The sequence below is a fragment of the Demequina sediminis genome (assembly GCF_039545075.1).
In the GTDB taxonomy this organism is placed as follows: domain Bacteria; phylum Actinomycetota; class Actinomycetes; order Actinomycetales; family Demequinaceae; genus Demequina; species Demequina sediminis.
Genome location: NZ_BAABRR010000006.1, coordinates 112,886 through 170,556, shown reverse-complemented (window position 1 = coordinate 170,556; position 57,671 = coordinate 112,886). Strand labels below are relative to the sequence as shown.

General features: G+C 70.4%; 49 protein-coding genes and 3 tRNA genes (2 of these 52 running past the window's edge). 35 read left to right on the top strand and 17 right to left on the bottom strand.

From position 1 onward, the window contains the following. The 14 genes from ABEA62_RS07390 to ABEA62_RS07325 all read left to right on the top strand — a co-directional run. On the top strand, positions 1-180 hold the 3' portion of the coding sequence (locus tag ABEA62_RS07390; protein WP_286214881.1) for an NADH-quinone oxidoreductase subunit B. The gene continues 372 nt to the left of window position 1, outside the view; 180 of the gene's 552 nt are visible here — the last part of the coding sequence; its start codon lies beyond the left edge, outside the window; the stop codon is at positions 178-180. Beyond that, positions 177-893 (top strand): NADH-quinone oxidoreductase subunit C, encoded by a 717-nt coding sequence (locus ABEA62_RS07385; protein WP_286214882.1) that lies wholly within the window; start codon positions 177-179, stop codon positions 891-893. The genes ABEA62_RS07390 and ABEA62_RS07385 overlap by 4 nt, the downstream gene beginning before the upstream one ends. Beyond that, on the top strand, positions 890-2,239 hold the full coding sequence (locus ABEA62_RS07380) for an NADH-quinone oxidoreductase subunit D (protein WP_286214883.1): 1,350 nt from the start codon (positions 890-892) through the stop codon (positions 2,237-2,239). Before ABEA62_RS07385 ends, ABEA62_RS07380 begins: the two co-directional genes overlap by 4 nt. Beyond that, positions 2,236-2,892, top strand: a complete 657-nt coding sequence (gene nuoE, locus ABEA62_RS07375; RefSeq protein WP_425557992.1) for an NADH-quinone oxidoreductase subunit NuoE — start codon at positions 2,236-2,238, stop codon at positions 2,890-2,892. Before ABEA62_RS07380 ends, nuoE begins: the two co-directional genes overlap by 4 nt. Next, positions 2,889-4,214 (top strand): NADH-quinone oxidoreductase subunit NuoF, encoded by a 1,326-nt coding sequence (nuoF, locus tag ABEA62_RS07370; protein WP_286214884.1) that lies wholly within the window; start codon positions 2,889-2,891, stop codon positions 4,212-4,214. The genes nuoE and nuoF overlap by 4 nt, the downstream gene beginning before the upstream one ends. Next, the gene (locus ABEA62_RS07365; RefSeq protein ID WP_345379381.1) at positions 4,211-6,709 is read left to right on the top strand and encodes an NADH-quinone oxidoreductase subunit G; all 2,499 of its coding nucleotides are present in this window, start codon (positions 4,211-4,213) and stop codon (positions 6,707-6,709) included. The genes nuoF and ABEA62_RS07365 overlap by 4 nt, the downstream gene beginning before the upstream one ends. Beyond that, positions 6,709-8,043: an NADH-quinone oxidoreductase subunit NuoH gene (gene nuoH / locus ABEA62_RS07360; protein WP_286216769.1), complete on the top strand. Its 1,335-nt coding sequence runs from the start codon at positions 6,709-6,711 to the stop codon at positions 8,041-8,043. The genes ABEA62_RS07365 and nuoH overlap by 1 nt, the downstream gene beginning before the upstream one ends. Before the next feature lie 68 nt (positions 8,044-8,111). Then, positions 8,112-8,741, top strand: a complete 630-nt coding sequence (gene nuoI, locus ABEA62_RS07355) for an NADH-quinone oxidoreductase subunit NuoI (RefSeq protein WP_286216770.1) — start codon at positions 8,112-8,114, stop codon at positions 8,739-8,741. Next, on the top strand, positions 8,734-9,501 hold the full coding sequence (locus tag ABEA62_RS07350) for an NADH-quinone oxidoreductase subunit J (RefSeq protein WP_286214885.1): 768 nt from the start codon (positions 8,734-8,736) through the stop codon (positions 9,499-9,501). Before nuoI ends, ABEA62_RS07350 begins: the two co-directional genes overlap by 8 nt. Continuing rightward, positions 9,501-9,800, top strand: a complete 300-nt coding sequence (gene nuoK, locus ABEA62_RS07345; RefSeq protein ID WP_286214886.1) for an NADH-quinone oxidoreductase subunit NuoK — start codon at positions 9,501-9,503, stop codon at positions 9,798-9,800. Before ABEA62_RS07350 ends, nuoK begins: the two co-directional genes overlap by 1 nt. Positions 9,801-9,802: 2 nt before the next feature. Then, positions 9,803-11,683, top strand: a complete 1,881-nt coding sequence (gene nuoL / locus ABEA62_RS07340) for an NADH-quinone oxidoreductase subunit L (RefSeq protein WP_345379378.1) — start codon at positions 9,803-9,805, stop codon at positions 11,681-11,683. 3 nt (positions 11,684-11,686) lie between these two features. Then, the gene (locus tag ABEA62_RS07335) at positions 11,687-13,180 is read left to right on the top strand and encodes an NADH-quinone oxidoreductase subunit M (RefSeq protein WP_286214888.1); all 1,494 of its coding nucleotides are present in this window, start codon (positions 11,687-11,689) and stop codon (positions 13,178-13,180) included. Next, positions 13,177-14,757 carry an NADH-quinone oxidoreductase subunit NuoN gene (gene nuoN / locus ABEA62_RS07330; protein WP_286214889.1) on the top strand — a complete coding sequence of 527 codons (1,581 nt, stop codon included), beginning with the start codon at positions 13,177-13,179 and terminating at the stop codon, positions 14,755-14,757. Before ABEA62_RS07335 ends, nuoN begins: the two co-directional genes overlap by 4 nt. Positions 14,758-14,759: 2 nt before the next feature. Next, complete coding sequence (locus ABEA62_RS07325) at positions 14,760-15,761, top strand: polyprenyl synthetase family protein (protein ID WP_345379375.1); 1,002 nt, start codon at positions 14,760-14,762, stop codon at positions 15,759-15,761. A gap of 14 nt (positions 15,762-15,775) precedes the next feature. On the opposite strand, the gene rarD is transcribed toward ABEA62_RS07325, so the two are convergent. The 4 genes from rarD to ABEA62_RS07305 all read right to left on the bottom strand — a co-directional run bounded on the left by rarD (position 15,776) and on the right by ABEA62_RS07305 (position 21,349). Next, positions 15,776-16,726, bottom strand: a complete 951-nt coding sequence (rarD, locus tag ABEA62_RS07320) for an EamA family transporter RarD (protein WP_286214891.1) — start codon at positions 16,724-16,726, stop codon at positions 15,776-15,778. A 62-nt stretch (positions 16,727-16,788) separates the two neighbouring features. After that, entirely contained in the window at positions 16,789-18,816 is a 2,028-nt protein-coding gene (locus ABEA62_RS07315; RefSeq protein ID WP_345379372.1) for a glycosyl hydrolase, read from the bottom strand. Next, on the bottom strand, positions 18,813-19,538 hold the full coding sequence (locus ABEA62_RS07310) for an efflux RND transporter periplasmic adaptor subunit (protein WP_345379370.1): 726 nt from the start codon (positions 19,536-19,538) through the stop codon (positions 18,813-18,815). The genes ABEA62_RS07315 and ABEA62_RS07310 overlap by 4 nt, the downstream gene beginning before the upstream one ends. After that, positions 19,535-21,349 (bottom strand): glycosyltransferase family 2 protein, encoded by a 1,815-nt coding sequence (locus tag ABEA62_RS07305; protein ID WP_345379368.1) that lies wholly within the window; start codon positions 21,347-21,349, stop codon positions 19,535-19,537. Before ABEA62_RS07305 ends, ABEA62_RS07310 begins: the two co-directional genes overlap by 4 nt. Before the next feature lie 42 nt (positions 21,350-21,391). Between ABEA62_RS07305 and ABEA62_RS07300 the strand changes: the two genes are divergently transcribed. Continuing rightward, on the top strand, positions 21,392-21,628 hold the full coding sequence (locus ABEA62_RS07300; RefSeq protein ID WP_286214895.1) for a hypothetical protein: 237 nt from the start codon (positions 21,392-21,394) through the stop codon (positions 21,626-21,628). A gap of 43 nt (positions 21,629-21,671) precedes the next feature. Next, positions 21,672-27,977 carry a pullulanase-type alpha-1,6-glucosidase gene (pulA, locus tag ABEA62_RS07295; RefSeq protein WP_345379365.1) on the top strand — a complete coding sequence of 2,102 codons (6,306 nt, stop codon included), beginning with the start codon at positions 21,672-21,674 and terminating at the stop codon, positions 27,975-27,977. 289 nt (positions 27,978-28,266) lie between these two features. On the opposite strand, the gene ABEA62_RS07290 is transcribed toward pulA, so the two are convergent. From ABEA62_RS07290 to ABEA62_RS07265, 6 genes are read right to left on the bottom strand one after another with little or no spacing between them, the layout of a single operon-like run. Next, complete coding sequence (locus tag ABEA62_RS07290; protein ID WP_286214896.1) at positions 28,267-29,076, bottom strand: ABC transporter permease; 810 nt, start codon at positions 29,074-29,076, stop codon at positions 28,267-28,269. Further along, positions 29,063-29,866, bottom strand: a complete 804-nt coding sequence (locus tag ABEA62_RS07285; protein WP_345379362.1) for an ABC transporter ATP-binding protein — start codon at positions 29,864-29,866, stop codon at positions 29,063-29,065. The genes ABEA62_RS07290 and ABEA62_RS07285 overlap by 14 nt, the downstream gene beginning before the upstream one ends. After that, the gene (locus ABEA62_RS07280; RefSeq protein WP_286214898.1) at positions 29,866-31,263 is read right to left on the bottom strand and encodes a sulfate adenylyltransferase subunit 1; all 1,398 of its coding nucleotides are present in this window, start codon (positions 31,261-31,263) and stop codon (positions 29,866-29,868) included. Before ABEA62_RS07280 ends, ABEA62_RS07285 begins: the two co-directional genes overlap by 1 nt. Beyond that, positions 31,263-32,192 carry a sulfate adenylyltransferase subunit CysD gene (cysD, locus tag ABEA62_RS07275; RefSeq protein WP_286214899.1) on the bottom strand — a complete coding sequence of 310 codons (930 nt, stop codon included), beginning with the start codon at positions 32,190-32,192 and terminating at the stop codon, positions 31,263-31,265. Before cysD ends, ABEA62_RS07280 begins: the two co-directional genes overlap by 1 nt. Before the next feature lie 31 nt (positions 32,193-32,223). Further along, a complete protein-coding gene (locus ABEA62_RS07270) occupies positions 32,224-32,964 on the bottom strand; it encodes a phosphoadenylyl-sulfate reductase (RefSeq protein ID WP_286214900.1) in 741 nt (246 codons plus the stop codon). After that, positions 32,961-34,751, bottom strand: coding sequence for a nitrite/sulfite reductase (locus ABEA62_RS07265; protein WP_345379357.1), 1,791 nt, complete (start codon positions 34,749-34,751; stop codon positions 32,961-32,963). Before ABEA62_RS07265 ends, ABEA62_RS07270 begins: the two co-directional genes overlap by 4 nt. A gap of 362 nt (positions 34,752-35,113) precedes the next feature. Between ABEA62_RS07265 and ABEA62_RS07260 the strand changes: the two genes are divergently transcribed. The 5 genes from ABEA62_RS07260 to htpX all read left to right on the top strand — a co-directional run bounded on the left by ABEA62_RS07260 (position 35,114) and on the right by htpX (position 40,337). Next, positions 35,114-37,000 (top strand): DUF4037 domain-containing protein, encoded by a 1,887-nt coding sequence (locus ABEA62_RS07260; RefSeq protein WP_286214901.1) that lies wholly within the window; start codon positions 35,114-35,116, stop codon positions 36,998-37,000. Further along, on the top strand, positions 36,997-37,647 hold the full coding sequence (locus tag ABEA62_RS07255; RefSeq protein ID WP_286214902.1) for a DUF4125 family protein: 651 nt from the start codon (positions 36,997-36,999) through the stop codon (positions 37,645-37,647). Before ABEA62_RS07260 ends, ABEA62_RS07255 begins: the two co-directional genes overlap by 4 nt. 128 nt (positions 37,648-37,775) lie before the next feature. Further along, entirely contained in the window at positions 37,776-39,161 is a 1,386-nt protein-coding gene (locus ABEA62_RS07250) for an FAD-dependent oxidoreductase (protein WP_286214904.1), read from the top strand. A 10-nt stretch (positions 39,162-39,171) separates the two neighbouring features. Further along, complete coding sequence (locus ABEA62_RS07245) at positions 39,172-39,390, top strand: hypothetical protein (RefSeq protein WP_286214906.1); 219 nt, start codon at positions 39,172-39,174, stop codon at positions 39,388-39,390. A 71-nt stretch (positions 39,391-39,461) separates the two neighbouring features. After that, positions 39,462-40,337, top strand: coding sequence for a zinc metalloprotease HtpX (gene htpX / locus ABEA62_RS07240; RefSeq protein WP_286214908.1), 876 nt, complete (start codon positions 39,462-39,464; stop codon positions 40,335-40,337). A gap of 23 nt (positions 40,338-40,360) precedes the next feature. Here the strand turns inward: htpX and ABEA62_RS07235 are convergent, their stop codons facing one another. Genes ABEA62_RS07235 through ABEA62_RS07225 form a run of 3 tightly spaced genes read right to left on the bottom strand, consistent with a single transcriptional unit; the run spans position 40,361 to position 42,085 of the window. Beyond that, a complete protein-coding gene (locus ABEA62_RS07235) occupies positions 40,361-40,765 on the bottom strand; it encodes a dihydrofolate reductase family protein (protein ID WP_286214910.1) in 405 nt (134 codons plus the stop codon). 29 nt (positions 40,766-40,794) lie between these two features. Then, positions 40,795-41,589: a YwiC-like family protein gene (locus ABEA62_RS07230; RefSeq protein ID WP_286214913.1), complete on the bottom strand. Its 795-nt coding sequence runs from the start codon at positions 41,587-41,589 to the stop codon at positions 40,795-40,797. A 4-nt stretch (positions 41,590-41,593) separates the two neighbouring features. Beyond that, complete coding sequence (locus ABEA62_RS07225; protein ID WP_286214915.1) at positions 41,594-42,085, bottom strand: YajQ family cyclic di-GMP-binding protein; 492 nt, start codon at positions 42,083-42,085, stop codon at positions 41,594-41,596. Between the two features lie 124 nt (positions 42,086-42,209). Here ABEA62_RS07225 and ABEA62_RS07220 point away from each other — a divergent pair. Beyond that, positions 42,210-42,291 (top strand) — tRNA-Tyr (locus tag ABEA62_RS07220). 114 nt (positions 42,292-42,405) lie between these two features. Here the strand turns inward: ABEA62_RS07220 and ABEA62_RS07215 are convergent. Both ABEA62_RS07215 and ABEA62_RS07210 read right to left on the bottom strand, forming a co-directional pair. Then, positions 42,406-43,851, bottom strand: coding sequence for a sugar porter family MFS transporter (locus tag ABEA62_RS07215; protein WP_345379350.1), 1,446 nt, complete (start codon positions 43,849-43,851; stop codon positions 42,406-42,408). 90 nt (positions 43,852-43,941) lie between these two features. After that, the gene (locus ABEA62_RS07210; RefSeq protein WP_286214917.1) at positions 43,942-45,321 is read right to left on the bottom strand and encodes an NAD(P)/FAD-dependent oxidoreductase; all 1,380 of its coding nucleotides are present in this window, start codon (positions 45,319-45,321) and stop codon (positions 43,942-43,944) included. Positions 45,322-45,517: 196 nt separating this feature from the next. Here ABEA62_RS07210 and ABEA62_RS07205 point away from each other — a divergent pair, with 196 nt between their 5' ends. From ABEA62_RS07205 to ABEA62_RS07190, 4 genes are read left to right on the top strand one after another with little or no spacing between them, the layout of a single operon-like run. Continuing rightward, complete coding sequence (locus ABEA62_RS07205) at positions 45,518-46,696, top strand: polyamine ABC transporter substrate-binding protein (protein ID WP_286214919.1); 1,179 nt, start codon at positions 45,518-45,520, stop codon at positions 46,694-46,696. After that, the gene (locus ABEA62_RS07200) at positions 46,683-47,831 is read left to right on the top strand and encodes an ABC transporter ATP-binding protein (protein WP_286214920.1); all 1,149 of its coding nucleotides are present in this window, start codon (positions 46,683-46,685) and stop codon (positions 47,829-47,831) included. Before ABEA62_RS07205 ends, ABEA62_RS07200 begins: the two co-directional genes overlap by 14 nt. A gap of 1 nt (position 47,832) precedes the next feature. Continuing rightward, positions 47,833-48,696, top strand: coding sequence for an ABC transporter permease (locus ABEA62_RS07195; RefSeq protein WP_286214921.1), 864 nt, complete (start codon positions 47,833-47,835; stop codon positions 48,694-48,696). After that, positions 48,696-49,517 (top strand): ABC transporter permease, encoded by an 822-nt coding sequence (locus tag ABEA62_RS07190; protein WP_286214922.1) that lies wholly within the window; start codon positions 48,696-48,698, stop codon positions 49,515-49,517. The genes ABEA62_RS07195 and ABEA62_RS07190 overlap by 1 nt, the downstream gene beginning before the upstream one ends. Positions 49,518-49,661: 144 nt before the next feature. Here ABEA62_RS07190 and ABEA62_RS07185 read toward each other — a convergent pair whose 3' ends face one another. Together ABEA62_RS07185 and ABEA62_RS07180 are read right to left on the bottom strand one after the other, a co-directional pair. Next, positions 49,662-51,044: an aspartate aminotransferase family protein gene (locus tag ABEA62_RS07185; RefSeq protein ID WP_286214924.1), complete on the bottom strand. Its 1,383-nt coding sequence runs from the start codon at positions 51,042-51,044 to the stop codon at positions 49,662-49,664. Between the two features lie 101 nt (positions 51,045-51,145). Further along, positions 51,146-52,381 (bottom strand): winged helix-turn-helix domain-containing protein, encoded by a 1,236-nt coding sequence (locus ABEA62_RS07180; RefSeq protein WP_286214926.1) that lies wholly within the window; start codon positions 52,379-52,381, stop codon positions 51,146-51,148. Between the two features lie 94 nt (positions 52,382-52,475). On the opposite strand from ABEA62_RS07180, the gene ABEA62_RS07175 reads away from it, so the two are divergent. From ABEA62_RS07175 to ABEA62_RS07140, 9 genes are all read left to right on the top strand, one after another. Then, positions 52,476-52,548 (top strand) — tRNA-Thr (locus ABEA62_RS07175). Between the two features lie 57 nt (positions 52,549-52,605). Continuing rightward, a tRNA-Met gene (locus tag ABEA62_RS07170) sits at positions 52,606-52,679 on the top strand. A gap of 67 nt (positions 52,680-52,746) precedes the next feature. Then, a complete protein-coding gene (gene rpmG / locus ABEA62_RS07165) occupies positions 52,747-52,911 on the top strand; it encodes a 50S ribosomal protein L33 (protein ID WP_042213233.1) in 165 nt (54 codons plus the stop codon). A gap of 88 nt (positions 52,912-52,999) precedes the next feature. Continuing rightward, positions 53,000-54,019, top strand: a complete 1,020-nt coding sequence (locus ABEA62_RS07160; RefSeq protein WP_286214930.1) for an endonuclease/exonuclease/phosphatase family protein — start codon at positions 53,000-53,002, stop codon at positions 54,017-54,019. 375 nt (positions 54,020-54,394) lie between these two features. Continuing rightward, complete coding sequence (locus ABEA62_RS07155; protein WP_286214931.1) at positions 54,395-54,760, top strand: hypothetical protein; 366 nt, start codon at positions 54,395-54,397, stop codon at positions 54,758-54,760. A gap of 200 nt (positions 54,761-54,960) precedes the next feature. After that, positions 54,961-55,965, top strand: a complete 1,005-nt coding sequence (locus ABEA62_RS12700; protein ID WP_425557994.1) for a winged helix-turn-helix domain-containing protein — start codon at positions 54,961-54,963, stop codon at positions 55,963-55,965. Further along, entirely contained in the window at positions 55,958-56,767 is an 810-nt protein-coding gene (locus ABEA62_RS07150) for a hypothetical protein (RefSeq protein ID WP_286214932.1), read from the top strand. Before ABEA62_RS12700 ends, ABEA62_RS07150 begins: the two co-directional genes overlap by 8 nt. Positions 56,768-56,829: 62 nt before the next feature. After that, the gene (locus tag ABEA62_RS07145) at positions 56,830-57,279 is read left to right on the top strand and encodes an FAS1-like dehydratase domain-containing protein (RefSeq protein ID WP_286214933.1); all 450 of its coding nucleotides are present in this window, start codon (positions 56,830-56,832) and stop codon (positions 57,277-57,279) included. Beyond that, positions 57,276-57,671: the 5' portion of a MaoC/PaaZ C-terminal domain-containing protein gene (locus ABEA62_RS07140; protein WP_286214934.1), read on the top strand. Its footprint extends 36 nt past the window's final position; only the first 396 of its 432 coding nucleotides appear in the window; it begins with the start codon at positions 57,276-57,278; its stop codon lies beyond the right edge, outside the window. Before ABEA62_RS07145 ends, ABEA62_RS07140 begins: the two co-directional genes overlap by 4 nt.

Below are 57,671 nucleotides of genomic sequence, written 5' to 3'. Positions count from 1 at the left end.
GACATCTACCTTCCCGGCTGCCCGCCGCGTCCCGAGATGCTGCTCAACGCGCTGATTGAGCTCCAGAAGCAGGTGCGCGAGACCCCGATGGGCCGCAACCGTCGCGAGATCGCCGCGGCGGCCGAGGCCGCCGCGCTGGTCGCGACCCCCACCTCCGAGATGAAGGGCCTGCTGCGTTGAGCGAGTCCCAGGACCTCACCGGCACCGGCGCCGCCCAGGGCGGGCCCCAGCCGGGAGAGCGCGAGACCATCACCCTCATCAACGTGCGCGAGGGCATGTTCGGCGCGCGCGGCGACACGTCTGGCTACGACCTGCTGGTCAAGCCCGTGCAGATGCCCGGGGCCTCCGAGCGCCCGTACGGCGAGTGGTTCGACGGTGTGGTCGACGTGCTCGAGGAGCTGCTGGGCGAGCGTGCCGAGGCCGCGATCGAGCACGTCGTGGTCGACCGCGGCGAACTCACGCTGCACATCGCGCGCGAGCACCTGCTCGAGGTCTGCTCGTACCTGCGCGACGACCAGGACCTGCGCTTCGAGATGTGCCTGGGCGTGAGCGGCGTGCACTATCCGGCGGACGCCGGACGCGAGCTGCACGCCGTCTACCCGATGCAGTCGATCACGCACAACCGTCGCCTCCGCCTCGAGGTAGCCGTGGGCGACGCGGATCCGCACATCCCGTCGATCGTCTCGGTCTACCCGATGAACAACTGGCACGAGCGCGAGACCTGGGACTTCTTCGGAATCGTCTTCGACGGCCACCCGTCGCTCGCGCGCATCGAGATGCCGGACGACTGGGTAGGCCACCCGCAGCGCAAGGACTATCCGCTGGGCGGCATCCCCGTCGAGTACAAGGGCGCCGAGATCCCCTCGCCCGACAACCGGAGGCAGTACCGATGACCCAGGAGAGGACCGCCCCGCACGCGACCGGCGCCTTTGTCGAGGACCCGGACGCCCCCGAGTACAGCGCCTACGGCGGCGACTGGAGCGAGATTGCCGACGAGGCCGCGCGCCTCGCGCAGCAGCGCATCGTCGTCAACATGGGTCCCCAGCACCCGTCGACCCACGGCGTGCTGCGCGTCATGCTCGAGATCGAGGGCGAGGTGGTGACCGAGACCCGCGCGGGAATCGGCTACCTCCACACCGGCATCGAGAAGAACATGGAGTACCGCACCTGGACGCAGGGCGTGACGTTCTGCACGCGCATGGACTACGTCGCGTCGATGTCCCAGGAGCTGGTCTACTGCCTCGGCATCGAGAAGCTGCTGGGCATCACCGATGACGTCCCCGAGCGTGCGAGCGTGCTGCGCGTGCTCATGGCCGAGCTCACGCGCATCGGATCGCACCTGGTCGCGATCGGCACCGGCGGCAACGAGATGGGCGCGACCACGGTCATGACCACCGCGTTCATCGGCCGCGAGGACACGTTCAGGGTCATCGAGATGATCACGGGACTGCGCACGAACAACGCGTACATCCGCCCTGGCGGCGTCGCGATCGACGCGCCCGAGGGTGCGGTCGAGGCGATTCGCGCGATGATCCCGCTGGTCCGCCAGCGCCTCGACGAGCTCGCGGACCTGCAGCTCGCGAACCCGATCTTCAAGGGTCGCCTCCAGGGCGTCGCGAACCTCGATCTCGCGGGCTGCATGGCGCTGGGCATCACCGGCCCGATCCTGCGCTCCGCCGGACTGCCGTACGACGTGCGCAAGTCCGACCCCTACTGCGGGTACGAGACGTACGACTTCCAGGTGCCCACCTCCACGGAGGCCGATGCCTACTCTCGCGTGGTCCTGCGCCTCGAGGAGTGCTACGAGTCGCTCAAGATCATCGAGCAGTGCGCGGACCGGCTCGAGGCCAGCGTGGGTCAGCCCGTGATGGTCGCGGACAAGAAGATCGCGTGGCCCGCTCAGCTCACCGTGGGCGCGGACGGCCAGGGCAACTCCCTCGATCACATTCGCCACATCATGGGCGAGTCGATGGAGTCGCTCATCCACCACTTCAAGCTCGTGACCGAGGGCTTCAAGGTGCCCGCCGGCCAGGTGTACCAGGCGATCGAGGGCCCCAAGGGCCTGCTCGGCGTCCACCTGGTCTCCGACGGCGGAACCAAGCCGTGGCGCGCCCACTTCAGGGACCCCGGCTTCAACAATCTGCAGGCGCTGTCCATCCTCACCGAGGGCGGCCAGGTCGCCGACGTGGTGGTGGCGATCGCCACGATCGACATGGTGCTGGGAGGGGTCGACCGATGACCTACGACGAGTCCACGCTCGCGGGCCTCACCGCGGATGCCGCCCAGATCATGGGCCGCTATCCCGTGAAGCGCTCCGCGCTGCTCCCCATGCTGCACCTCGTGCAGTCGGTCGACGGCTACGTCTCGCCCGACGGCATTCAGTTCTGTGCGGACCAGCTCGAGCTCACCGCCGCCGAGGTCTCCGCCGTCGCGACGTTCTACACGCAGTACAAGCGCCGCCCCAACGGCGAGTACCAGGTGGGAGTGTGCACCAACACGCTGTGCGCCGTCATGGGCGGCGACCGCATCTGGGACGAGCTGTCGGAGCACGTGGGGGTCGGTCACGACGAGACCACCGAGGACGGCACCATCACGCTCGAGCGGCTCGAGTGCAACGCGGCGTGCGACTACGCGCCCGTCATGATGGTCAACTGGGAGTTCTTCGACAACCAGACCCCCGAGAGCGCCAAGCAGGTGGTCGATGACCTCCGCGCGGGCAAGGACGTCGCGCCCACGCGCGGCCCCGCCAAGGTGTGCTCGTTCAAGGAGGTGTCGCGCGTGCTCGCCGGCTTCGAGGACGGCCGCGCCGACGAGGACCAGGGGGTCGGCGCGCCGACCCTCGCCGGTCTCGAGGCCGCGAAGGCCCAGGGCTGGACGGAGGGAGCCAAGTGACCGCGCTCGTTCCCGTCCTCAGCGCCACGTGGGGTGCCGAGAAGTCCTGGAGCATCGACACGTACACCGCCGCCGGCGGCTACGGGGCGCTGAAGACCGCGCTCGGCATGGCTCCGACCGACATCGTGCAGGCCGTGAAGGACTCGGGCCTGCGCGGTCGTGGCGGCGCCGGCTTCCCGACCGGAATGAAGTGGGGCTTCCTGCCGCCGGATGACGGCGGACCGCGCTACCTCGTGGTCAACGCCGACGAGTCCGAGCCGGGCACGTGCAAGGACATCCCGACCCTGCTGTCCGCCCCTCACACCCTCATCGAGGGCGTCGCGATCACGTCGTTCGCGATCGGCTGCAACCACGCCTTCATCTACCTGCGCGGCGAGGTGGTGCATGTGTACCGCCGCCTGCTGCAGGCCGTGCGCGAGGCCTACGAGGCCGGCCACCTGGGCACCAACATCCACGGCAGCGGATTCGACCTCGACGTCACCGTTCACGCCGGCGCCGGCGCGTACATCTGTGGCGAGGAGACCGCGCTGCTCGACTCGCTCGAGGGACGCCGCGGCCAGCCGCGCCTCAAGCCGCCGTTCCCCGCCGTCGCGGGCCTCTACGCCCGCCCGACCGTGGTCAACAACGTCGAGTCGGTCGCCTCCGTCCCGTCGATCATCGCGAACGGCGTCGACTGGTTCACCGCGATGGGCACCGAGCGCTCGAAGGGCATGGGCCTGTTCTCGCTGTCCGGTCACGTCACGCGGCCGGGCCAGTACGAGGCCCCGCTCGGCATCACGCTGCGCGAACTGCTCGAACTCGCCGGCGGAATCCGCGAGGGCCACGAGCTCAAGTTCTGGACCCCGGGCGGCTCGTCGACCCCGATCTTCACGCAGGACCACCTCGACACCCCGCTCGACTACGAGTCGGTGGGTGCCGCGGGGTCGATGCTCGGCACGCGCGCTCTCCAGCTCTTCGACGAGACCACGTGCGTGGTCCGCGCCGTGACGCGCTGGACCGAGTTCTACAAGCACGAGTCCTGCGGCAAGTGCACCCCGTGCCGCGAGGGCACGTACTGGCTCACCCAGATCCTCAAGAGGATCGAGGGCGGCCGCGGCACGCAGGCCGACATCCAGCAGCTGCTCGACACGTGCGATTCGATCGCGGGGCGCTCCTTCTGCGCGCTCGGCGACGGAGCGACGTCGTCGATCATCAGCTCCGTCACGCTCTTCCGCGAGGAGTACGAGGCGCACGTCGAGCAGGGCGGCTGCCCGTTCGACCACGGCGCCTCCGCGCTCGTCCCCTACTCCGACACGCCCGCCACCGAGGAGGCGCACGCATGACCGCGACCGCGGACAAGCCGGCAGCGGAGGCCGTCGAGCTGGTCACCCTGACCATCGACGGCACCGAGGTCTCCGTGCCCAAGGGCACGCTCATCATTCGCGCGGCGGAGCAGGTGGGCATTGAGATCCCGCGCTTCTGCGACCACCCCGCCCTCAAGCCGGCCGGCGCGTGCCGCCAGTGCCTCGTCGACGTGGCCAGCCCCGGCCCCGACGGCAACCTGCGCGCGTTCCCCAAGCCCCAGGCATCGTGCACCATGACGGTCACCCCCGGCATGGTGGTCAACACGCAGCACACCTCCGAGGAGGCCGACCGCGCGCAGAAGGGCGTGCTCGAGCTGCTGCTCATCAACCACCCGCTCGACTGCCCGGTGTGCGACAAGGGCGGCGAGTGCCCCCTGCAGAACCAGGCGATGAGCCACGGTCGCCCCGAGAGCCGGTTCGTCGACGTCAAGCGCGTGTTCGAGAAGCCTCTCGCGCTGAGCTCGGAGATCCTGCTCGACCGCGAGCGCTGCGTCCTGTGCCAGCGCTGCACGCGCTTCTCGAAGGAGATCGCAGGCGACGCGTTCATCGACCTGCAGAACCGCGGCGCTCGTCAGCAGATCGGCACGTTCGACGAGGACGTGCTCGACTTTGACGGCTACCGCCCCGTGGGCGCGGCCGCGGAGGACGAGGCCGGCCGCGCGTTCTCCTCGTACTACTCGGGCAACACCGTGCAGATCTGCCCCGTCGGTGCGCTGACGTCGGCCGCATACCGCTTCCGGTCGCGACCGTTCGACCTGGTGTCGTCGCCGTCGATCGCCGAGCACGACTCGTCGGGCGCCGCGATTCGCATCGACCACCGCCGCGGCACGGTGATGCGCCGCCTCGCGGAGAACGACCCCGTCGTCAACGAGGACTGGATCACCGATAAGGACCGGTTCGCCTTCACGTGGCAGAACCTCGACGACCGCCTGACGCGGCCGCTGATCCGCAAGGACGGCGAGCTGGTCGAGGCCTCGTGGCCCGAGGCGCTGGCGGCCGCGGCCGCCGGCATTCGTGCCGCCACGGCGCCCGTCGAGGGGGACGATGCCGTCGCAGGCGCCCGTGGCACCGGAGTGCTCGTGGGTGGCCGGGTGACGCTCGAGGATGCGTACGCGTACCAGAAGTTCGCGCGCGCGGTCTTGGGCACCAACGATGTCGATGCGCGTGCGCGCGTCGCGTCCGAGGAGGAGCAGTCGTTCCTGGGAGCGACCGTGGCCGGAACGGGCCTCGGCGTGACCTTCGGCGAGCTGGAGAAGGCGCCCGTCGTGGTGTTGGTGGGCTTCGAGGCCGAGGACGAGGGCGGCGTGGTGTTCCTGCGCCTGCGCAAGTCTCTCGGCCGCCAGCGCGTGGTCGCCGTCGCGCCGTTCCTCACGCGCGGAGCGCAGAAGCTCGACGCGACCCTCGTGCCGACCGTCCCCGGTCGCGAGCCGGGTGCGCTTGCCGACCTTCCCGCCGACGTCCGCGAGGCACTGGCTCAGCCGGGTGCCGTCATCGTGCTCGGCGAGAGGGCCGCGGAGGCGAAGGGGACCTTCACCGCCGCCCTCGACCTTGCATCGTCCACCGGCGCGCGACTCGCATGGATCCCGCGTCGCGCGGGAGAGCGCGGCGCCGTCGAGGCCGGAGCGCTGCCTGGCCTGCTGCCCGGCGGTCGCGCCGTGTCGTCGAAGGCGGCCCGTGCCGCCGTCGCGCAGGCGTGGGGCGTCGACTCCCTGCCGTCCGCGGCGGGCCGCGACACCGCGGGCATCCTGGCCGCCGCAGCCGAGGGCGGCATCGGTGCCCTGGTCGTGGGTGGCGTGAGCGCCTCGGACCTCACCGCCGACGTCGAGGCCGCGCTGGCCGCGACGGGCTTCGTGGTCTCCCTCGAGGTGCGTCGCAGCGAGATCGCGCAGGCGGCAGACGTGGTGCTTCCCGTCGCCCCGCCGTCCGAGAAGTCGGGCACGTTCGTCAACTGGGAGGGCCGCCTGCGGTCCTTCGCGACCGCGATCCACACGGACGCGATGTCGGACCACCGCGTGCTCGACCTGCTCGCCCGCGAGTGGGGCGTCGAGCTCGGCACCGCGACCGTCGAGTCCGTCAACGCCGAGCTCGCCGCGCTGGGCGCAGCGGGCGAGGGGGAGCGGCCCGCCGCGCCGTCCGCCAAGCCGGCACGCACCGCCAAGCCCAAGAAGGGCACCGCGGTGCTCGCGACGTGGCACCAGCTGGTCGACGAGGGCTCGCTCCAGGACGGCGAGCCGTACCTCGCGGGCACCGGCCGCGTCGCCGTGGCCCGCCTGTCGCAGGCGACCGCGGACTCGCTTGGAGTCGCGGGCGCCGTGACGATCTCGACCGAGGCGGGTGCGATCGAGCTGCCCGCCGTCGTCACCGACATGGTCGACGGCGTCGTGTGGGTGCCCGTCAAGTCTCCGGGCTCGTGGGTGGCGCGCGACCTGCGCGCGTCCGCCGGAGCCCACGTCACCGTGAAGGGGGCGGCGTGATGACCGCAGTCCTGCCGGCCGTGCAGTCGCCCGTGGCGGAGCAGCTCGCGAGTGACCCGCTGTGGGTGGTGATCGTCAAGGCGGTCCTCATCCTGGTGTTCCTGCTCACCTCGGTGCTGTTCGCGGTGTGGTTCGAGCGCCGCGTGATCGGCCGTCTTCAGGAGCGTCCCGGGCCAAACATGCGAGGCCCCTTCGGCCTCCTGCAGTCGGTTGCGGATGCGATGAAGCTCCTGTTCAAGGAGGACATCACGGTCCGCAACTCGGAGAAGGTGCTGTACATCGCGGCGCCCATGATCTCCGTGTTCTGCGCGCTGCTGATCTTCGCCGTCATTCCGTTCGGACCCGACACGCGGATCTACGGCACCGACTTCTCGACGCCACTGCAGCTCACCGACTTCCCCGTGGCCGTGCTGTTCATCCTCGCGTGCGCTGCCCTCGGCGTGTACGGCATCGTCCTGGGTGGCTGGGCCTCCGGCTCGACCTACCCGCTCATGGGTGCGATCCGTTCGACCGCCCAGGTGATCTCGTACGAGCTCGCGATGGGCCTGTCGCTCGTCACCGTCTTCATGCTGTCGGGCACGATGAGCACCGCGGGCATCGTCGATGCACAGATGGACCGCTGGTGGGTGTGGCCGCTGTTCCCCGCCTTCATCCTCTACGTGATCTCGATGGTCGGCGAGACCAACCGCCTGCCCTTCGACCTCCCCGAGGCCGAGGGCGAGCTGGTCGCCGGCTTCATGACGGAGTACTCGTCGATGAAGTTCGCGTGGTTCTTCCTCGCCGAGTACATGAACATGATCAACGTGTCCGCGGTTGCGTCGACGCTGTTCCTGGGAGGCTGGCGTGCGCCGTGGCCGGCCTCGTGGCCCGGCTACGAGTTCCTCAACACCGGGATCTTCCCGCCGCTGTGGCTCATCCTCAAGATCTGGCTGCTCATGTTCGTGTTCGTGTGGATCCGTGGCTCGGTGCTGCGCTTCCGCTACGACCAGTTCATGAAGTTCGGCTGGAAGGTGCTCATCCCCGTCGGACTCGGCTGGCTCGTGTTCTTCGCGGTGGGCCGCGCCGCCTTCGACCACTTCGACCGCGACCTCAACGTGTTCGACGCCGTGGCGGGGGCGATCGGCGTGCTGCTGGTCATCGCGGTGTGGAGCTTCGTGTCCGACAGCAAGACCAAGGCCGAGGCCGAACCCGAGGACAGCGGGCCCGAGGTGCTCGACGCCTTTGCCGGCGGCTACCCCGTGCCGCCGCTGCCCCACCAGGTTCTGCCCCCATCGCCGCGCTCCGGCCGCACGGTCGACGCGCATGCTGGCAAGCGAGAGGAGGACTCCGAGTGAGCGGGTCCGACGAGGTCTGGAAGGTCAATCGCGAGCGCGACGGCAAGCGCGAGACCTTCGAGTCCAACCTGCCCAAGAAGGGTCCGATCGGCGAGGCGCTCGCGCCCGTCGCCGGCTTTGGCGTCTCCCTGCGCAACTTCTTCCGTCCCACGGTGACCGAGCAGTACCCGCGGGTGAAGACGCCGCCGATGCAGCGCTACCACGGCCGCCACCAGCTCAACCGTCACCCCGACGGCCTCGAGAAGTGCATCGGCTGCGAGCTGTGCGCGTGGGCGTGCCCCGCGGACGCGATCTACGTCGAGGCCGACTCCAACACGCCCGAGCACCAGGTGAGCCCCGGCGAGCGCTACGGCCGCGTTTACCAGATCAACTACCTGCGCTGCATCTTCTGTGGGCTGTGCATCGAGGCGTGCCCGACGCGTGCCCTCACCATGACCAACGAGTACGAGCTCGCCGGTCCGACGCGCGAGGGCCTCATCTACGAGAAGCAGGACCTGCTTGCCCCCATGGGCGCGAACATGCTCGCGGCCCCGCACCCGATGGTGCCGGGCACGACGGATGGCTCGTACTACCGCGGCGAGGTCACCGGACCGGTCAAGGAGCAGGTCGAGTGGGTGCGCGAGCAGCGTCCCGAGGACCCGACGCTTCCCGAGAACCGCGCCAAGGAGCCGGCCACCGAGGAGGCACGTCGTGGTTAACCCCGTGCTCTTCTGGATCATCGCCGCGATCACGGTGATCCCCTCGCTCGCGCTGCTCTTCGCGCGCAAGACGGTCTACATCGCGATGTCGATCGTGCTCGTGATGGTGGGCCTCGCGGCCGCGTACGTGACGCTGGGCGCGCCGTTCCTCGGCGTCGTGCAGATCGTCGTCTACACCGGCGCCGTCATGATGCTGTTCGTCTTTGTCCTCATGCTCGTGGGCGTCGACCAGCGCGAGGACCTGCGCGAGACCATCCGCAACCAGCGGTGGATCGGGCTCGTCACCGCGCTCGGCCTGGGCGCTTTCCTCGTGTCGATCGTCACGCGCGTGTCGATCCCCGTCGCGGAGGAAGGCGTCTCGGGTGAGCCCGACGTCATCGCGTTCATGCTCTTCGAGCGGTACGTGCTCGTGATGGAGGTGTTGGGCTTCCTGCTCATCACGGCCGCCGTGGGCGCCCTCGTGCTCACGCACGTGCCGCGCCTCAAGCCGCGCCGCACCCAGCTCGAGGTGCAGCGCGACCGCGTGCGCGTGGGGGCCGACCCCGTCAACAAGCCGATGCCCGGCGTCTACGCGCGCCACAACGCGCTCGACGTGCCGGCGCTCGATCCCGAGGGCAAGCCCATCGAGGCGTCGATCTCGCGCGTGCTCGAGATGCGAGACCAGACGCAAGAGGGCGAGTCCTTCCGCGCGACTCTGGACGACCCCACGCGACCCGACTCCTCGTACCGCGATTCCACCTCGAAGGAGGACGGCCGCTGATGGACCCCATCAACTTCGTCATCCTCGCCGCGATCCTGTTCGCGATCGGCGCCGCCGCCGTGCTACTGCGTCGCAACGCGATCGTCGCGTTCATGGGCGTCGAGCTCATGCTCAACGCGTCCAACCTCGCGCTCGTGGCCTTCTCGCGCATCCACGGTGAGATCGACGGCCAGGTCATGGCGTTCTTCGTCATGGTCGTCGCCGCTGCCGAGGTCGTGGTGGGCCTCGCGATCATCATCGCGGTGTTCCGCGCACGCCAGACCATCTCGCTCGACGAGCCCGCCGAGCTGAAGGGCTGACCATGCTTGACCTCACCTGGCTCCTCATCGCCGTGCCCCTGGCGAGCAGCCTCGTGCTGCTCCTCGCGGGCACGCGCGCCAACCCCTGGGGACACTGGCTCGGGGTGATCGCCTCCGGCTCGACCTTCGTCGTCGGTCTCGGCGCCTTCATCCAGATGCTCGGCCTCGACGCGGAAGAGCGCTCGCACGCGGTGCACCTGTTCTCGTGGATTCCCGGCGGCGAGCTCAACCTCGACGCCGGCCTGCTCGTGGACCCGCTGTCGCTCACCTTCGTGCTGCTCGTCAGCTTCGTGGGCACGCTCATCCACGTGTACTCCGTGGCGTACATGGAGCACGACCCGAATCGCCGGATCTTCTTCGCGTACCTCAACCTGTTCGTCGCGGCGATGCTGCTGCTGGTGCTCGCCGACAGCTTCCTCCTGCTCTTCGTGGGCTGGGAGGGCGTGGGCCTCGCGTCGTACCTGTTGATCGGGTTCTGGAACCAGAAGCCCGAGTACGCAACCGCCGCCAAGAAGGCCTTCGTGGTCAACCGCGTGGGCGACATCGGCCTCATCATCGCGATGGGCCTCATGTTCGCGAGCTTCGGCGCGGTGGACTTCGCGACCGTGTTCGCCGCCGCCCCTGAGGCGTCCACCGCGACGCTCACCGCGACGGGCCTCATGCTGCTGCTCGCCGCGACCGGAAAGTCGGCACAGTTCCCGCTGCAGTCCTGGCTGGGCGACGCGATGGCGGGCCCCACGCCCGTGTCCGCGCTCATCCACGCCGCGACGATGGTCACCGCCGGCGTGTACCTCATCGTGCGCTCGGCGCCGATCTTTGAGGGTGCACCCGCCGCGCAGACGGTGGTCGCCGCGGTCGGTGCGTTCACGCTCATCCTCGGTGCGCTGATCGGCCTCGCGAAGGACGACATCAAGAAGGCGCTCGCCGCCTCGACGATGTCGCAGATCGGCTACATGATGCTCGCGGCCGGCCTCGGCCCGGTCGGCTACGCGTTCGCGATCTTCCACCTCGTCACGCACGGCTTCTTCAAGGCGGGCATGTTCCTGGGTGCCGGATCGGTGATGCACGGCATGCAGGATCAGGTCGACATGCGCCGCTTCGGGGCGCTGCGCACCGCGATGGTCACCACGTGGATCACGTTCGGCCTCGGCTGGCTCGCGATCCTGGGTGTGCCGCCGTTCTCGGGCTTCTGGTCCAAGGACAAGATCATCGAGGCCGCGTTCGTGGGTGAGGGCGCACAGCCCTGGATCCTGGGTGGCGCCGCGCTGATCGGCGCCGGACTCACCGCGTTCTACATGTCCCGACTGTTCTTCATGACGTTCCACGGCAAGGCGCGCTGGACCGACGACCAGCACCCGCACGAGTCGCCCGCCCTCATGACGGTTCCCATGATCATCCTCGCCGTCGGGTCGGCCTTCCTGGGCCTCTTCCTCGCGCTGGGTGACCGTTTCAGCCACTGGCTCGAGCCGGTCACGGGTCACGTCGAGCACCACGAGCCCGTGCTGCCCATCCCCGTCATCATGACCGCGACGCTGCTCCTGGTGGCGCTCGGCGTGTGGGGGGCATGGCGCAAGTACGGCGCCGCGGACGTCCCCACGACGGCCCCCACGGCGTCCCTCGCCACGGTCGCCGCGCGCAACGACATGTTCCAGGACTCGGTCAACCGCGGGGTGTTCGAGCGCCCCGGCACTCACCTCACCCGCACGCTCGTCTACGCGGACGCCGCGGTGGTCGACGGTGCCGTCGACAAGCAGGCCGAGGCCTGGTCACGTACCGGCGAGGTGGTGCGTCGCGCCCAGAACGGCCAGGTGCGCTCGTATGCGCTGACCATGCTCGTGGGTCTTGTCATCGTCATCTTCGTCGTGGTGCAGGGGGGTCTCTAAACCATGTTCCCGATCCTGACCGTCATGGTCGCGCTGCCCGCGCTGGGCGCCGGCGTGCTGTGGGCCCTGCCCGCTGCCGCCCGCACTCGTGCGCGTGAGGTGGCGCTCGCCGTCACGGCCATCGAGCTCGTGCTCGCCGTCGTCCTGTTCCTCCAGTTCGACACGGCGGCCGCCGGCTCCATCCAGTTCTCCGAGACCTACGCCTGGATCCCGCAGATCGGCGCGAGCTGGGCGCTCGGCGTCAACGGCATCGGCCTCCTGATGATCGTGCTGGCCGCGATCCTCGTGCCGCTCGTCATCCTCGCGGGATGGCGTCAGGACGATGCCCCGGGTCGCCAGACCCACTACCTCGCCCTGATCCTGCTGGGCCAGGCGTTCATGGTCGGTATCTTCGCCGCGCGCGACGTCTTCCTGTTCTACGTGCTGTTCGAGGCGATGCTCATTCCGCTGTACTTCCTCATCGGCTCGTTCGGCGGCGCGCAGCGCCGCTACGCCGCGGTGAAGTTCCTGCTGTACTCCCTCGCGGGCGGGCTCGTCATGCTCGTGGGCGTCGTGGCGCTGTACTTCGCTGGCCCCGGCGGCGAGCAGGCCTTCCTCACGGACAACCTCACGGGCCTCGAGCTGTCGACCACCACCGAGCGGCTGATCTTCCTGGCGTTCTTCTTCGCCTTCGCGATCAAGGCGCCCATGGTCCCCGTGCACACGTGGCTGCCGACCGTCGCGGAGAACGCACGCCCCGGCACCACGGCGCTCCTGGTCGCGGTGCTCGACAAGATCGGCACGTTCGGCATGATCACGCTCGGCGTCGCGCTGTTCCCCGACGCCGCGCGCTGGGCCGCGCCCGCGATCATCGTCTTCGCCGTCATCTCCGTGATCTACGGGGCGCTGCTCGCGATCGGCCAGGTCAACATGCTGCGTCTCGTGGCCTTCACCTCGGTGAGCCACTTCGGCATCATGGTGCTCGGCATCTTCGCGTTCACGCAGACGTCGATCGAGGGTGCCGCGCTGTACATGTTCAACCACGGCCTCTCGACGGGTGCGTTGTTCCTCGTCGTGGGCTTCCTCATCGAGCGCCACGGCACCGCGGATGTCACCGCATACGGCGGACTGCAGCGAGTCGTCCCTGTCTTCGCAGGCACGTTCCTCGTCATCGGCCTCAGCGCACTCGCGCTGCCGGGACTGTCGCCCTTCGTGTCCGAGATCATGGTGCTCGTGGGCGCGTTTGGCGTGGCCAAGGTCGCCGTGATCGTGTCCGCGGTCGGCGTGGTGCTGGCCGCCCTCTACGTGTTGCTGACGTACCAGCGGGTCTTCACGGGACCCGTGCGCGAGGAGCGCGCGTCCACGCCCGAGCTGTCCCTGCGCGAGCGTGCGGTGCTGTGGCCCCTGGTGGGCCTCATGCTCGTGCTCGGATTCCTGCCGGGCATCGCGCTCGACACCCTGCGTGAGCCCGCCGCGGACCTCGTGTCCATCGTGTCCATCGAGGAGGCTGGCGAGTGAGCTTCGTGACCCCAGAGATCGCGTGGGCGCCGCTGGCGCCCGTCATCATCGTGCTCGGCGCGGCCGCGATCGGGATCCTGATCGAGTCGTTCGTGCGCACCCCCGCCACCCGGCGCATCGTCCTGCTGACGCTGTCCGTCGTGTCTCTCGTGGCCGCGGCGGCGGTCGCCGCGGTGCAGTGGGCGACCCTCGACGGCGCGGGCACGATCGTGCTCGACGGCATGATGACCGTCGACCGGCAGGCGCTCGCGTGGCAGATCGTCATCCTCGTCTTCGGGGCGCTCGGCGCGCTGCTGTTTGCCGCGCGCACGCGCGCGGGCGAGGAGGCGTTCACCCCGCTCGGCTCGGTTGCCCCCGGCACCGCCGAGGAGACCCTCGCGCGTCGCAAGGGCTTCCAGGTGACCGAGGTCTTCCCGCTCGCGCTGTTCGCGGTGGGCGGCATGATGCTCTTCACCTCGGTGACGGACCTCATCTTCCTGTTCGTCGCGCTCGAGGTGTTCTCGCTGCCGCTGTACATCCTGGTCGCTCTCGCGCGCAGGCGCCGCTTCCTCTCCCACGAGGGCGCGCTCAAGTACTTCCTGCTCGGGGCGTTCTCGTCGGCGCTGTTCCTGTTCGGCGCCGCGCTGCTGTACGGCGCGACGGGAGACACGAACTTCGTGCGCGTGTCCGAGGGCATCGCCACGGTGACGGGCCTCGACCCGCTGATCCTCTCCGGCGCCGTGCTGGTCATGTCGGGACTGTTGTTCAAGCTGGGCGCGGTGCCCTTCCACTCGTGGACCCCCGACGCCTATCAGGGCGCCCCGACTCCGGTCACTGCCTTCATGGCGGCCGCCACCAAGGCGGCGGCGACCGCGGCGCTCCTCCGCGTGTCGTACGAGGCACTTCACGGCCTCGCGTGGGAGCTGTCGTGGCTCATCTGGACCGTCGCGATTCTGTCGATGCTGCTGGGCACCGTCGTGGCGCTCGTGCAGACCGAGCTCAAGCGCATGCTCGCGTACTCGTCGATCGCGCACGCGGGCTTCATCCTCGTGGCGTTGGCGGGCTTCCCCGCCGATGCCCTCAGCGCACTGCCGTTCTACCTGCTCAGCTACGGACTCGCGACGCTGGGCGCGTTTGCGGTCATCACGCAGGTGCGTGAGCGCGGCGAGGACGGCACCGTGCTGGGCGAGGCGACGCGCCTGGGCCAGTGGGCCGGGCTCGGCCACCGCTCGCCGTGGCTCGCGGGAGCGATGGCGCTGTTCCTGCTCTCGTTCGCCGGCATTCCGCTGACCGCGGGCTTCGTGGGCAAGTTCGTGGCGTTCTCCGCCGCGATGTCCGAGGGCGCGTGGCCGCTCGTGCTCGTCGCTGTCATCGCGTCCGCCGCCGCCGCATTCTTTTACGTGCGCCTCATCGTGCTCATGTTCCTCACGGACGTTCCCGAGGGCCAGGAGGACGCGGTCGAGGTTGACCACAGCCCGCTCGCGCGCGCCGTGGTGGCCATCACGGTGATCGGCGTGGTGCTGCTCGGCATCGTGCCCGGCCCCGTGCTGTCGCTGTTCGAGAACGCCGGCGTGCTGCTGCTCGGCGCGGCGGGCTAGTCATGTCCTCGCTCGCGATCGACGACTCCGCGCTGGCGGAGGTGCTGCAGCCGCGGCTCGCGTTGGTCGAGGAGAGGCTGCGCGACGCCGTCGCGCAGTCCGACACCCTCGCCGATGCCACGTCGCGGCACCTGGTCGACGCGGGCGGCAAGAGGCTGCGCCCGATGCTCGTGCTGTTGTGCGCGCAGCTGGGCGACGGGGCTCGCCCCGAGGTGCTCGACGCCGCCGTGGTGGTCGAACTCACGCACCTCGCGACGCTGTATCACGACGACGTCATGGACTCCGCCCCCACGCGCCGCGGCGCGCCCGCGGCACACGAGGTGTGGGGCAACTCGGTCGCGATCCTCACGGGTGACCTGCTGTTCGCGCGCGCGTCGCGTGTGGTCGCCGGGCTGGGGCCGCAGGCCGTGCGCATCCAGGCCGAGACGTTCGAGCGCCTGTGCCTCGGCCAGCTCCACGAGACGGTGGGCGCCGCCGAGGGCGACGACCCGGTGGACTTCTACTTGCAGGTGCTCGCGGACAAGACCGCATCCCTCATCGCGACCTCCGCGCGCTTTGGCGCGATGTTCGGCGGCTGCCCGGTGGGCGTGGTCGACCAGGTGACGAGCTACGGGGAGTATGCGGGCGTCGCGTTCCAGCTCGCGGACGACGTCATCGACGTCCGCTCGGACGCCGCGACCACCGGCAAGACGCCGGGCACGGACCTGCGCGAGGGCGTCCCGACGATGCCCGTGTTGTTGCTGCGCCGCCGGGTGGCGGCGGGCGGCCCGGGGGTCGAGGCCGACCGCGCTCTTCTCGAGGCGATCGACGGGGACCTGTCGGACGATGCCGTGCTCGCCGACGTGGTGGCGCGCCTCGCGGCCCACCCCGTGGTCGACGAGACCGCGGCGCTCGCGCGCGAGTGGGCGTCGCGTGCGGCCCAGGCGATCGCGCCGCTGCCCGAGGGTGACGTCAAGGCGGCGCTGGTGGCCTTCTCCGAGGCGCTCGTCGCCCGCGCGGCCTGACCCGCCGCCGCCCGCTACACGGGCTCGGTGACGGCTCCCGACTGCGCGGCCAGCGGGTCGCGCACGCGCGAGCGGGCGCGCCACGAGTCGATCGTGATGATCACCAGCGCGACCCATACCAGCGCGAAGCCCGCCCAGCGTCCCGCGGGCATCGGCTCGTGGAAGTACCAGACCGCGAGCGCGAACGTCATGGTGGGCGCGATGTACTGCAACAATCCCGACACGTTGAGCGGCAGCCTGCGGGCTCCCGCCGCGAACACCAGCAGCGCACCTGCCGTCCACGTGCCGGTCGTGAGCAGTAGCGCATCGTGCCAGCCGCCCAGGCCCTCGGCGCCGCGTGCGAAGAGCGTCGCCTGTCCGGACACACCCACCCACGCGAGCACTCCTATCGCGAGCGGCAACTGCACCGCGGTCTCGACGGTCAGTCCGGTGAGGGCATCGACGCGGTGGCCCACGTCCTTCTTGACGAACGAGTAGATCGCGAAGCTGAACGCGAGCGCGAGAGAGATCCAGGGCAGCCCGCCCATCTCGACCGCGAGCACCGCGACGGCGAGCGCGGCGACCCCGATCGCGACGACCTGCAGTCGCCGCAACCGCTCACCCAGCAGCACCACGCCCAGGGCGACGGTGATGAGGGGATTGATGTAGTACCCAAGCGAGGTCTGCGCGACGCGGTCGGTCACGACGGCGTAGACCATCACGCCCCAGTTGACCGCGATCACCAGTGAGGCCACCGCGAGCCGCGCCATCACGCGTCGATCGCGCACCACGGAGACAATCCGCGCCCAGCCGCGCACGAAGGGCACGATCGCGAGGCACACGACGAGCGAGGACACCGACCTCCACGCCACGATCTCGAACGCTCCGGCAGGCTCGAGGGCGGCCATGAAGATCGGGAAGAGCCCCCAGATGAAGTACGCGGAGGCGCCGTAGAGCAGGCCGCGGCGGTCGAGGGCAGGGGTCACGCTGCGATTGTTGCACCAGGTGGCACCCCGGGATCAGGGCCACCGTCCCTGAACTGGCACCGCTACCCGGTGCCGCCGGACCCCGCCGCCGCGATCCACGCGAGCAGCCACGTGCGGGACACCGCGCCGTCGATCGCCTCCGTGGGGAGCTCGACCGCCTCGCGCCACGCCGCCTCGCGCTGTTCGGGGCCAGCGAGCGCCCGGTACATGAGCAGGTAGTCGGCGAACTGGGTCGGGGTGGCGTCGCCCCACGCCTCCTCGACGGACGCGACGATGCGCGCGGGATCCACCGCGGACAGGTAGGCGGGCGCCGCGGGGTGGGCGGGGATGATCTGGATCGCGAGCATCGCGGCGGGATCCGCGCTGAACCAGGTCGCGTAGTCGCGCTTCGCGCCCCACTCGATCGCGACGATTCCATGCGCGTAGCCGTCGAGACCGGTGAGGTCAGGAGCGAGCCACAGGCGCCGGGCCGCCTCCGACTCGGCCGCGAGCATCCACCTCGCGGACTCCTCGAGGGCGAGGTCGCCGCGTACCGCGGCCCACAGAGCCACCGCGTTGTGGGCGAGCACCGCCTCCGAGCTGGACTCCTGATTGTTGCCGTCGGCGAAGGGGCTGAATCCAGAGGCCCACGAGTGTCCTGCGACCGGGTCGAAGGCCCGTCGCACCGGGAACGCGTCCGACGTGCCCGGCGCGGCGATGTCCTCCGCGACAAGGTCCATCACGGGACCGATGCGCGCGGCCAGGTCACCGTCGCGTGCGCCCGCGACGGCCGCGGCATAGAGCAGGTAGCCGTAGTGGAAGTGGTGGTCGTTGAAGGCCTCGGATCCGAATGCCGTCGCGAGCCCGACCACCCCGCGCAGCTCCCCGTCGTACGTGAAGCACCGCTCGGCGCGCGTGCGACAGCCGTCGGGATCGGCCCACAGGTCGAGCTGCTCGGCCAGCCGTGCGTGGAGATCGGCCGCGATCGCGTCCTCGCCCAGGGCATCGGCCACCGCGAGCAGGGTCGCGAGCCGGTAGAGGGCCTTCGACCCGAAGTAGGTGTCGGCGGGCAACTCCGCCTCCCCGGCATCCGCCCGCAGCGCCGCGACGATCTGCTCGCGCTGCGCCTCCGTGATCTGGGACAGGTCGAGCGCGGCGGACGGCTCGACGAGCGGCACGTCCCAGGTGACGGACGATGCCGTGCACACCGCGTACGAGCCATGGATGGTGGCGTACGTGCCCAGGCCACAGTCAAGCCCCGCCGCGCGGCTCTCGGGGACCGCCACGACCGTGGGCCGAGTGCCGTAGGACACCGAGGTCGTGGCCGCGTCGCCGAGCGCGAATCCGGCCTCGGCGCCACGCGGGACGTCCCCCAGCGCCGCGGCGAACGCCCGCGCGGACCCGCCCGCGGGGACGGCGAAGACATGTGCCGAGCCGCCGGGGTCGAGGCTCACCTCGTCGCCGTCGATCGAGCCGCGCGCGACGGCGACCGCGTACTCCGTGCCGTCGACGGTGGCCGTGGCGAGGGTCTCGTCGACGGCTGCAAACGTCGTGCCGAGGGTCAGCACGGCGCCGCCGGTCGACTCGAGCCCCACCGCGGGTACGCCCTGCGCGAGCGTCACGTTGACGGGACCGAGCGCGACCGTGACCGCGACCGGCGTCGCCTCGACCACCTCGCCATACCCCGACGCGCCCGCGATCGTGAGCGACACCGCGTCGACGGCGGGCGCGAGGATCACATCCGCGCTCGCGACGGGCCGGGTGAGGCCGAGTGAGACGCCGCCGTCGAGCATCCTTACCGACAGCGGCGCGGGGAACACCGGCAGGCCCGGCTCGCCGAACGCGAGGGCCGAGTACCACCGGTTCGTGGGTGGCACCACGCCGTCCGCGATGCGCTGCGGGATGTCCTGCGCCGCCGCGTCGGGAAGGATGCTGGGGTCGGGGGGGTCGACGCGCGCCGCGGGCACCGTCACGGGGGTGGCCGGCTCGGGGGACGGTTCCGTGCTTGCCGAGGGGCCGGGCGGCCGGCCGCCCCCGTCGCACGCCGTCACCGCGAACGCCATCGCGAGCGCGATCGCGAGGACGGCGGCAGCCGCGGGCCGCCGGCTCACAGCCCGACCCTCCTCGCGAGGTCGTCCAGGGCATCGGACACCCCCGCCAGCACGCCGTCGTCACGCAGGTGCATGGTGGCCTCCAGGGGCGTGCCGGGGCGCATGAGGCCCGTGGGATCCGACTCGACCAGGGCGTCCGAGTCGACGCGGACGTCGACATGCGCCGCGCCCTCGATGGTGCTCACGGACAGGTCGGCGATCGTGCCGGTGATCTCGCGGCCGTCCGGCAGCCTGAGGTCGACGGAGGCGCCGTCCTCGATGCGAGCGAAGTCCCGCGGCGAGAGGATGAAGCTAGCGGTCGCGAACAGCGAGCCCGTGCGGTCGATGGTCGCGATGACCCCGCCCGATCCCGCGTAGGCGCCCTGGTCGACCATGAGCGCGGAGACGGTCCCCGACACGGACGCCCGCACGAGCAGGGTCCCGTCGGCGTCCACCGCGGCGCCCTCACCCGCCACCAGCCCGAGCTCGACGTCTCGCGCGAGCGACAAGCTCTCGATCTCGAACAGGCGATCGCCCTCTGCGACCGTATCGCCCTCGGCGACGTGCCGCTCGACCACGAGGCCGCCGTAGTCGGTGCCCACGTCCACGTGCTCGGCCTCGATCTGGGAGGAGGAACTGAGCACCTGAGTCTGGCGCTGGTTGAAGATCACGGTGAGGGCCGCGACCACGACCAGCACGGCGACGAGTCCGAAGAACAGTTTCACCCGGCTTCCCCATGTCATGTCCGCAGCTCCCTTCTCATGCGCCGTCTCGGTAGGGCGGCGGGCGCGTCGCGCGTGGGGCGTTCCTCGGGCCCGAGCACCGTGGCCCAGGCCGGGGTCCGTGTGGGGTTCGGGGTGGGCGCCGGCCGGGGTGCCGCCTCGGTGCCCGGGGCGGCGGCCGGTCGCGCGACCACGACCGTGGGCCCGGTCGCGGGCTCGGCGGGTGCGGGCGGCAGGGTGATGTGGGCGTGCCCGGCGCGACCGCGGCGGAGCTCGCGAGCCTCGCGCGCGGCCGCCATCAGGAACGCGCCGAGGATCACCGTGTTGGTGAGGTTCCACGCCGTCGCGAGTGTCGGCACCCCGTTGCCCCAGTCCCGCCATACCGCGACCACCGACGTCAGCGCGAGGAAGACGAAGAAGAGCACCTGCGGCACGATGAACGTGAACGGCGACGCGCCGCGGGCCGTCCCCGTGGACTGCCACCCCACGTCGCGGTGGGTGAAGGCGTTGACGAGCGCCTTGAGGTAGATCGGGAACGACACCGCCGCGAGCGTGAGGGTCTGCCAGCGGAAGGAGCCGAGGGTGAACCACGCGAGGCCGATCTGCATGAGGTAGAAACCGGCGTAGTAGAGGAACCAGGTGCCCACGGAGATCGACAGGTCCATGGGGCGCAGGTCGAGGTAGATCTCGAGCGGAGGCACCAGCAAGAGCAGCAGCGGCGTGATGCCCGTGAGGTAGAACGTCGCGGTCACGAAGTACTGGATGCGCTGATCCGCGCTGAGGCGCCTGCGCGGGCTCAGCGGATGGTGCGTGAAGAGGATCTCGAAGCCGCCCGTCGCCCAGCGCAGCTGCTGCTTGGCATACGCCTCCACCGTCTCGGGGGCATCCCCGATCGCGAGGACGGTCGGGATGTAGACCGATCTCCATCCCTGCTCGTGAAGCACGAGCGAGGTCCACACGTCCTCGGACTTCGAGTCCGTGTAGATGCCGCCAACGGCATCAATTGCGGCGCGTCGGAAGACCACGTTGGTGCCGACGCAGAACGCGGCGTTGAAGCGATTCCGCCCGGGCTGCACGAACCGGTAGAAGACCGCCTGCATGTAGCCCGCACCCTTGGCGATCGTGGTGTGCAGGTTGCCATAGGTCTGCGGCGTCTGCACGAACGCGACCGCGTCGTCGGCGAAGAACGGCATGGTCTCGTGGAGGAACGCGGGGTCGGGGACGAAGTCCGCGTCGAAGACGGCGAAGAAGTCGCCCCGCGCGAGCGTGAGCGCGTGATTGACGTTGCCCGCCTTGGCGCCGCCCGAGCTCAGCCGCCTCACGTATCGCGCGCCGAGCTCGGCCGCGAGATCGCGGATCTGATCGCTACGGCCGTCGTCGAGCACCCACGTGCGGTGGCGGCCGCGAATCGCCACGGCCGCGGCGACCGTGCGGCGCACCACCTCGACATCCTCGCCGTAGACGGTGACGAAGACGTCGACGGTCACGCGACGCCCCGCGATCTCGAGGGGCCACTGGGTGGGGTCTCCCGCGCCGGAGCGGCCGAAGAGCGCGTCGCGAGCACGGTGATACGTGAAGTCACGCGGATCGTTGCCGCCGGCGAGGATGGTCCACATCGACAGCAGGGCGTGGAAGACCAGGATCGACTCGGCCGAGATCACCAGCACCCACGGGATCACGTCGCCCCGGTTCGCGGGGTTGAGCAGGAACGCCGAGTACACGAGGATGCCGAGCGTGGCGACGAGCACGAGCAGCGTCATCACCGGGGACTGCTGAACCGAGGAGCGCGCGGCGCCCGTGGGTGCGCGACGGTCGGGCGCGGGAGACGTCACGATCTTCTCCTCTCGAGGAGCGCAAGCGCTTGCGAGGATGAGGTGGAGATCGACGTCTGCGGCGGTGGCGCACCCGAGGGGCGCCCTGCGGTGCCGGGTCGTGAAGCGTTCCGGCTGGCCCACTGTACCCACAAAGGGGACGAATCGGTCAAGAGGGGCGCGGAAACCACCTTCTGCTACGGCCGAGCCGCCGCACGCGCCGCCGGATGGGCTTGCAAGCGCTTGCATATCTGGCTAGGCTCGCCGACGATCGACCAGATCACCATCACACCGTCGTGATCGGGCCCACACCGTCGTGGACCCTCGGACCCTGGAGCGCTCCTTGTTCAAGCCGTCGCGCAGTACCTCCGCCCTCGCCCTCCTTGCCCTCTCCGGCGCCCTCGTGGTCGTCACCGCTCCCGCGGCATCGGCCGCCGAGCGCTCCTTCGCCCTCGTGGGCGACCTGCAGAGCGAGGTGGGTTGTCCAGGCGATTGGCAGCCCGACTGTGGGGAGTCGGAACTGCTCGCGACCGACACCCCGGACCTCTACGCCGCGCAGTTCGACGTGCCGGCCGGGACCTACGAGTACAAGGTCGCGGTGGACGATGCGTGGGACGAGGCCTACGGGCTGAACGGCGGCGCCGACAATATCCCGCTCGTGCTTCCCGAGGCCGCGACGTTGCGCTTCGTGTTCGACGATGCCGCCAAGCGCGTGGGGCTCGAGGTGCTGTCCGTGCGGGGCGAGTACACGGACGAGGACGATGCCCTGGTCGCGGCCCCCGCGCGACAGCCCGGCAGCGACGAGCAGTTCTATTTCGTGATGACCGATCGCTTCGCGAACGGAGACCCGAGCAACGACACCGCGGCCATCGAGGGCGACCGGCTCGACCACGGGTTCGACCCGACGGACAAGGGCTTCTATCACGGCGGCGACATCGCGGGACTGCATGATCGCCTCGACTACATCGAGGGGCTGGGCACGACGGCGATCTGGCTGACCCCCTCCTTCAAGAACCGCCCCGTCCAGGGCGAGGGCGTCAACGCGAGCGCCGGCTACCACGGCTACTGGGTCACGGACTTCACGCAGATCGACCCACACCTGGGCACCAACGCGGAGCTCGAGGCGCTCATCGCGGACGCCCACGACCGCGGCATCAAGGTCTACTTCGACATCATCACCAACCACACCGCCGACGTGATCGCGTACGAGGAAGGCGAGTACGCGTACATCGAGAAGTCGGTGGAGCCGTACCTCGACGAGGACGGCGAGCCGTTCGACCCGGCCGACTACGCGGGAACTGGAACCTTCCCCGCCCTGGACGCCGCGACATCGTTCCCCTACACGCCCGTGATTTCGCCGGCCGACGCGGACGCCAAGGTCCCCGCGTGGCTCAACGACCCCACGCTCTATCACAACCGCGGCGACTCGACGTGGACGGGGGAGTCGGTCACGTACGGCGACTTCGTGGGTCTCGACGACATCATGACGGAGCACCCGACCGTGGTCGGCGGCTTCGTCGACGTGTACCAGGACTGGATCGACCTGGGCATCGACGGCTTCCGCATCGACACCGCCAAGCACGTCAACTTCGAGTTCTGGGAGGAGTGGAGCACCGAGGTGCTCGACTACGCGCACGCGAACGGCAAGCCGGACTTCTTCATGTTCGGCGAGGTCTACGACGCGGACCCCGTCAAGCTTTCGCCATACGTGCGTGACACGGACATGAACTCGGTGCTCGACTTCACGTTCCAGTCCTCCGCCGTGAGTTTCGCGAGCGGCAACTCCGCGCGGGGCCTGCGCTCGCTGTACGCGGGGGACGACTACTACACGACTCCCTCGACGTCCGCTGGCGCGTTGCCCACGTTCCTGGGCAATCACGACATGGGGCGCGTGGGGTACTTCCTCCAGGGCACGGATTCCGCCCTCGAGCGCACCGAGCTCGCCCACGAGCTGATGTTCCTGGGTCGCGGCCAACCGGTGGTCTACTACGGCGACGAGCAGGGCTTCGCGGGCGCCGACCCCGGCAATGACAAGAGCGCGCGTCAGTCGCTGTTCGCGTCGCAGGTCGACGAGTTCACCGACCAGGCGCTGCTCACGGGTGAGACCGCGGGCGCGGTCGACCGCTACGACACGGACGCCGTGCTGTACGAGCACATCGCCGCGCTGTCCGCGCTGCGGGAGGCGCACCCCGCGCTCGCGACCGGAGCGCAGATCGAGCGCTACGCCGAGTCGGGCGCGGGCGTCTACGCCTTCTCGCGCGTCGACCGCGACCAGCGCGTCGAGTACCTGGTCGCGCTCAACAACTCCGCGTCCGAGTCGACCGTCGACATCCCCACGCTGACCGCGGGGGCGACCTTCGAGACCCTCTATGGCGGCGCGGGCACGGTCGCGTCCGACGCCTCGGGAGTCGCCTCGGTGACGGTCCCCGCGCTCGGGGCCGTCGTGTTGCGGGCCGATGCCCAGGTCACGGCACCCGCGGAGGCCTCGCCGGTGTCCGTCGTCGCCCCGGCTCCCGGGGCCGGCGTGTCCGGCTCCGTCGCCGTGAGTGCTGACGTCGACGACTCGTGGCGCGAGACGTCGTTCGCGTGGCGCGTCGTGGGCGCCGACACGTGGACGCCGCTCGGCACGTCCGAGACGACCACCCCGCGCGTCTTCCACGACGTGCGCGGGCTCGACGCGGGCACGCTGATCGAGTACCGCGTCGTGACGGTCGACGCGGCGGGCCAGCGCTCCGCGGCATCGACCTATGCGTCGGTGGGTCACGCGGTCGCGGTCGCGGTCGAGGAGGAGCCCGAGCAGGGCATCGAGTCCGTGACCATCGCGGGCAGCCTCAACTCCGAGATGGGCTGCGCGGGCGACTGGCAGCCGGCGTGCGAGGCCGCGATGCTCACCGAGGGTCCCGGCGGCGTGTGGTCAGGGACGTTCGACGTGGCGGCGGGCGACTACGAGTACAAGGCCGCGATCGACGGCAGCTGGACCATCAACTACGGCGCGAACGCCGTGAGGGACGGCAGCAACATCGCCATCTCGCACGACGGTGGTCCCCTCACCTTCTACTTCGACTCGCGCAGCAACCAGGTGCAGTCGAGCGCGGAGGGTCCCGCGGTCACGCTGCCCGGCTCGTATCAGTCCGAGATCGGCTGCCCGGGGGACTGGGCACCCGACTGCCTCGCGAGCCTCATGGCCGACGGCGACAAGGACGGCGTCTACGAGTTCTCGACGGCCGACATCCCGGCAGGCGCCTACGAGGTCAAGGTCGCGCACGGGCTGGGCTGGGCGGAGAACTACGGACAGGACGGCGCGCCCGGCGGCGCGAACTACGCGTTCTCGACGGAGGAGGGCGAGCTCGTGACCTTCCGCTACGAGATCGCGACGCACCTGCTCGAGATCGAGGTCGCGAACCCGCCGCTGCCCGGCGCGGGACAGTCGCGCGCGTACTGGATCGACGCCCAGACCCTCGCGGTGCCGGCAGACCTGGGTTCTGGGGAGGGCTGGCAGCTGTACGGATCCGCCGACGCGACACTCGAGGCGGCGGGCTCCGACGTCTCGGGTGGCGAGCCGGTCGCGCTGAGCGTGGTCGAGGGGGGCCTCACCGCGGCCCAGCTCGAGCGATTCCGTGCCCTCGAGGGCTATGTCGCGCTGCGCGTCGAACTGACGCGCGAGGATGCGGCCGCGCTGTTGCGCGGAGAGCTCGCCGTCGCACGCCGCGACGGTGACGCGCTGACGGCCTTCACGGGCGTGCAGGTGGCGGGCGTCCTCGACGCCCTCTACGCGGAGGCGGCCGACGGCGTCGACCTGGGCGCGGTCTACGGCGACGGAGGAATCGACTTCCGCGTCTGGGCGCCCACGGCTCGCGCAGCGACGCTGCTCACGTGGGGCCCCGGTGCGGCGGGAGACCCCGCGCGTCATGAGGCCACGTGGGACGCGGACAGCGGTGTGTGGAGCGTCGCGGGCGACGGCTCCCTCGACGGCGCCGAGTACCTGTGGGAGCTCGAGGTGTTCTCCCCGAGCAGCGGCGAGATCGAGCTCAACGCAGTGACCGACCCGTACTCGGTCGCGCTGACGCTGAACTCGACGCGTTCTGTCGCGGTCGACCTCGATGATCCCGCATTCCGGCCCGAGACGTGGGAGGAGACTCCGGCGCCCGTCGTCGACCGCGCGGTCGACCAGGCGATCTACGAGCTCCACATCCGCGACTTCTCGATCGGTGACGCCTCGGTGCCCGCCGAGGAGCGCGGCACCTACCGCGCCTTCACCCGCGAGGGTGCGGGACGCGCGCAGCTGCGCGAGCTCGCGGACGCGGGCATCACGACGGTGCACCTGTTGCCCTCGTTCGACATCGCGACCATCGAGGAGGACCGCACGCTCCAGCAGCAGCCGGACTGCGACCTCGCGTCGATGGCTCCCGACTCGGAGGAGCAGCAGGCATGCGTCGCCGCGGTGGCCGACACCGACGGCTTCAACTGGGGCTACGACCCCTTCCACTACACGGTGCCCGAGGGCTCGTACGCGGTGGATGCCGACGGCGGCGCGCGTGTCGCGGAGTTCCGCGAGATGGTCGGCGCGCTGCACGAGGACGGCCTCCAGGTGGTCCTCGACCAGGTCTTCAACCACACCGCGCAGTCGGGTCAGGGGGAGAAGTCGGTGCTCGATCGCGTGGTGCCCGGCTACTACCACCGCCTGAGCGACACGGGCACGGTCGAGACCTCGACCTGCTGCCAGAACGTCGCGACGGAAAACGCGATGGCGGGCAAGCTCATGGTCGACTCCGTGGTGACGTGGGCGGCGGACTACAAGGTCGACGGCTTCCGCTTCGACCTCATGGGCCACCACTCTCGCGAGAACATGCTCGACATTCGTGCGGCGCTCGACGCGCTCACGCTCGCCGAGGACGGCGTCGACGGCTCGTCGATCTACCTCTACGGCGAGGGCTGGAACTTCGGCGAGGTGGCGGACAACGCTCTCTTCGACCAGGCGACCCAGGGGCAGCTCGGGGGGACCGGCATCGGCACCTTCTCCGACCGGCTGAGGGATGCCGTCCACGGCGGCAGCCCGGTCGACTCGTCGTCGACGTTCCGTCAGGGATTCGGCACCGGTCTCGGCACGGACCCCAACGGCGACCCCGTCAACGGCTCCACCGAGGAGGCGCTCGCGGCGCTCGCTCACGAGGCCGATCTGGTCCGGCTGGGACTCGCGGGGAACCTGCGGGACCTCGAGCTGCTCGCGTCGGATGGCACGGTGCGCGCGGGCGACGAGCTCGACTACCGTGGCTCGCCCGCCGGCTACGCCGACCAGCCCGACGAGGTCGTCACCTACGTCGACGCTCACGACAACGAGACGCTGTACGACCTGAGCGTCCTCAAGCTGCCCGTCGACACGTCGATGGAGGACCGCGTCCGCATGAACACGCTGTCGCTCGCGACCGCGACCCTCGCCCAGACGCCGTCGTTCTGGCATGCGGGCACGGAGCTGCTGCGGTCGAAGTCGCTGGACCGCAACAGCTACAACTCGGGCGACTGGTTCAACCGCATCGACTGGACGGGCCAGGAGTCGACGTTCGGCTCGGGGCTCCCGCCGGCCGCGGACAACGAGGGCAAGTGGTCTGTCATGGCGCCGCTGCTCGCGAACGGAGATCTCAAGCCCACGGCAGCGGACATCGCCCAGGCGGAGGCCGCCGCACTCGACCTGCTGCGCGTGCGCACGGAGGTTCCGCTGCTGCGGCTCGGCTCGGCCGAGCTCATCACGGAGAAGGTGTCCTTCCCCGGCAGCGGTCCCGACGCGACGCCCGGAGTGATCGTCATGCTCATCGACGACCTCGTGGGGGCCGACGTCGACCCCGACCTCGCCGGCGCGCTCGTCGTGTTCAACGCCTCGCCCGAGGCGACCACGCAGGAGATCGCGGCGCTCGCGGGACGCGAGTTCGCGCTCACCCCCGCGCTCGCCGAGGGCTCGGATGACGTGGTGCGCTCGACGTCGTGGGACGCCGCCGCAGGCGAGGTCACGGTGCCCGCGCGCACGGTCGCGGTGCTGGTCGAGGGCCAGGACGATGCCCCGGCGCCGGCCTTCGCCGACGTCTCGGAGGACCCGGAGTCGCCCCTGTACAGCGAGCACGCGGCGGCGATCGGCTGGCTCGCCGCCGAGGGGATCTCGAAGGGATGGGACAACGGGGACGGCACGTTCTCCTTCCGCCCGCTGTCTCCCGTGACGCGCGACGCGATGGCGGCCTTCCTCTACCGCTACGCGGGCTCGCCCGAGTGGGAGGCCCCGGAGGTCTCGCCGTTCCTCGACGTGACGCCCACCAGCACCGAGTTCTACGCGGAGATCACGTGGCTCGAGGCGCAGGGCATCACCGAGGGCTGGGAGGTCGACGGCGGACGTGAGTTCCGGCCGCTGGCCACGATCACGCGCGACGCGATGGCGGCCTTCATGTACCGCTATGCGGACTCGCCCGCGTGGGAGGCTCCGGCGGAGTCGCCGTTCCTCGACGTGGCTCCCGGTCGGGTGTTCTACGACGAGATCACGTGGCTCGAGAGCCAGGGCATCACGGAGGGTTGGGAGGTGGACGGAGGGGTCGAGTATCGACCGCTCGCGTCGATCACCCGCGACGCGATGGCGGCGTTCCTGCAACGCCACCACGAGCTCGGGTAGCCCGCCCCCCACGCGGCTCCGCCACACGGTTTCGCGGCTCCGCCACACGAGCTACCCGCCGGCACCTCCTACCCCCGCCGGCTCCGCCACACGCCGTCACTGCAATGGGACACCCATGGTCGGTATCGAGGGATTCCGGCGCGCTATGGGACCACCACCGTCGCGGGCGTGTGGCGGAGTCGCGGCAGGGTGAGCGTGTGGCGGAGCCGCAGCAGGGTGAGCGTGTGGCGGAGCCGCGGCAGGGTGAGCGTGTGGCGGAGCCGCGGGAGGGCGCTGAGTCGGCGCAGCGTCAGTGCGGCAGGCCCGCGTCGACCAGTCCGCGCGACACGCGCAGCCGGTGCTGGACCCGCGCGAACACCAGCCGGTCCACGAGCATCGTGAAGGCGAGCACGATGAGGATGGTCGCCATCATCTCCGTGATGTCGCCGGTCTCGCGCGAACGCTGGATCACGTCGCCGATCCCGGTGCCCGACAGTGCGCCCGAGAAGATCTCGCCGGCCACCAGGCAGCGGAACGCGATCGACCAGCCCAGCTCGAGACCGGTCATGATGCCGGGCAGCGCGGCGGGGAGCGTGACGTGTCGCAACAGCGTCCCGCCATCGGCCCCGAAGGTGCGCCCCGCCCGCAGCAGCAGCGGCGGCACGTTCTTCACGGCGGTGCGGGTGCCGAGGATCACCGCGGGCATCGCGCCGATGCTCACGACGGCCGCGAGCGACCACGGGGAGGTGCCGAGCACGATCGCGGCCACCGGGATCCACATCGACGTCGGCATGCCCTGCAGGGCCGCGAGGTACGGAGAGAGCCCGCGGTCGACCGCGGGCCGGGAGCCGATCACGAGCCCTAGCGCGACGCCCACCACCGCGGCGACCGCGAAGCAGCCGCCCATGAACAGCGTGACGCGCGCGAAGATCGACGCGAAGCGCCCGTCGAGAGCCATCTGCCACAGCTCGGCCCCCGTCGCGGCCGGACCCGGGAGCGCGTCGAGGGTGAGCGACAGGAGGGCCCACAGCCCCAACAACGCGAGCCCCACCACGACGATGGGCCCGCCGCGACGCCACGCGGGCGTGCGTGCGACCGGGGACGCGTCAGATGACGACATGGTCGTCCTCCCCACCGCGCGGCGCCGCGATGCCCAGCTGGTCCGCGGCGTCGAGCAGCCGGCGCACATCCTGGGCGAGCGCGACCACGCGCTCGGATTCCACGACGCGCGGACGGGCGAGGGACACGCGAACGTCGCCGATGATGCGCCCGGGCCCGGAGGACAGGACGATGACGCGGTCACCCAGGGCGACCGCCTCGCGCACGTTGTGGGTGACGAAGAGAATCGTCGTGCCGGTCTCGCGCCACAGCTCCTGGAGCTCGACGTGGAGGCGGTCGCGCGACGGGGCGTCGAGCGCGCTGAAGGGCTCGTCCATCAGCAGGACAGCGGGTCGCATCGCGAAGGCGCGGGCGAGTGCCGCGCGTTGGCGCATGCCGCCCGACAGCTGGTGTGGGTGGAGCGATGCGGCATCGGTCAGGCCCACCTTGGCGAGCCAGCGCGCGACGGTCGACTCGCGCTCGGCGGCCGGAACGCCAGCCTGCTTGAGCCCGAACCCGACGTTGTCCGCGACGGACAGCCACGGGAACAGCGCGTGCTCCTGGAACACCATGACGCGATCGGGGCCGGGGCCCGTGACGGGGCTGCCGTCGACGGCCACGGATCCGCGCGCGGGTCGCGTGTGCCCCGCCACGAGGTCGAGCAGCGTCGACTTTCCGCAGCCCGAGGGGCCCACGACGCACACGAGTTCGCCCGGTGCGAGGGACAGGTCGATGCCGTCGAGAGCGAGGCGTTCCCCGGACCGGCCGGGGAACGCCTGCGCCACATCGGCGATCGCGACAGGTGCGCCCATCAGATGCTCAGGTAGGCGTCCTCGCCCAGGCCGGGGGCCTGAGCGCGCGCGGTGCCTGCGGCGACCGTCGAGCCGTCCTGCGGATCGATGAGCACGAAGGCGCCGGTGCGGCGGTGACGCCCGTAGTCCTCGACCGCGAGCGGCTGGGCGAGCTGGAGCTCGACCACGCCGATGTCGTTGAGCAGCAACTCGTGCCCCGGCTTGATCGACGCATCGAGCGTGCCTCCCGGCAGCGCGATGTCGAGCACGCCGTCGATCGCGACGACCATCGCCTGGACCAACGCGGAGCCGTGCTGCACGAGCACGCGATCGCGCACGCGCAGCGGGCGATCCGTGAGCCACGCGACGTGAGCGTGGAACGTGCGGCGTGGCTGGAGCGCGTCCGACGCGGAGGACAGCAGGTCCCCTCGCGCAACGTCGACATCGTCCGCGAGGCGAATCGCGATCGACTGACCGGCGTGCGCCTCGTCGAGCGGGCCCGTCGCGGTGTCGATGCCAGCGACCGTGGTGCGCCGCCCGGAGGGCTGGACCACGACATCGTCCCCCACCCGGATGGTGCCCTCGGCGACCTGGCCCGCGTAGCCGCGATACTCGCGGTACTCGGGCGACAGGGCGGCGTCCTGCGGTCGCAGCACGAGCTGCACGGGCAGGCGCCAGCCCACCTGGGCGGCCTCGGCGTCGGCCGCGGTCGGGTGAGCGATGCCGCGGCGGTGAGCCGCGGCGATGGCGTCGGCGCCCTCGTCGATCGACGGCACGGTCTCGAGGATCTCGAGCACCGTGGGCCCGTCGTACCACGGCGTGCGCTCCGAGCGCACGGCCACGTTGTCGCCCACGAGCGCGCTCACGGGGACCGTGATGACGTTGGTGAGCCCGAGGGCCTCGGCGTGAGACTGCACGTGCTGCGCGATCGACCGGTACGGACCGGCCGCATAGTCGAGCAGGTCGATCTTGTTGACGGCCACGATCACGTGCGGCACGCGCAGCAGCGCGGCCACCGCGAGGTGGCGGCGCGTCTGCTCGACCACGCCGTAGCGTGCATCCACGAGCACGATCAGCGCGTCGGCGGTCGATGCACCCGTGACGGTGTTGCGCGTGTACTGCACGTGTCCGGGGCAGTCCGCGAGGATGAACGTGCGGCGCGGTGTCGAGAAGTAGCGGTACGCGACGTCGATCGTGATGCCCTGCTCGCGCTCGGCGCGCAGGCCGTCCGTGAGCAGCGCGAGGTCGACGGTCTCGCCGCCGCGCTCGCGGCTCACGCGCGCGACCGCCTCGTACGCGTCCGCGAGGATCGACTTGGTGTCGTGCAGCAGGCGCCCCACGAGCGTGGACTTGCCGTCGTCGACGGATCCGGCGGTCGCGAAGCGCAGGAGCGAGGGCGTGGTGGTCAGGGTGTCCATTAGAAATAGCCCTCCTTCTTGCGGTCCTCCATGGCGGCCTCAGAGAGGCGGTCGTCGGCGCGGGTCGCGCCGCGCTCGGTGATGCGGGTCGCGGCGACCTCGGCGATCACCTCGGCGAGCGTCGCGGCGGGCGACTCGACGGCCCCCGTGCAGGACGCGTCCCCCACGGTCCGATACCTCACCGTGCGGGTCTCCACGGCATCGTCCTCGCGCACCGTCACGGACGGGTGGGGCGTGAGCCACATCCCGTCGCGCTGGAACACGGGCCGCTCGTGCGCGTAGTACAGCGACGGCAGCTCGATCCCCTCGCGCTCGATGTAGCGCCACACGTCGAGCTCCGTCCAGTTGGACAGCGGGAACACGCGCACGTGCTGTCCGGGCAGGTGCTTGGGGTTGTAGAGGTTCCACAGCTCGGGACGCTGATTGCGCGGGTCCCACTGGCCGAACTCGTCGCGCAGGGACACCACGCGCTCCTTGGCGCGCGCCTTTTCCTCGTCGCGTCGCGCGCCGCCGAACACGACGTCGTACTTGTGTCCCGCGATCGCGTCGAGCAGCGGCACGGTCTGCAGCGGGTTGCGCGTGCCGTCGGGGCGTTCGCGCAGGCGGCCGTCGTCGATGTAGTCCTGCACCTTCGCGACCTGCAGGCGCAGGCCGAGGCGCTCGACGGTGCGATCGCGAAACTCGATGACCTCGTCGAAGTTGTGGCCCGTGTCGACGTGGAGCAGCTCGAACGGCACGCGTCCTGGCCAGAACGCCTTGGTCGCGAGGTGGAGCACCACGACGGAGTCCTTGCCGCCGGAGAACAGCAGCACGGGCTTGCGCGCGGTGGCGACCGCCTCGCGGATGATGTGGATGCCCTCGGCCTCGAGGGCATCCAGGGTGGTGAGGCGCGCGGGGGCGCCGGTGGGCGCCGCGGGTGCGTCGGTCATGGGGAACCTTGTCTTGTCGGGGACGGGTGGTCTACGAGGTGTGGATGCCGCACTCGGTCTTGCCTTGGCCGGCCCAACGCCCGGAGCGCGGGTCCTCGCCCGGCGCGACCTTGCGGGTGCACGGCAGGCAGCCGATGCTCGGGTAGCCCTGAGCCACCAGCGGGTGGCGGGGGAGGTCGTTGGCCTCCTGATAGGCCTCGACGGCGGCGTCATCCCATAGCGCGAGCGGGTTGATCTTCACGAGTCCGTGCTTGGCGTCCCAGCTGACCACCGGCATCTCGGAGCGGGTGATCGCGTCGACGCGGCGCGCGCCCGTGACCCAGGCGGCGTAGCCCTCGAGGGCGCGGCGCAGCGGCTCCACCTTGCGCAGCGCGCAGCACAGATTGGGGTCGCGAGCGAAGAGATCCTTGCCGTGGGTCGCATCCTGCTCCTCGACGGTCTGCTCGGGCAGGACGTTGACCACGGTGATGTCGAAGGCCCGCGCGGCCTCGTCCCGCGTGACGATCGTCTCGGGGAAGTGGTAGCCGGTCTCGAGGAAGAGCACGTCCACACCCGGCAGGCGGGTCCCGAACAGGTGGGGGAGGATCGTGTCCTGCATGGACGATGCCACGGCCAAGCGGGCGCCGAAGGTCGCCACCGCCCAGTCCGCGATGTGCGCGGCCGAGGCAGTCTCGAGGCGCGCGTTGACCTCGGCGCACGTCTGCGCGTTCCACTCGGTGGGGTTGAGGAGGGTGAGCGACGCGGAGCCCAACCCGGGGAGGCCGGTGCTCACTTGATCAGCTCCTCGTCCACCCGGAAGGCCCAGTCGGCGAACTGCTCGCCGTCCGTGCGGGTCTCGAGGTAGTTGCGGGTGACGCGCTCGACGTAGTCGGGCATGCCATCGGCCTTCACCTTGTGCGCGCGGATCTTGCGACCGAAGTCGTTGTCCTCGCCGCGGCCCAGGCGGCCACCCAGGTGCACCTGGAAGCCGGGGACCTGCTCGCCGGTCTCGTCGTCCAGCACGAGCTGGCCCTTGAAGCCGATGTCGGCGACCTGGATGCGCGCGCACGAGTTCGGGCAGCCGTTGACGTGCACCGTGATGGGGGCGTCGAGCGTGGGGAAGGCCTGATCGAGGCGGGTCACCACCTCGCGAGCGGTGGCCTTGGTCTCGACGATCGCGAGCTTGCAGTACTCGATGCCCGTGCAGGCCATGACGTTGCGGGCGAACTCGCCCGGCTGCGCCTCGAGCTCGAGAGCGCGCAGTCCATTGACGACGTCGTTGACCTTGTCCTCCGGCACATCCAGGATGAGCACCTTCTGGAGGGGGGTGAGGCGGATCCGGTCGGAGCCGGCGGCCTCGGCGATGTCGGCGATCGCGGCGAGCTTGGCGCCCGAGATGCGGCCCGCGATGGGCGCGGCGCCGACGTAGTAGCGCCCGTCCTTCTGCTCATGGATGCCCACGTGGTCGCCGCGGTCGCCCGGGCGGCCCACCTCGGGGCCCGGGCCGTCGGGGAGCTTCCAGCCCAGGTAGTCGTTCTCGAGCACCTCGCGGAACTTCTCCGCGCCCCACGCCTTGACCAGGAACTTGAGGCGGGCGCGCGTGCGCAGGCGGCGGTAGCCATGGTCGCGGAAGATGCCGATGACACCGGCCCAGACGTCCGCGACCTTGTCGGGCTCGACGAAGGCGCCCAGGCGCACGCCCAACTGAGGGTTGATGCTGAGTCCTCCGCCCACCCACAGGTCGTAGCCCACGCCGAGCTCGGGGTGCTCGACGGCGACGAACGCGACGTCCTGAACCTCGTGGACGATGTCGGGGATGCGCGTGCCGGTGATCGCCGACTTGAACTTGCGCGGCAGGTTCGAGAACTCGGGGTTGCCGATTCCGCGGTCGATGATCGCGCGGATCTGCGGGGTCGGGTCGATCAGCTCGTCCTTCGCGACGCCCGCGACGGGGGAGCCCAGGATCACGCGGGGGACGTCGCCGCACGCCTCCGTGGTGAACAGTCCCACCGCCTCGATGCGGCGGAAGATCTCGGGCACGTCCTCGACGCGGATCCAGTGGAGCTGGATGTTCTGGCGGTCCGAGACGTCGGCGGTGTCGCGGCCAAATTCCTGAGAGATCGCCGCGATCTCGCGCGCCTGGGCGACGGACAGCTGGCCGCCGTCGGAGCGGACGCGCAGCATGAAGTACTCGTCATCGAGCTGGTGCGGCTCGAGGATCGCGGTGCGGCCGCCGTCGATCCCGGGCCGGCGCTGCGTGTACAGGCCCCACCAGCGGAAGCGGCCGCGCAGGTCCGAGGGCGGGATCGACCAGAAGCCCCACTTCGAGTACATCGTCTCGATGCGGTGACGGACCTCAAGCGGGTCACCCGTCGACTTGAACTCCTCGTTGGGGTTCAGCGGGGTGCGGTCGCCGGAGGCCCACTGGCCGTCCTTGGCCGCGGTGTCCTTGCGTGCGGCGGCCTCGCGGGTGCGGATGAGGCGCGCCTCCTCGCGGTGACGACGACGCTCGTCGGCATCGGTCAGCGCCTGGGGTGCGCGGTGGGGGGTGGTGTCGGCGGCGTCGGTGGTGGGGCTCACCGCTCCTCCAGTCGTGTCGGTGGGAGCTGCGGCCGGGCGGGCGCGTCTGAGGTGCGCTCGTCAGGCCGAGCGCCCAGGAAGTTGGGACAGGTTCCGTGGGCGACTCAGGCCGACAGACACATGGCACAGCAAACGCAGCACATCGGTGCGCGGTTTGCGTGGAAGGCCATGGGCGAGATGATGACACATCACCGGGGGACTTGGGAAGGGCGCGGGGGACGATGCCCGGGTTAGCAGGCACGGCCACTACCAGGCCCGATGCCCCCGGGGGTGTCGAGAGGCCCGCGGGGCCGGGACCTCCGGCCCCGCCGCCGCGGGTCGGACGCGCCTAGCGTGAGGGGGAGTCCGTCGAGGGGAGAACCGTGGATCAGGCCGCCGCCGGCGATGGCGCCTTCGATGTCGAGGCGTTCGTGCGCGGCCTCGACGCGATCCTCGCGCGCTCCGGCGCTCCGGCAGCGAGAGACTTCGTGCGCGAGGCGCTCGACGAGGCCGTGCGGCTCGGCGACCGCGGCGCTCGCCTCACGATCCTCAACGAGCAGATGGGCCTATTGCGCTCGATCGGGCGCCACGACGAGGGCGTCGCCGCCGCGCGTGCCGGGATCGCCCTCGCGCTCGACATGGGGCTCGAGGGGTCCGAGCCGCACGCCGTGACCCTCATCAACGCCGCGACCTCGCTGAGGGCCGCCGGGCTCGCGGACGAGGCGCGCGCGGTCTACGAGGCGGCGCTCCGCGCAGCCGGGTCCGCGCTCGCGCCGGGGGACCGGCGCATCGCGGCGCTGCGCAACAACCTCGCCATCCTGCTCGGCGATCAGGGCGACCACGAGGGCGCCCACCGCGAGCTCTCGACGGCGCTCGCCTCGCTCGAGCACGGTGCCGATGCTGTCCCCGATCCCGCCACGGACCCCGACGTCGCGACCACTCTCGTGAATCTCTCGCATGCGGCACGCGCGCTCGGCCGCGACGCGGAGGCCGATTCCCACGCCCTGCGCGCGCTCGCGGTCTTCCGCGCCGGCGGCCACGGCACGGATCCGCATGCCGCCGCCGCCCTCGCGGGGCTGGGCCAGTCTCGACTGGCCGCGGGCGACGCCGCGGGAGCGGTCGATGCGTACCGCGAGGCGCTTGCGATCGTCGAGGCGAGCTACGGCACGGAGTCCGACGCGCACGCGGTCACCGCGGCGAACCTCGCCGACGCGGAGGCGGCGCTGGCGCGCCGGGACGGGCGGGCCGCCGCATCGTCCCCCGCGCCCGCATCTCCCTCCGCCCCCCGCCCCGACCTGACGGGGCTCGAGCTGTCGCGCGCGTTCTGGGACGCGCACGGTCCCGAGCTGCTCGCGCGCTTTCCCGCGCTACGGGGGCGGGTCGCGGCGGGCCTCGTGGGCCACGGCTCCGAGTGCTACGGCTTCGACGACGCCGTCTCGCGCGACCACGACTTCGGTCCGGGCTTCTGCCTGTGGCTCACCGCCGACGACCACGCCGCGTGGGGCGTGCAGCTGCAGGACGCGTACGACGCGCTGCCGACCCAGTTCCTCGGCTACGGGCCGCGGCTGGCGACCGAGCGCGCGAGCGGTGCCGGCCGGCGCGTGGGGGTGTTCGAGATCGGCGCATTCTTCGAGGGGATCACGGGTCACCCGGCCGCCCCCGGTGCCGACAGACCCCACGAGTGGCTCGCCCTCGAGGAGGCGACGCTCGCCGCGGCGACCAACGGCGCGGTGTTTGCCGATCCGCGCGGAGCGTTCAGCGGGGTGCGCAATGGCTTCCGGCGCATGCCGGCCGACGTCAGGCTCGCGTTGATCGGTCGGCGGCTCGCGATGGCCTCGCAGGCGGGCCAGTACAACGTGCCGCGCATGCTGAGCCGCGGCGACGGAGAGGCCGCGTGGCTCGCGGCTGCCGAGTTCGTGAATGCGGCTGCCTCGCTGGTGTTCCTGCTCGGCGGTCCCACCGCGGTCGGCTACCTGCCGTATTACAAGTGGCGGTTCGCCGCGCTGCGTGACCTGGCGTCGCGCCCCGGCGCGCGGCTGCCCGAGGTGCCGTCGCTGCTCGCGGACGTCACGCGCGACGCGTCGGCCGCGTGCGTGGGCGCCGACCCCGGCGCGCGGGAGTCGCTCGCGGTGGCCATCGACCGGACGTGCGCCCTCATCGCGGGCGAGCTGCGTGCGCAGGGGCTGAGCGCGTCGACCGACACGTTCCTCGAGCATCAGCGTGCCCACGTGCAGGCGCGCATCGGCGACGACTGGCTGCGTGCGCTGTGAGGCGGACGGCGACCCTCGAGGCGGCCGAGCGCGTCGCGCGACACGAGTTCGCGCAGTTTCAGCACGTGCGCGGCGAGGACGGGCGCGCGGACTGCCAGGACGACTGGCCGACCTTCCGGGCGATGCGCGTGAGCCAGTTCCTCACGTGGACCCCCGCGCTCCTCGAGAGCTACGCGGCGGACCTTGACGCCGCGGACGTCACGGGACGCAACCTGGTCACCGAGAAGTACGCGCGCATGATGGCATCCGTCGAGCCGGACAGGTTTGCGCGGGACCTCGCCCCACACCTGCCGGCGCTGTCGAGCGCCCGGGTCGCGCTGCAGGAGCGCATCATCGCGGCTCAGGTGGCGTGGGCCAGGGACTTCCGCGGCCGCTTCCCGCGCCTGGGCCTGGGCATGCGCGTGCTCACCACCGCGGAGGACACCCTCGCGGACACGTCGTTCGAGACGTACCTGCGCGGGGAGCTCGGCACGTACTCGACGCGCACGCTGCGCCTGTACGGCGAGCTGGTCGACGCGCTCGCGGCTGAGCGCGTCAACCTCACCGAGCTCACGGTCGGCCACACCGTGGCGCTCGCGGGTTTCGCGTCGCTCGCCGCGGCGGAGGAGGCACAGGCGGGGCAGCGGAGTATACCCCCGGGGGCGTAGGCTGAGGTCGTCCGCTGGATTTCTGCGATGGCGGCGTGTCTATACTCTGGTGCCGTTCGCCCGGGTCGGGCGCAGCAGTACCGCGTCCTACTCCGCACATCCGACCCCGCAGCCCCGAGGAATTCGCCGTGACCACGCATCGTCCGCTCCGCGTCGCCATCATCGGCGCCGGCCCCGCCGGCACCTACGCCGCCGACATCCTGTCCAAGACCGACCTCGACGTGTCGATCGACATCATCGAGCGGCTGCCCGCGCCCTTCGGCCTCGTGCGGTACGGCGTGGCCCCCGACCACCCGCGCATCAAGCAGATCATCGTGGCGCTCGCGAACGTGCTGGGCCGCGGCGACATCCGCCTCCTCGCGAACGTCAACATCGGCACCGACCTCAGCCTGCAGGACCTTCGCGAGCACTACGACGCCGTGATCTTCGCGACCGGATCGTTCTCGGACGCGGACCTCGATATTCCTGGTATCGACCTGGATGGATCGTATGGCGCCGCCGACTTCGTGTCCTGGTACGACGGCCACCCGGACGTGCCTCGCACGTGGCCGCTCGAGGCCAAGGAGATCGCCGTGCTCGGCGTCGGCAACGTCGCCCTCGACGTCGCGCGCATCCTCGCGAAGCACCCCAAGGACCTCATGCCCACCGAGGTGCCGGCGAACGTGGTCGAGGGCCTCGAGTCCTCGCCCGTCACGGACGTCCACGTGTTCGGACGGCGCGGTCCCGCCCAGGTCAAGTTCTCTCCGCTCGAGCTGCGCGAGCTGGGCCACGTGCCCGACGTCGACGTGATCGTGTACCCCGAGGACTACGACTTCGACGAGGGTTCGATGGCCGCGATCGAGGGCCACCACCAGACCAAGCAGGTCGTGAAGACCCTCACCGACTGGACGCTCAAGGAGCCCACCGGCGCGTCGCGCCGCATCCACCTGCACTTCCTCCAGAGCCCGCACGAGGTGCTGGGCGAGGACGGCAGGGTCACGGGCATTCGCATGGAGCGCACGGCCCTTCAGGGTGACGGCACGGTCAAGGGCACGGGCGAGTTCATCGACTACCCCGTGCAGGCCGTCTATCGCGCGGTCGGGTACTGGGGCACCGAGATCGAGGGCGTGCCGTTCGACGGGCGCCGCGGCGTGATCCGCAATGAGGGCGGACGCGTCATCGAGGACTCGGGCGAGCGCGTGCACGGCTTCTACGCGACCGGCTGGATCAAGCGCGGGCCCGTGGGGCTCATCGGTCACACCAAGTCCGACGCGTCCGAGACCGTCGCGAACCTGGTCGAGGATGCCGCGGCGCTCTACGAGGGCACGCAGGCGAGCCCCGAGCAGCTGAGCCCCGACAACATCCTGCGCCTGCTCAAGGAGCGCGACGTGCCGGTGGTCCAGTGGAAGGACTGGGAGGTCCTCGACGCTCACGAGCGCGCGCTGGGTGAGGCCGAGGGGCGCGAGCGCGTCAAGGTGGTGCCGCGCGAGGAGATGACCGACATCGCGCTCGGTCGCCTCGCCGAGCGCGCCTGAGCCGCCGCCCGTGAGGCGCTGGCGTCCGGACGACGCGTCCGACGTCGGCGCCGTCGCGCGACTCCTCGCCGACTCTCTGGTGGCGACCGAGCGCGAGAAGGGCGTCGAGGTGGCTTCCGGCGTCGCACTGTCCGAGAGGTACCGTCGCGAGGTCGAGGATCCGGTGGCGGCGCTTCGTGGCGCGACGGTGCTCGTGTGCCTCGAGAGGGAGTTCTCCACGGCGGGGTGACACGCACTGCCGCGGGGAACCTGGGGGACCGCGTGACCGTTCTGAGTGCGAGGGATTGACGGAGGGGACGCGTGAACAGGAAGTACTTCAACGGCCTGAAGACCACCGGCTTGTTCGTGGCGCTGTGGGCGGTGATGCTCACGCTGGGGTCGTTCATCGGCGGCGGCCAGTACCTGTGGCTCTTCGCGCTGCTGTCCGTGGCGGGCACGGCGTACGGCTACTGGAACTCGGACAAGCTCGCCATTCGGGCCATGCACGCGCGTCCCGTCACCGAGGTCGAGCAGCCCGCGATGTATCGCATCGTGCGCGACCTGAGCCGCGAGGCCAACCAGCCGATGCCGCGGCTGTACATCTCGCCGACGGCCGCCCCGAACGCGTTCGCGACCGGGCGCAACCCGCAGAACTCGGCCGTCTGCTGCACGGAGGGCATCCTCGAGCTCCTCGACGAGCGCGAGCTGCGTGGGGTGCTGGGCCACGAGCTCATGCACGTCTACAACCGCGACATCCTCATCGGGTCGGTGGCCGCGGCCTTCGCGGGCATGATCACCGCGGTCGCGCAGATGCTGTTCTTCTTTGGCGGCGGCAACTCGAACCGCGAGAACCCGCTCGGGGCGATCGGGCTCATCGCGATGCTGATCCTCGCCCCGATCGCGGCGGCGCTGATCCGGATGGCGATCTCCCGCACGCGGGAGTACGACGCCGACGAGGACGGCGCGACCCTCACGGGCGACCCGCTCGCGCTCGCGTCCGCGCTGCGCAAGCTCGAGTCCGGCACCCGCGCGCGTCCGCTCAAGGACTCTCCCGACCTCGAGAACGTCTCGCACATGATGATCGCCAACCCGTTCCGCGGCGCGGGGATGTCGAACCTCTTCGCCACGCACCCGCCCATGGACCGCCGCATCGCCCGACTCGAGGAGATGGCGCGCACGCGCGGCTACCTGCGCTGACGTGTGGCCCTTGGCGCTGAAGTTCAGCGCCACCGCTCAGCGCGCGCGGCGCGAAACAGGAAGGTCGTGTCCCCCAGGGTGAGCGGCTCGCGTGGCCGGTGCGTGAGCACGATCACGGGTGTGTGGAAGGGCGGCTGCTCGCCCCACCAGCCGTGCCAGTGCGCATCGTCCTGCCAGCCGGGCGGTCCGAACTTGCCCGCGCCCATGATCTCGACGCCGATCCCCTCGAACGAGCGTCGCGCGAATGCGTCGTCGGGAGTCGGCGGGGCATCGGGCACGCCCTGGAGCGCCGCCCATGTTGCGGTGTCCTTGAACCACTCCATGAGCCGCATGCCCGCATGACCGAACGGGGCCTCGACGCTGCGGTCCTCACCCGTGGCGAAGCCGTCGAGCGAGACCGCGAGGTTGTGGACGCGGACCAGGGTCATGACTGCAGTGTGTCACCGGCGGGCGGGTGTCACACGGGCATGAGCAGCAGGCTCGCGAGCACCACCAGGCTCACGCCCACCTCGGAGGCGCCGATGATCGCCACCCGCAGTCGCGCACGCGCGGGCAGGATCAGGGCGCGCGCGAGGAGCAGTCCGAACGTCGCCGCGAGCCACGGCCAGTACGCCGTGGTCGCGACCAGGGCTGCCGCATGGAACAGCGCGGACACCACGCGATGAAGGAGCGATCCGTGCTCACGAATCATGGTCTTCACATAGAGCACCGACCCCGCGAGGTAGGCCCACGCGACCAGTGCGACCGGCACGCCCAGGCGCCAATCGAGTCCCGCGGTCGCCGGCACGATCATCGCCATGAGTGAGGCCATGGTCACGGAGGCGATCCCGTTGACGCTCGACCGCTCCTGTCCCGCGCGCGTGAGGACCACGTTGACCGCGAGCAGGACGGCGAAGGCGGGCGCGAACCACGCGAGGCCCGGTCGCAGCGCCACCACCGGCAGCAGCGCCGCGGCGCACGTGGCGCCGAAGGTCAGCACCTGCGCGCGTACGCGCAGGAACCGGCCCGTCTTAACCCACAGCAGCAGGTGATACGACGCGAGCCAGCCCGTGAGCCAGCCAAGCAGGAGCGGGACGTGCAGCCAGGCGACGCCGAACCTGAGCCCGGCGAGGTACGGCAACAGCAGCATCGCCCAGACCCCGTGTTGGGGCGGGATCCAGGCGCGGAGGCGGCGCGATCGCGCGCGGGCGGTCCGGGGGCGGTCCGCGGGAGACGCGCCGCGCGGGTCAGCAGACCGGCGCGGGGCGCTCACGGCGTCAGCGGAAGTTGACGAACTGCAGCGCGGCGTCGACGTCGGCGCCCTTGAGCAGCGCGATCGTCGCCTGAAGGTCGTCGCGGCTCTTCGAGGTCACGCGCAACTCGTCGCCCTGGATGAGGGCCTTGACGCCCTTGGGTCCCTCGTCGCGCACGAGCTTGGTGAGCTTCTTCGCGACGTCCTGCGCGATGCCCTCCTTGACCTCGGCGACCAGGCGGAACTCCTTGCCCGAGGGCTGCGGCTCGCCCCACTCGAGCGCCTTCATCTCGATGTTGCGCTTGGCGAGCTTGCCGATGAACACATCGAGGACGGCCTTGACGCGCTCGGGGCTGTTCGCCTTCATGAGGATCGACTCGCCCGAGAACTCGATCGATGCGCCCACGCCCTTGAAGTCGTAGCGCTGAGCGATCTCCTTCGCGGCCTGGTTGAGCGCGTTGTCGACCTCCTGGCGGTCCACCTTGCTCACCACGTCGAAGCTGCTGTCGCCTGCCATGTCTCCTCCTCGGGGGCGCCGCGGTGGCGGCGCGATCGCGTGCGTCTCTCGGGCCATCGACGCGGGTTCGCGCCGGGGGTCCAATCCTTGCTATCCTTCCATGCGCGCCGCCCTGCGGCGCATCGGCGGGTTGCCCGAGCGGCCAAAGGGAGCTGACTGTAAATCAGCCGTCACTGACTTCGGGGGTTCGAATCCCTCACCCGCCACCCACGAGCAGCGCCCCTCCCCCGCGGGAGGGGCGCTGTCGCGTTTCCTGGCTCCCGGCATCGTCCCCCCTTGAGAGGGACGATGCCGGCGTCGCCGGGGCGGTCGCGTGTGCGTCAGGCGGTCGCGGCCTCTCGCCGCGGGCGTGAGCCGTCGTGCATGTCCTCGAGTTCGCGGCCCTTGGTCTCCTCGACGCGGAGATAGACGAACACGAAGGACAGCAGGGCCATCGCGGTGTAGAGCGCGTAGGGAAGCTGCAGGCCCATTCCGGCGAGAGTCGGGAAGGAGACGGTGATCGTCCAGTTCGCGAGCCACTGCGCCGCCGCCGCGACGGCGAGCGCCGTCGCGCGGATCTTGTTGGGGAACATCTCCCCGAGCAGCACCCACACCACGGGACCCCAGGTGGCGCCGAAGGACACGACGAAGGCGTTGGCGGCCACCAGCGCGATGGGTCCCCACACCCCCGATAGCGTGGCTGCACCCTCCGCGTCGACGCTCGCGTTCGCGAACGCGACGGCCATGGTGCCGAGCGAAGCCGTCATGCCGAGCGATCCGATGAGCAGCAGGCGCCTGCGACCGATGTGGTCGACCAGGGCGATCGCGATGATCGTCACGACGATGTTGGTGACCGAGGTGATGGTCGACGTGGTGAAGGCTTGGGACTCCTCGAAGCCCACCGACCTCCACAGTGTCGTCGAGTAGTAGAAGATCACGTTGATGCCCACGAACTGCTGGAAGACGGACAGCAAGATGCCGGTCCACACGATGGGCTTGAGGCCGAGGCGGTTGCCGCGCAGATCGCTCAGCGAGCGCTTCTCGTCGGTGCCGAGCGAGTCGCGGATCTGGGCGATCTTGGCGTCGACGTCCTCGACGCCGGAGTACGTGGCAAGGATGTGCGCCGCCTCGTCGTCGCGGCCGCGTCCCACCAGGAAGCGGGGGGACTCGGGAAGGCGAAGCGCAGTGAGGCCATACACGAGCGCGGGCGCGGCCTCCACGATGAACATCCACCGCCACGCCTCGAGTCCCCACCACAGCTCCTCGGCGGCGCCGCCCGCGATCATCGCGAGGACCTGCGCGCTGAGTAGCGCGGTGAAGATGCCGATCACGATCGCGAACTGCTGGAGCGAGCCCAGCCGGCCGCGGAAGGCCGAGGGCGAGACCTCCGCGATGTACGCGGGTGCGATGACCGATGCCGCACCCACCGCGAGGCCTCCGAGCACGCGCCAACCGATGAGATCCCAGATGCCCGTCGCGAGGCCCGACCCGAGCGCCGAGATCAGGAAGAGGATCGAGGAGATCACCATCACGCGGATGCGTCCGTGGCGGTTGGCGATTCCTCCCGCGAACCACGCGCCGACCGCGCATCCGAGCAGCGCGGACGCGACCGCGAAGCCAGTGAAGGCATCGGACAGGGAGAACGCGCCCTGGACGGAGTCGACTGCCCCGTTGATGACCGAGGAGTCGAAGCCAAAGAGGAAGCCACCGAGCGCGGCACCCACGCTGATGCCGATCACCCGCCCCTGAAGTCGGGCGCGGGACGAGGACGCGGGCTGGGATGCCACGGTGGACTCCAATCGGGGACGGGCCCGCGTCGCGCGGGCAGCGGGAAAAACCGTAACCCGATTCGCGCCCCGATGCCGCGCGGGTCCGCGTCAGTGGCCGCCCATGAGCGGCGCCATCACGCGCGCGACCGCGCTGGTGCGACCCGTGGCGCGCTCCTCGTGGTCGGCGAGCGCCATGGCTCGTAGGCCGGCGTTGACGCCGAGCCATCGCAGCGGCTCCGGCTCCCATCGGCGCGAGCGGTGGTTCACCCACGGCAGCGTGACGAGGGCGGTGTCCTCGCCCAGGATGAGGTCGCGCAGCGTGCGCCCCGCCAGGTTGGTGGTGGTGACCCCGTCGCCCACGTAGCCGCCCGCCCACGCGATCCCCGTCGCACGGTCGAGGCCCACCGACGCGTGCCAGTCGCGCGCGATGCCGAGCGCCCCGCCCCACGCGTGCGTGATCTCCGCGCCCTCAAGCGCGGGCAGCATGTCGACCAGGATCCCGTGCAGCGCGCGGTGCACGCGGTGCGCGCGCCGCGCATTGAGCCGCGTCGACGATCCCCACCGGTAGGGCGCCCCGCGACCGCCGAAGACCATGCGGTCGTCGGCGGTGCGCTGCCCGTAGATGATGAGGTGCCTGCCGTCCGAGAACGTCTCGCGGCGGTCGAGCCCGATCCGCTCCCACGTCACGGCCGGCAGGGGAGCGGTCGCGATCACGAGCGACTGCATCGGGATCACGGCACGCCTGCTGGCGGGCAGCCCCGGGGTGTAGCCCTCGGTCGCGCGCACGATGTAGTCCGCGGTCACAACGCCGCGCGAAGTGGTCACGCGGTGTGGCGAGATGTCGGTGACCTCGGTCGCTTCGTGCACGCGCACGCCGCGGCGGCGGACGGCCTGCGCGAGTCCGCGCACCAGCCGGCCGGGGTGGATCGCGGCGCAGTCCGGGGTGTAGGTCGCGCCCAGGGCACCCTCGGCGTGAAGCCGGCCGAGGGCATCGTCCCGTCCCAGCAGCGCGATCTCGGCCTCTTCGCGGCCCCAACGCCGCGCCTCCTCGACCTCCGCGCGAGCGCGCGCGAGCTGGACGGGCGTGCGCGCGACAACGATCGTCCCGCCCTTGGCCGCGCCCGCGTCGATCCCCTCCGCGGCGGCCGTGTGCAGGAGCTCGTCGATCGACTCGCGCATGGCGCGGTGCTGCCGCATCGCGGCGTCGACCCCGTGCTCGCGCGCGAGGGTCGCGATCGAGCTGGGGAAGAGCGCGGACGCCCAGCCGCCGTTGCGGCCCGAGGCGCCGTAGCCGGCGTGCTCACGCTCCAGGATGACGATGCGCAGGTCGGGTCGCGCACGGGTCAGGTAGAGCGCGGTCCACAGGCCGGTGAAGCCCGCGCCGACGATCGCGACGTCCGCCACGACGTCCCCCTCGAGCGGATCCGTGGGCGCGAGAGAGTCCTCGACGGTGTCGAGCCACAGGGACGGGCGCGCTGAGGTGCTCACGCCGACAGTGTGGACGGAGGGGCCCCACCACGGGCCCTTCGAGGCCGTTCCGTTTCCCCGATGTTAAGTTTGCGAGACATTCCGTACAGATCGTCCGACCCGGTGCAACAATCCATTGTGCCCACGCTCGCAGTGGTGCAACTATCGGCAACAACGCACCAGTCGGTGCGTGCGCCGCGGAGTCGAGGAGGTTGATGTGGACGAGGTCATGCCGCCGGAAGAGGGACAGAAGAGGGGCATCTCGCGCCGAGGGCTGATCCTGGGAGGCGCCGCGGGCGCCGCAGGCATCGCGGCGATTGCCTATCTCGGCACGCGGGGAGGCGGCGGCACCGCGGGATGCGTGACCACGGACCTGTCGTCGACTGAGGCACGTCTCGCGATTTCGAACTGGCCCGAGTACATCGACGAGGACGACGGCGACTACCTGTCCACGCTGTCGCAGTTCCAGGAGCAGACCGGCATCCAGGTCTCCTACACGCCCGACGTCAACGACAACTCCGAGTTCTTTGCGCGCGTGCGCAACCAGCTGGGCGCGTGCCAGCCGACGGGCCGCGACATGTTCATGCTGACCGACTGGATGGCCGCGCGCATGATCGATGCCGGCTGGATTCAGCAGCTGGACAAGGCCAACGTCCCCAACCTCGACGCCAACCTCATCTCCTCGCTGCAGGGCGTCGGATGGGACCCGAACCGCGACTACTCCGCGCCGTGGCAGTCGGGCTTCACCGGCATCGCGTACAACAAGTCGCTCGTGGGCGAGGTGCGCACCATGGACGAGCTCCTCACGCGCTCGGACCTCAAGGGCAAGGTCACGATGCTCACCGAGATGCGCGACACCATGGGCCTCCTCATGCTGAGCAACGGCGCGGATCCGGCGAACTTCTCCGACGACGACTGGGGCGCCGCGCTCGAGAAGCTGAGCAAGGCGCGCGCGGACGGCCAGATCCGTGCATTCACCGGCAACGAGTACATCAACGACCTCGCGGCGGGCAACATCGCGGCCTGCGTCGCGTGGTCGGGTGACGTCGCCGCGGCGGAGGATGAGAACCTCGTCTTCCTCCCGCCGGACGAGGGCATGATGATCTGGTCGGACAACATGCTCATCCCCGTCCAGGGCATGCACAAGGCCAACGCCGAGAAGTGGATCGACTTCTACTACGACCCGAAGATCGCGGCCCAGCTCGCGGCCTACGTCTGGTACGTCTGCCCGGTAGAGGGCGCGCGCGAGGAGATGGAGTCCATCGACCCGTCGCTGGTCGACAACCCGCTGATCTTCCCGACCGACGAGTACCTCGCACAGACCAACGGCTTCATGTCGCTCGACGAGGCCAAGGCGTCCGGATACGAGAGGGACTTCGCGGATGTCACTGGCTGAGGATGCTCGCCGCGACCTCCGGCTCGCGGGGCTGACCAAGCGCTACCCCAACGGCTTCGTCGCGGTGAAGTCGCTCGATCTGGTGATCCCGCAGGGTTCCTTCTTCGCCCTGCTCGGCCCGTCGGGGTGCGGCAAGACCACGACCCTGCGCATGGTCGCGGGACTCGAGGGCCCCACCGCGGGCACCATCCACATCGGCGACACCGACATCACCCACGAGAAGCCCTTCAAGCGTCCCGTCAACACGGTGTTCCAGAACTACGCGCTGTTCCCCCACCTCACCATCGCGGAGAACGTCGAGTTCGGTCCCAAGCGGCGCGGGGTCAAGGACACCGCGTCCCAGGTGAAGGAGATCCTCGAGCTCACCGAGCTGACCGAGCAGGCCGCCAAGAAGCCCGCTCAGCTCTCGGGTGGCCAGCAGCAGCGCGTGGCCCTGGCCCGCGCCCTCATCAACCGCCCCGAGGTGCTGTTGCTCGACGAGCCGCTGGGCGCGCTCGACCTCAAGCTCCGCCGCGCGATGCAGATCGAGCTCAAGCGGATCCAGGAGGAAGTAGGCCTGACATTCGTCCACGTCACGCACGACCAAGAGGAGGCCATGACCATGGCCGACACGGTCGCGGTGATGAACGAGGGGCGCATCGAGCAGCTCGGCACTCCCTATGACCTCTACACCAACCCCCACACCACGTTCGTGGCCAACTTCCTCGGTCGATCGAACCTGGTCAAGGGCACGGTCGTGGGCAGGGAAGGCACGGGGGCCGATGCCGTGGTCAAGGTCGACATGCACGGCACGGTGGTGACGATCAAGGCCAGTCGCGTCCACACGGAGTCCTCCGAGGGCTGGATCGGCATCCGTCCCGAGAAGGTCCTCATCCAGCCGGCGGGCACGCCGCTCGACGCGCCGGGCAACTTCTTCTCGGGCGCCGTGGTGAGCGAGGCGAGCTACATGGGAGTCTCGACCGAGTACCACCTGCGCATGCCGTGGGGCCAGGAGCTCATCTGCTTCGAGCAGAACACGGGACGGCGCGGCGGACTCGTGGCGGTCGGCACTCAGGTCGACGTGTCCTGGAGGCCCGAGTTCGCGTTCCTCCTCGACTCGTCTCAGGATGCCGGGGCCGGGATCGAGGAGGAGTGACGTGACCGCCCTCCAGCGCGTCTTCGGCAGGAATGCCGCGTACATCCTGATCGCCCCGGCCGCGCTGTGGCTCGCGGTCTTCTTCCTGTTCCCGATCCTGTCCCTGCTCACGACGTCGCTGTCGGATCCTGCGGGCAACCCGGTCACCGGCTATACGCTGACGTGGCGCGTCCAGAACTACGTCGAGGCGCTCGCGGACTACTGGCCCTATCTGGGCAGGTCGCTGCTCTATGCGGGCATCGCGACGTTCTTCTGCCTCATCCTCGGCTACGTGCTTGCCTATGCGATCGCGTTCAAGGCGGGGCGGTTCAAGACGATCATGCTGGTGCTGGTCATCGCGCCGTTCTTCACCAGCTTCCTGGTGCGCACGCTGTCGTGGAAGCTGATCCTCGCGGACAACGGGTGGATCGTCGAGACGCTGCAGTCGCTCAACCTGCTCGCGGAGGATGGGCGCCTGCTCGCGACGCCCGTCGCGGTGGTGGCCGGCCTCACGTACAACTTCCTGCCGTTCATGATCCTGCCGCTGTACACGAGCCTCGAGAAGATCGACCCGAAGCTCAACGAGGCGGCGGCGGACCTGTACGCGAACCCCGTGCAGCGCTTCTGGCGCGTCATCTGGCCGCTGTCGCTGCCGGGAGTGGTGGGCGGCACGCTGCTGACCTTCATCCCGGCGACCGGTGACTACATCAATGCCGAACTCCTGGGCAGCCCCAACACCCAGATGGTCGGCAACCGCATCCAGGCGCTCTTCACGACGGTGGGTGACTATCCGCACGCGGCGGCGCTGTCCGTGATCCTCATGGCGATGATCGTCGCGATGGTGCTCTACTACGTGCGCAAGGCGGGAACGGAGGACCTCCTGTGATGACCCGTGTGGGCCGATGGATCGGCCGTCACCTCGCGCTCGCGCTGGGCCTGCTGGTCCTGCTGTACATGTACATCCCCAACTTCATCGTCGCGCTGATGTCCTTCAACGACGCGTCGCAGTCGCGCAACCTCTATCAGTTCCAGTCCTTCACGTGGGACAACTGGCTCAACCCGTGCGCCCCGCTGGGGATGTGCGAGTCGCTGCGCGTGAGCATCAGCATCGGCCTGCTCGCGACGATCGTGTCGACCATCATCGGCACGCTCGCGGCCTTCGCGCTCGTGCGCCACCGCTTCGAGGGGCGATCGACGGCCAACCTCATGGTGTTCCTGCCGATGGCCACTCCCGAGATCGTGATGGGCTCGTCCCTGCTGGCGCTGTTCGTCGCGGCGGGGCTGGGCGGCCAGCTGGGCTTCTGGACGATCCTCGTCGCACACATCATGTTTTGCATCTCATTCGTGGTGGTGACGGTGCGGTCGCGTCTCTCGGGCCTGGACTCCAATCTGGAGAAGGCCGCGATGGACCTCTATGCCAACGAGTGGCAGACGTTCTGGCGCGTCACGTTCCCGCTGGTCTTCCCCGGCATCCTCGCCGCGGCCCTGCTCGCGTTCTCGCTGTCCTTCGACGACTTCATCATCACGAACTTCAACGCCGGCCAGACGGTCACCTTCCCGATGTTCGTGTGGGGAGCGGCGCAGCGCGGCGTGCCCATGCAGGTCAACGTGATCGGCACCCTGATGTTCATCGCGGCGCTGACCTTCGTGATCCTCGGTGAGGTCGCGTCGCGGCGTCGGGCCCGGGGCAAGGTGTCCGCGAGGTAGGCACCCGGCGTCAGCCCGGAGCGCGGGTCGATCCCCGATCGGCCCGCGCTTCAGGCCGTCTCGACCCGGATCGCGGGCGATCGCGCACGCCGCCCGTGGGCTGAGCTGAGCGCGTGCTCGGCCCGGCGCGCGGGCGGCTCCGATCTACAGCAGCGCGTACGCCCGCGTGATGACGTCGCGCAGGATGCGCTCCATCTCGTCGAACTCGGCCTGGCCCACGATCAGCGGCGGCGACAGCTGGATGACCGGGTCGCCGCGGTCGTCCGCGCGGCAGTACAGCCCGGCGGCGTAGAGCTCCTTGGACAGGAAGCCGTGCAGGACCCGCTCGCCCTCCTCGTCGGTGAGCGTCTCCCGCGTCGCCTTGTCCTTGACCAGCTCGATGCCGTAGAAGAAGCCGTCTCCGCGCACGTCGCCCACCATGGGCAGGTCGAGCAGCCGCTCCAGGGTCGCGCGGAACGCCGGGGCGGTCTCACGCACGTGGGCCAGCACGCCCTCGTTCTCGAAGGCATCGAGATTGGCCATCGCGATCGCGGCCGCGACGGGGTGGCCCCCAAACGTGTACCCGTGCGCGAACATCTCGCCCGCGGCGAGGAACGGCTCCATCAGTCGATCCGACGCGATCATGGCGCCCATGGGTGCGTAGCCGGAGGTCAGTCCCTTGGCCGACGTGATGATGTCCGGCTCGTAGCCAAACCGGGTGGCGCCGAACATCTCGCCCAGGCGCCCGTACGCGCAGATGACCTCGTCGGACACCAACAGGACGTCGTGGCGGTCGCAGATCTCGCGCACGCGAGCGAAGTAGCCGGGAGGCGGCGGGAAACAGCCGCCCGCATTCTGCACCGGCTCGAGGAACACGGCCGCGACGCTCTCGGGGCCCTCGTTCTCGATCGCGACCTCGATCTGGTCGGCGGCCCACCGCCCGAACGCCTCGGCATCCGAGCCGTCGTGCAGCCCGTGCGTGATCTCGCTCGCGCGGTACGCGTTCGTGTTGGGCACGCGGAACGTCGAGGGCACCAGCGGCTCGAACTGCTGCTTCAGCGACGGCAGCCCCGTGATCGACAGCGCGCCGTGCGGGGTGCCGTGGTACGCGACGGCGCGGCTGATGACCTTGTGCTTCATGGGCTTGCCCACGAGCTTGAAGTAGTTCTTCGCGAGCTTCCATGCGGACTCGACCGCCTCGCCGCCGCCGCTCGTGAAGAACACGCGGTTGAGCGAGCCGGGGGCGTGGTGGGCGAGGCGCTCCGCGAGCTCGATCGCGCGCGGATGCGCGTACGACCACAGCGGGTGGAAGGCGAGCTCGCGCGCCTGGGCGGCGGCCGCCTCCGCGAGGTCCGCGCGGCCGTGGCCCAGCTGGTTGACGAACAGCCCCGCGAGGCCGTCGAGATAGCGCCTGCCCTCGGCATCCCAGATGTAGGCGCCCTCGCCGCGCACGATGATCGGCACGTCCGCCTCGGCGTAGCGCGAGTGCTGCGTGAAGTGCATCCACAGGTGATCCTTGGCGGCCTGCTGCAGGCGTGCGGTATCCATCCCCCCATCGTTTCGCCCGCCACGCCGTGCCGCAACCGACGCCTTGGCGGGGATCTGCGTGGGCGGACACGGTTCGTCCGGCGCCGGGATGCGCACCCGCGCTAGAGGAGGCGCACCTCCGCCTCGAGCGCGGCGGCGAGGTCACCCCGCGGGACGACCCGCACCTCGCCCAGGCCTAGCCAGCCCGCCATCACCGCCAGCTCTGCGGCGAGCGCGGCGGCCACCGAGGCATCGTCCCTGCGCCGTGTCCCTTGGGGGCGTCCGGGCTCGCGCCATGCGGACTCGACCGACAACACGCCGTCCTTGCGTAGGGCCTTGAGGTCCACGCGCGCCTCGAAGCGGTCGCCGTGCAGGAAGAGCAGGCAGTAGTAGCCGTACACGCGTTGCGGGGCGGGGGTGTAGATCTCGATGCGGTAATCGACACCGAACATCCGCAGCAGGCGCGGGCGGTACCAGCACACGGGGTCGAACGGGCTGAGCAGCGCCGATGCCGTGGCCCGGACGGGATCGGACGCCCCGGTGGCGAGCAGCGCCGGCTCCCGCCAGCCCTCGACCTCGACCCATCGCGCGAGGCCGCGCTCGACCGCCGAGTCCGCCCAGCCGGCGCGATGCGCGCGGGGCAGTCGAAAGTGGTCGGCGAGGTCGGACGGCGTGCCGATTCCCGTGGCGGCGAGGGCGTGGTCGAACAGGGTGCGATGCGCGTCGTAGGCGGGCATCCCCCAGTCGCCGCGCGAGGCGGGAGCGAGTCCCCACGCGCGCGACGTCGAGTCATACGTGCGCCGGAAGTGGGGCCCGCGCGCGGACGCGACCTCGCCCGTGATGAACAGGTGATCGAGAGCGTCCTTGACGTGCGACGTGTCCCACCACGTGCCGCGCCGCCCTTCGCGAGGGGCCAGGTGCTCGAGCTCCGAGGACGTGAAGGGCCCCGACTCCTCCACCCGCGCGCGCACCTCGTCGAGCAGTCCGGGCCGCTCACGGTCGAGGCGCTCGCGCGTGCGCACCTGCCACGAGGTCCCCGCGACCATCCGGTGATGCATCGCGGGCAGCAGCGCGCGCGGCATCACGGAGGCCTCGTGACCCCAGTGCTCGAAGGCGTGGTCGGAGCCGGACAGCCACCCGTCGAGGCGATCACGGTCGTACGGACCGTAGCGCGAGTACAGCGGGAGGTAGTGGGCGCGCGCGAGCACGTTGACCGAGTCGAGCTGCAGCACGCCCTGGCGGTCGAGGTACTCGCGGAAGCGCGCGGGGCCGGGCCTGCCGGGCGGGCGCCGGCGCGCGAGAGACTGCGCGGCGAGGTGGATCCGGCGGGCCTCGGCGGCCGTCAGCGAGGTGGTCACCGTGTCACTCTAGGAGGGCGGTCCGACAGCCGCGCCGGGCGCCCCGGCTCCGATTTCACTTTTGGGTTCCGCGGCGTGTACCCTGTTCCGGCTGGCCCCGATAGCTCAGTCGGCAGAGCGTTTCCATGGTAAGGAAAAGGTCCAGGGTTCGATTCCCTGTCGGGGCTCTCTATCCGTCGCGATTCTTGCGGCGGATCGCCGTTCGCGTTCGCGCGGCGGCACGCGGCGGGGTAGCTCAGCTGGTTAGAGCGCACGACTCATAATCGTGAGGTCGCGGGTTCGAGCCCCGCCCTCGCTACGGAACAGGCCATCAGCCTGATCTCGCGCTGTCGCAGGCGTGTCACGACAAGGCTGGGAGAGACCACATGGCCAAGAACGACGTTCGTCCGAAGATCACGCTCGCGTGCACCGAGTGCAAGGACCGCAACTACATCACGCGCAAGAACCGCCGTAACAACCCCGACCGTGTGGAGCTCTCCAAGTTCTGCCGGAAGTGCGGCAAGCACACCGCGCACCGCGAGACGCGCTAAGCATCACGCTTGAGACGAGGCCCGTCGCCCCCGCTGGGGCGGCGGGCCTTCGTCGTTCCCGGGTGGGGAGGGTGTCATGATGCGGGGCATGGATGATGCTCGGAGGGAGCCGGCCGCGCCGACCGGCGGCCCCGCTCTCGCGCCAGGGCGGAGGCCGGAGCAGACACGGGTTCGCCGTGTCGCCCGCGCGCTCGCGGTCCTGGCTCTGGTGGCCGTGTCGATACCGGTGCTCGCGAGGCTGACGGGCGTCGAGGCCGGACCGCTCGCGATCCTCGTGGCTCTCATGCCGTGGGTCGTGCTCGCGTGCCTGATCCCGCTGGCCCTGGCCCTGGCCGCGCGCGCGTGGGCGGTCGCCGGCGCGGCGGCCGCCGTGCTCGCGCTGTGCGTGGCCTGGCAGGCGCCGCTGTTCTCCGCAGGCGCGGGCGCGACAGCGGAGGACGCCGCCCTGACCGTGGCGAGCGTGAGCGCGACGTTCGGCCGCGTGGACGCGGATGCGGTGGTGGCGCTCGTGCGCGAGGGCGAGGTCGACCTCCTCGCGGTCCAGGAGCTCACGCCGGATGCCGCGGACGCGCTGGTTGCCGCGGGACTCGAGGACGCGCTGCCGCACTCCGTGCTCCTGCCGGAGGAGGGGTTCACCGGCACGGGTCTGTGGTCCGCGCTGCCCCTCGGGGACAGCGGCGAGGTCGAGGGGATGACGTCGCGTGCTCCGTGGGCTGTCGCCGAGCTCGACGGCCGCGCGGTCACCGTGCTTGCCCCGCATCCGGCCGCGCCTGGCCCCACGGACCACGCGCGGTGGGCGGCGGATCTCGAGCTGCTGCGCGACGCGGTCGCCGGAATGGACGACGCGGTCCTGGTCGTGGGGGACCTCAACGCGACGCGCGACCACCGGGCGTTCCGAGCGATCGAGTCGCTCGGATGCGTCGACGCCGCCGACGGCGCGGGCGCTGGCTTCCTGCCCACCTTCCCCGAGGGCCGCGGGCTGTTTCCGGTCGCGGCGATCGACCACGTGCTCGAGTGCGGCACCGGCCTGGGCGCGGTCGGGGTCGAGACCGCATCGATCGAGGGCGCGGATCATCGCGCCCTGGTGGTCCGCTACGGTGCCGCGTGAGCCCTGCGGTCGAATGACGCGGCAGGTAGTCGCGCGGGTCCGTATCCACCGCGCGCGCGGCCGGAAGGGTGATGAGGGGGCGTGGTGAGGCAGGTAGTGGTTGGCGTGGTCGCTCTGGCCGGCATGTTCGGCTTGTGCTCGTGCACGCCGGCGGTGGATCCTCAGAGCGTTGAGGAGTAGTGGATCTTCGACAACTACCCGCAGCTGTGGGATCAACGGATCCGCGCGCTGTCGACGGAGAAGCTCCAGAGGTCTCCGAGCGGCGGCCAGGAGCCGGTTCCGCTGGTCCAGTACCTGGATGGACAGCGCTTTGAGGGGACTGTCGAGGCCCCCTTGTCATTCAGCGGGACGGACACCGTTCCCGGAGAGTTGTCGATGGCTTCTGCCGAGCTGATCGATGGCACTCACTCAAGGGAGAACGGGTCCATCGAGCGCTACGGCAACAGTAAGTACCTGATCGACCTGAACCTCTCCGGCAAGGACAAGAGCCGGCTGTCCATTCGCATCTCGCGCAGCGACGGCAACGTGAAACCTTACTTCTACGACGGCGACACCAGTCCGCACACGTACGCGAACCTCGAGGAGGCGCTCGCGGACGTCAAGGATGGTGTCCCGCTCGGTGGTGGCCGCGTCCTGGACCTGGCGGAGATCTCGGCGGTACTGCTGGAGTCCGAGAGCGCACCATCTGGCATCCAGATAATCGACCCGCGGACATGGGAGCCGGTGAACTGGGTCCCATAATGCCCTGAGATCCTTACTGCCCCCGCCCCGGATGCATCAAATGCTCCGGAGCCGCCCCCACCCTCCTGGTGGCATAGGCCGGCCGATGCTCGATCACCGTCGCGAGCGCATCGCATGCACGCTTCCCGCGCGGCGCTCCTGTGCAGTCGGGCCGCATATAAGTTAAAGTGATTCTGTTCACCAAGGCTTATGGGGGTGCCATGGAGGCGGGGCGCGATGCCGAGACGCGCGCTGTTGCCGCGTTGCAGGAGTGCGGCTTCAGTGTTCGTGCGAGCTCGGGCACTGACCTGGTCGTCTCGACTCCTCGCGAGACCGTCGAGGTGACTGTCAAGGTCCGGCGGGCTGCGACGTACGAGTGGGAGGCGCGCCAGCTGCTTCGTGCGCATCCGGGCAACACCCTGCTCGTTGTCCCCCGTGCCGCGCGCTCCCTTCTTGCCGTCGCCGCCGACGACCCCCGCTTGAGCGTGCTCTCCCTGGACACCGCCGAGCTCCTCTGGCGCGGCGAGCCTTGCGCGTTCGGGCCGCGGGCGTCTGCCGACGATGCCGCGCGCGACGCTACCAGGCGAAGCCCTTGGGGGCGGTGGGGGTTGATGCGCGTCCTTGCTATCGCTGAACGCCCATGGAGTCAGGCCCAGCTCGCTCGGCAGGTCGGGGTGTCTCAACCGGCCATCTCTCAGAGCCTTCGTGCACTGGGCGACCTTGTCGAGCGAGGTGCGCACGGCTGGGCGGCGCGGGATCGCACGCAGATGTGGGACGCATTCCTGGACTCGTACCGCGGGCCCGGCGGTGTCACGTCGTGCTGGTACGGCCTCGACGGGGTAGTGGCTCAGGCGCGGACCGTGCTCACTGCCGCAGCTGACATGCACACACGTGCGCTGTCATCTGGCGATGCCGCAGCGGACGAGTTCGCGCCGTGGCGTATGCCGGGTCGAGGCGTCGTCTACGTGCAGCGGTCGATAGACCTGCAACGGTATGGCCTGGCTGAGTCCGGGCCTGATGAGGCAACGATGTGCGTCACGGTTCCGGCGGATTGGACACTGTGGGCCACCGCGCGTACGTGGGGGTGGGAGGACACGGTAGACCCTCTGTTGGTCGCTTGGGATGTACGGCGATCGGGGGGCCCCGACGCGGCTGAGTCGGCAGTTCGTCTCAAATCCGCGGTACTCACGCGTCGCACCGATGGGGAGCGGTTGCGTCATGAGTGACGCACTCCATCAGGGAGGCCGCGGCGGCATCCATCGCAGGGTGTCGATTGTCGCTGTCTCCCGTGCGGACGATGCGTCGTATCACTCGCTCGCTGATGTGTGCGAACTCACCGCTGAGTATGCAGACGTGCGAATCGTCGGCGGACAGATGGTGAGTCTCCTGACCCAAGCGTTCCCCGCAGACGGCGTTGTCCCGCGGCGCACCGCCGATACCGATGCGGCGATCTCGATGGAGATTGCGTCGAGCGGAGACATCCATGAACGACTGATCGGGCACGGCTACGTTGCAGAGGTCGGCAACCGCTATGTGCGCGCGAACGCCGCTGGCCTCACGCTCGCGGTGGACTGGCTGGTACCGGCGACGGGGGCGGTCTTCTCGTCTCAGGTGGTGGGTGGCCGTGGCTTCGATGCAACTCCGGGCCTGGGACTCGCTCTCGCAGCCCCTCCGATCGTGATCACTGTTGAGGCTGCACTCACGGACGGCGCCGCCATGGCATTCGCTGCGCGTGTGCCGCCCGTCGAACACGCGGTCGTCCTGAAGACCTATGCGACCCGTTCCCGTTCCGCGAGCAAGGATTACACCGATCTGTTCAATCTGCTCGCGATTGCACACGAGTATCGGGACCGGCAGGACGAGATCGGTGGCTGGCGGCTCAAGGCGGCCATCTCGGGCGCGCGGGGTGATGCGTCCGGAATCCTGCGCGACATCGCCGACTCGGCCCGAAGCAACCGCACGCTCGCCGAGGCCGACGTACCTCGACCGCGGCTGGTGGCCCTGATCCGCGAGTTGGTTGGTGCCTAGCCGCGCCCCTGTCCGCACCCCGGCCCGAGCATCGTCCCCCCTCCTCCCGATAGGGTGGAACCGTGCCAGTCAACATCGAGGCGGTGGGCCGCGCGTACGGCCCGCACGAACCGTACGAGGTCACGCGGATCAAGATTCGCGAATTCGCCGATGCCGTGGATGCGAGGTCCTTCGCGCACCTGAGCGAGGAGGCGGCTCGCGCGGAGGGCTACCCCGACGTGGTGGCCCCCACCACGTTCGCGGTCGTGATCGCGCAGCAGGCCGAGTTCCACGTGGTGGTCGACCCCGAGGTGGGCGTCGACTTCTCGCGCGTGGTGCACGCCGACGAGCGCTTCACGCACCACCGCCCGATCATCGCGGGCGACCTCATCTCGAGCACGGTGCACATCGACTCGATCACGCAGCGCGGCGGCATCTCGATGGTGACCACGCGCACCGAGTTGGTCGACGCCGACGGCAAGCCCGTGTCCACCGTGGTGAGCACCCTCGCGGTGCGCGAGGAGGCCTCATGAGCGCCGAGAACCGTCCGAGCTTCGACGGCCTCGAGGTAGGTGAGGTGGTCGCGGAGCGCGAGATCGAGCTCACGCGCGACTCGCTCGTGCGGTACGCAGGGGCCTCGGGCGACTTCAACCCGATCCACTACAACGACGTGGTCGCGCAGCAGGTGGGGCTTCCCGGCGTCATCGCTCACGGCATGCTCACGCTGGGCCAGGCCGCGTCCGTGGTCGAGGAGTGGGCCGGGCCGGGCAACGTCGCGGACCTGCAGGCGCGCTTCACGCGTCCCATTCCGGTGCCTAACCCCGGCGTGGCCGTCGTGACCGTCACCGCCAAGGTGGGCGCTCTCGACCCCGAGCGGCGCACCGCACGGATCGACGTGACCGTGGACTTCCAGGGGCAGAAGGTG

Bases quoted from the DNA above. Each gene is read 5' to 3' on its own strand.
- ABEA62_RS07380 (WP_286214883.1), top strand. From the start codon at position 890: ATGACCCAGGAGAGGACCGCCCCGCACGCGACCGGCGCCTTTGTCGAG.
- nuoE (WP_425557992.1), top strand. From the start codon at position 2,236: ATGACCTACGACGAGTCCACGCTCGCGGGCCTCACCGCGGATGCCGCC.
- ABEA62_RS07365 (WP_345379381.1), top strand. From the start codon at position 4,211: ATGACCGCGACCGCGGACAAGCCGGCAGCGGAGGCCGTCGAGCTGGTC.
- nuoH (WP_286216769.1), top strand. From the start codon at position 6,709: ATGACCGCAGTCCTGCCGGCCGTGCAGTCGCCCGTGGCGGAGCAGCTC.
- nuoK (WP_286214886.1), top strand. From the start codon at position 9,501: ATGGACCCCATCAACTTCGTCATCCTCGCCGCGATCCTGTTCGCGATC.
- nuoL (WP_345379378.1), top strand. From the start codon at position 9,803: ATGCTTGACCTCACCTGGCTCCTCATCGCCGTGCCCCTGGCGAGCAGC.
- ABEA62_RS07335 (WP_286214888.1), top strand. From the start codon at position 11,687: ATGTTCCCGATCCTGACCGTCATGGTCGCGCTGCCCGCGCTGGGCGCC.
- ABEA62_RS07325 (WP_345379375.1), top strand. From the start codon at position 14,760: ATGTCCTCGCTCGCGATCGACGACTCCGCGCTGGCGGAGGTGCTGCAG.
- ABEA62_RS07310 (WP_345379370.1), bottom strand. From the start codon at position 19,538: ATGACATGGGGAAGCCGGGTGAAACTGTTCTTCGGACTCGTCGCCGTG.
- ABEA62_RS07290 (WP_286214896.1), bottom strand. From the start codon at position 29,076: ATGTCGTCATCTGACGCGTCCCCGGTCGCACGCACGCCCGCGTGGCGT.
- ABEA62_RS07285 (WP_345379362.1), bottom strand. From the start codon at position 29,866: ATGGGCGCACCTGTCGCGATCGCCGATGTGGCGCAGGCGTTCCCCGGC.
- ABEA62_RS07280 (WP_286214898.1), bottom strand. From the start codon at position 31,263: ATGGACACCCTGACCACCACGCCCTCGCTCCTGCGCTTCGCGACCGCC.
- cysD (WP_286214899.1), bottom strand. From the start codon at position 32,192: ATGACCGACGCACCCGCGGCGCCCACCGGCGCCCCCGCGCGCCTCACC.
- ABEA62_RS07235 (WP_286214910.1), bottom strand. From the start codon at position 40,765: ATGACCCTGGTCCGCGTCCACAACCTCGCGGTCTCGCTCGACGGCTTC.
- ABEA62_RS07225 (WP_286214915.1), bottom strand. From the start codon at position 42,085: ATGGCAGGCGACAGCAGCTTCGACGTGGTGAGCAAGGTGGACCGCCAG.
- ABEA62_RS07200 (WP_286214920.1), top strand. From the start codon at position 46,683: ATGTCACTGGCTGAGGATGCTCGCCGCGACCTCCGGCTCGCGGGGCTG.
- ABEA62_RS07190 (WP_286214922.1), top strand. From the start codon at position 48,696: ATGACCCGTGTGGGCCGATGGATCGGCCGTCACCTCGCGCTCGCGCTG.
- ABEA62_RS07185 (WP_286214924.1), bottom strand. From the start codon at position 51,044: ATGGATACCGCACGCCTGCAGCAGGCCGCCAAGGATCACCTGTGGATG.
- rpmG (WP_042213233.1), top strand. From the start codon at position 52,747: ATGGCCAAGAACGACGTTCGTCCGAAGATCACGCTCGCGTGCACCGAG.
- ABEA62_RS07160 (WP_286214930.1), top strand. From the start codon at position 53,000: ATGGATGATGCTCGGAGGGAGCCGGCCGCGCCGACCGGCGGCCCCGCT.
- ABEA62_RS07155 (WP_286214931.1), top strand. From the start codon at position 54,395: ATGGCTTCTGCCGAGCTGATCGATGGCACTCACTCAAGGGAGAACGGG.
- ABEA62_RS12700 (WP_425557994.1), top strand. From the start codon at position 54,961: ATGGAGGCGGGGCGCGATGCCGAGACGCGCGCTGTTGCCGCGTTGCAG.
- ABEA62_RS07150 (WP_286214932.1), top strand. From the start codon at position 55,958: ATGAGTGACGCACTCCATCAGGGAGGCCGCGGCGGCATCCATCGCAGG.